This is a genomic window from Burkholderia sp. E168m22 (assembly GCF_001319805.1).
Taxonomy (GTDB): domain Bacteria; phylum Pseudomonadota; class Gammaproteobacteria; order Burkholderiales; family Burkholderiaceae; genus Burkholderia; species Burkholderia orbicola.
On the sequence record NZ_BBSK01000090.1, the window covers coordinates 1 to 54469 of the forward strand.

Sequence of the window (54469 nt, forward strand, 5' to 3'; positions counted from 1 at the left end):
ATTCGGCGCGAACACGCCGGGCTGCGCGGGTTCGGCTGCGTCACCGCCGATCACCGAGCGGCGCGCATCGTCGCCCGCCGCCGGCAGGCTGAAGCCGAGCAGCAAGCCGCCGCCGGCGGCCGCGCCGAGCGACATGCCGAGTTTCAGAAACGACCGGCGCGATACGCCCGCAGTCGCCCGACCTGCTTCGATCAGTCCTCGCGACATGTCAGGCCTCCTTCGCGGCTTGTTTGACGGCCGCGCGAATCCGGTGGTACGTGCCGCAGCGGCAGATGTTGCCGGCCATGGCCGCGTCGATGTCGGCGTCGCTCGGGTTCGGGTTCGACGCGATCAGCGCGGTGGCGGCCATCACCTGCCCCGACTGGCAGTAGCCGCACTGGACGACGTCGAGCTCGCGCCACGCCTGCTGGACCTTGTGGCCGGCCGGCGTCGCGCCGACGGCTTCGATCGTCGTGATCTTGCGGCCCGCGACGGCGGCGACCGGCAGCACGCACGAACGCGCGGCCACGCCGTCGAGATGCACCGTGCATGCGCCGCATTGCGCGATCCCGCAGCCGAACTTGGTGCCGGTCAGGCCGACGACGTCGCGCAGCACCCAGAGCAAGGGCATGTCGTCGGGGGCGTCGACCGAGCGGGTTTCGCCGTTGATGTTGAGGGTGATCATTCAGCCTCCGGGGCCGTTGTATTGGGGGAGCGGCGCGAACGACGCGCGCTGCGTCATGGGGTCGTCATCATCGCCGTTGCGTCGTGCGCAACGGGTGCCGCGCGGCCCGGGTGCGGGCGGGCCGCGGCGGTGGTGTTGCGTGCTGTGTCGTTACTCGGCCACGTCGATGCCCGCCAGCACCTTGATGAGCGGCGGTGCGGTGAACCAGTCGGCCGACTTCGTGCGGAACTCGCCGAAATACGGGCTCGCGAGGTGCGCGTCGAACGCCGCCTGGTCGTCGTAGATCTCGTACAGATGCAGATTCGGCGAACCGTCCTGCTCGCGGAACAGGTCGTAGCGCCGGTTGCCCGGTTCGGTGCGCGTCTTGGCGACCATGCTGCGCAGCTCGGCCTCGGCAGCCTGCGCGTGTTCGGGTTTCAGGAACAGCGAAGCAATCACGTGAAGCGCCATTTTTCACTCCTTTGAAAACGGAAACGAGCATGCCACAAGCCGGCGTCGTGCGACGCCAGCGTGCAACGGTCGTATGTCGTCGAGCGGCGGGATCAGGCCAGCTCGTCCGGGCCGACACGCACGACGACCTTGCCGAAATTCTTGCCGGCGAGCAAGCCGATCAGCGCTTGCGGCGCGTCGGCGAGGTCGGGAACGACGTCCTCGAGCGTCTTCACCTTGCCCTGCGCGACCCACTCGCTCATGTCCTTCAGGAACGGCGCATAGCCGGTTGCATAGTGATCGAGAATGATGAAACCCTGCACGCGGATACGCTTGCGCAGGATCGCGCCCATCAACGCCGGCACGCGGTCACGGCCGGTCGACAGCGCCTTGTCGTCGTAGGCCGCATCGTTGTAATGCGCAATGATGCCGCAGACGGGCACGCGCGCATGGTCGTTCAGCAGCGGCCATACCGCGTCGAACACGGCGCCGCCGACGTTCTCGAAATAGACGTCGATGCCGTTCGGGCACGCGTCCTTCAGCTTCGCGGCAAACGCCGGGTCGTGGTGGTCGACGCATGCGTCGAAGCCGAGTGTGCCGGTCACGTATGCGCACTTGTCGGCGCCGCCCGCGACGCCGACCACGCGGCAACCCTTCAGCTTGGCGATCTGGCCGACCACCGCGCCGACTGCGCCGCTCGCGGCCGCGACGACCACGGTTTCACCGGCCTTCGGTTCGCCGATCTTCAGCAGTCCCGTGTACGCGGTGAAGCCCGGCATGCCGAGCACGCCGAGCGCGTACGACGGGTGCGCGAAGTCGCGGCCGAGCGGGATCAGGTCGCGCCCGTCGGACAGCGCGTAGTCCTGCCAGCCGGCCCCGGCGACGACGAGATCGCCTTCGCGAAACGCCGGCAGGTTCGACGACACCACGCGGCTGACCGTGCCGCCGACCATCGGCTGGCCCAGTTCGGCCGGCGGCGCATAGGACGGCGCATCGCTCATCCGGCCGCGCATGTACGGGTCGAGCGACAACCAGACGGTGCGCAGCAGCACCTGACCAGGGCCGGGGACCGGCACGTCAGCGGTTTCGGCGCGGAAGTTGTCCGGTGTCGGTGCGCCGACCGGGCGCGAATTCAGGACGATCTGGCGGTTTGCGGTCTTGCTTTGCGGCATGTGAGCCTCCGTCAACAGGAATGAACGTGCGTCGTGGGCACGATCGGATCAGGGATGGACCAGCAGGAAGTGCGCGCCCGCGGCGGCATCGGCGGGCGGGCCGGTGCGGTCGCAAGCAGGCGGTTGGAACGATCGGGACAGCGTAACGCGGTGTGAAGCGTTCGGCTTGAAGCGTTCGTCATGAATGATTGAGTAGACCAGTCGTCTAGAGTTGGGGTAAAAACAAGGCGCGCCCCTGCGCGCCCGGATTACGACTGTGCTCCGTCATGCGCGGCCGGCGGCAGGTTCAGCATGCGCCGCGTTTCGGCCATCGCCCTTTCGAGCGGTTTGCGGTCGCGGTGAATCTTCTCCAGCAGCGTCGCGCCCAGCCACAGCTCGTACAGGATCGCGGCGGTGTACGACGGATCGTCGACGCCGCTCAGCGAACCGTCGGCGAGCCCCGCCTCGATGCCGCCGGCGAGCCGCTCGATGATCTGGCTAGTGCCGCGCCGCAGTACCGCGCGCATCGCTTCCGACAGATCCGACACTTCCGCGCCGAGCTTCACCGCGAGGCACTTGCCTTCCGGATCGTCCGCGCATTGCGTGTGCAGCCAGTTGCCCCAGTACGTCATCAGGCGCTCGGCGCCCGTGCCGGCCTGCTGCTTGAGCAGGTTGTCGAGATGCGCGAGATAGCCTTCGAAATACGATTCGAGCAGCGCTTCGCCGAATGCCTCTTTCGAGCCGAAGTAATGATAGAACGAGCCCTTCGGGATGCCCGCCGCGGCGAGAATCTCGTTCAGACCGACCGCCGAAAACCCCTTGTGGAGCATGATCGGCTTCGCGATGTTCAGGATGTGCTGGCGGACTTCGGCGCCTGAAGATGCATTCATGATGGCGTATGGTAGCAACGATTAGACCGGTCGTCTAGTAACGTCGAACCGGCATGTTGAGCGGCACTTTACCCGATCCCCGTCGCGCGCCCAATGCCTGGTCGGCGCGGCTCTCGCCTGCTCGTGCCGGCTGCGTGCGGCGCGTCATATCGGCGACTCGGTTTCGTTGTCAGCGCGGCGCTTCGTCGGCACGCTTTCTCGTCCGCGCCCTCCGCTCGCTGCGTTCGGCGGCCGGGACGGTCTTGACGCCGCGCAACGGTGGCCGGCGCATGAGCGCCGCCATCTCGCGCCTCAGCGCCTCAAGTTCGCGGCTGCGCGCCGCGTCGGTCGCCAGTGCGCCATCGAGCTGCCCCTGGAGCACGCCGCAGCGATGCAGCGCGTCGCCGAGTTGGGCCTGTAGCGCGGCCGTGTCCTTCCGCTGCTGCGCATCGCGCTGTTCCGCGCGCGATGTCGCCGCGTCGAGTTCCTTTTGCAAGCGCGCGGCCGCGAGCCGCTCGCGGTCGATTTCCTGAAGCGCCCGCTTCTCCGATGCGCGCAGGCGCTCCTCGGCGCGGCCCGCGTCGTCGCGCAACCGGTCGAGCTGGGTGGTGAAATCCGCGCGGGCCTCGGCGAGCGCGCGGTCGCCCTCCGCGTTGTCGGCCTTCAGGCGTTCGATCTCCGCTTTTAGCGCTTGGTGAGAGGCATCGTCCGCCGCCCTCGCCTGCTCGAGTTCCTGAATGCGAACCTGCGCGGCCAGCAGCGCGGCCGTGCGTTGCTCCAGCGCGGTTTCGGTGCGGGCCAGTTCGGCCTGCAGCGTCGCGACTTCCGCTTGCGCCGCCGCCCGCTCGGCCTCGACTTCCGCGCGCAGCGCATCGAGTGCTGCGGCCGCGTCGGTACTCGACCGGTTCCACAGCGCCGCGACCAGTTCGCCGGCCGCTGCCTGCAGATCGGCCGGCAGGTCCGGATGCTCGATGCGCACCCGGCTCTTTTCCCGCAGCTCGGCCCAGAACTCGCCGAGGACAGCCGTCGGCGTGCTCATGCTGCCCTTGCGAACGAGCTGGTACAGGCGATTCGCCGTCGGCGTGATGCCGAAGCGGAAGAACAGCAGTGCGCAGGCTTCGCGGTACAGCTCGCGCGTTTTCGGAAAGTCGGCCTTGAGACGCTCGATTTCGGCGGTCAGGCGGGATTCGTCGGCGGCGAGATCGGACATGGCGGGCTCTGAGGTAAATTCCGTAAATAATATAACGTAAACCGTCAAATATCCAATCAATCGAATAATTGAATTTGACATTATTTCTATAATGTCGAGATAAAAGATTCCCGGTCTGATATCGGCCCTTCGCGCTGTGCTGTTGGCCGCCCCGCCTTCGCCCAGCTTGGTGCCGAGCAACAACGCCGCTGCAACCGCCTCGAAAAACGTCAACATTGCGCGATTCGAAGCGGGCCACTTTGCGTTGCTTGGCCGGGGCAACGATGGAAAAACGGATGGCCGGCGCTGGCGAATACCTGGTGGTGCGGGTGATGCGCACGCCGCCGCATGCGACGCGGCCGGCCAGATCACGCAGGGCGCGTTGCCCGCGGCGGCTTTGGCGACGGGATTGCCGAACGGTGGGATAACGGCTGGATGATGGGCATCGCGAATCACGTGACGCGCGATGCGGCCGGCGTATCGTACGAAGCACGCGGAATTCGGCCGCACGCGGAATTCGACGTGATCCCGGACGATGCGTCCGACGCCGGTTATGGCCGCGCCGTACTGCGCGCCGCGACATTCGCCGGCGAAGCCGCGCTGTCGCACCGGATGCGGAGCACCATGCGCGCCCTACCAAACCAGCACGCGCGCTGGCGGCCAGAAGCGCGACGGGTCACGGCAGCGGCCTTCAACGGTTTGGCGCGGGCTCCCTGAAGAAATCGAGCAACTGGCGCGTCAGGAAGGCCGGATTCTCGTCCGGCAGCCAATGGCCCGTATTCGGCGCAACGGCTCCGCGCACATCCAGCGCCAGTTCCTTCGCCATGTCGAATTCCTTGGCGCCGTTGCTCTTGTCGCCGGCGAGCGCGAGCACCGGCATCGGGAGCTTGTGCTTCATGAACGCCTTGAACTGCGTCTCGTCCTGCGGGAACGCGCGATAGAGTTCGAACCCGGCGCGTAGCGCGCCCGGCGCCGCATAAGCGTCGGCGTAGACGGCGATATCGTCGTTCGACAACGCGACATGGGCCCTCTTCTTGTAGAAATCGAGAATGTAGGCGTGCTCCTTGCCCGCAATCAGCAGTTCGGCGATATCGCGCTGCTGATGCAATCCGAAATGCCAGATCTGCGGATCGGCACGGGCCTTCGCTTCGTCCCAGATGCGCGTGCCCGGCACCGGAACGTCGAGCATCGCAAGCTTCACGATCTCGGCAGGCCGTTGCGCGGCGTATGCGTACGCCACCATCACGCCGATGTCGCGGCCGACGAGGTGGATGCGCGTCGCGCCGAGTTGGCGAACGAGTGCGCGGATGTCGCCCGCCATCGAGGCTTTGTCGTAGCCGCCGAGCGGCTTGTCGGATTCGCCCGCGCCGCGGTAGTCGACCGCGACGACCCGATATCCCTCTTGCGCCAGCACCGGCATCACGTGACGCCACGTGTACCAGGTTTGCGGCCAGCCGTGCAGCAGAACCACCAGCTCGCCGTCGTCCGGGCCGCCGGTCACGTAATGGAGGCGCACGTCATCGACCTGCGCGTAGCGTCGGCTGAAGCGTCGATCGAAACCGGCCGGCAGGCCGGGCGCCGGCATCCCTGACATCGATGGTTCATTCTGCATGGGTCGTCATCCGTTGCTGTGTCGGTCGCTCAGGCTCTCGACCTGTTTCACGCCCCGGAGCAGCCATGGCCGAAGTTGCCTCGTGAGGAGCGGCATGATGATCCAGGTCAGCGATGAGGTCAGCAGCGCAGAGCTGAGCGCGAGTTGGACAGGACGCTCCAACGCTGGCAGGAGCGCATTCAGTAGGTACGTGATCGACAGCAGGACCGGGTAGACGGCCAGCCACGTCACGAGAAACGTCTTCCACTTCGGTGTAGCGGGCTTGCCGGCGATCGCGAACCACGCATCCATGCCGACCGCGGCGTCGCGATGTTCGTCCGATATCTCGTCGCCCTTCGCAATCAGCTTTCGCCGTTCCCCGGAGGACACCCACGCATGCAGGTGCGCCGGCGAGTCGAAGCGGTAAATCAGGTAGTTGATGCCGCTCGAATCGCTCAGGCGAACGTTTCCGAGGTGCCCCGGGTAACGCCGCGCCGCCGCGTCGATCTCGCGCGCCCAGTGATCGAATTGCCTTTCCCGCCCCGGATGAACGACGCGACTGACGACGATCGTGCTTGACTCACGCATCGTGTCGGACGGGGAAAGGCGTTGGCTGTCGTGCATCGGCTGCTGAAGCGAGTGGGCAATGCGTTTCGTCGCCTGACGGTGTCCGATGGCCGAGGAACTCCCTCGATACGCCGTCTGGGCCAACCTGCCGGGCTGTCGCGAAAGCAAACCACGGTCCTGACCGCACGCCGGCAGCGTCGCTCATCACGCTTTGGTACGCCATTGTGCGGCTTGCGTCGATGGGGCTGCAGCGTCATGCGATGCCGCTGAATTCGCTATCGAACGAACGTGCGCTGTAATTTTTTCAGCGCGATCGAAAGCGGTGAGCGCGGTGGGTTACCGGCCGGCGGATCGTCGTGCGCCGAATCCTGTCCCGGCGCCGTGGTTTCGTCTGTCATTTGCGTGCCACCGTCGGCCGGTAACGTCCGAACTCGTCCCCGATTCCGACAAGCGATCCGCCATGCAGCGCCCGTCGCGCACCACGCCCCACGTTTACGCAGCCACGTCCCGCGCCCTCGCCGTCAGCCTCGCGATCAACCTGCTGCTGCTCGCCGTCGAGACGGCGGCGGCATGGTCCGCGCATTCGTCGGGGTTGCTCGCGGACGTCGCACACGCCGCGATCGACTTGGCGGCCGATGCGCTGATCCTCGTCGCCTGTCGGCTCGACGCGCGCTTGCCGCCGGCACGTCGGCCGACTTACGAGCCGCTCGCGCTCGCGGGCCTCGGTGCGTTGCTGGCCGTAACCGGCGCGCAGATGATCTGGCATGCAACGACCCGGTTCGATACGCCACCCGTCGTGCAGCCGGGCGCGACCGCGCTCGCGCTGGTTGCCGTCACACTCGCCGGCAAGGCCGTGCTGTCGTACTGGATGCTGCGCAAGGCACGCGAGACCGGCTCCGCGCTGCTCGAGGCAAGCGGCTGGCACGTGCGGACCGATGCGCTGTCGTCGTTGCTCGCGGCGCTCGCGATGAGTGCGGCGCTGGTCGGCTTCGGCCGGCTGGACGATCTGGCCGCGTTCGCGATCGGCGCGCTCGTGATTCGCACGGGTGTCGGATTCATCCGGCGCGGCTGTGCGCAGTGGCCGGCACGGGCCGATTGGGCGAATCGCTCGACGCGCGGGTCGTGAACGGGGGGAGCCGAGCCGCTCGTTGATGCTCCGAGACGTCTGATCGACGGCACGGAAATAGAGAAGAGGCTCGCATCCCGCGAGCCTCTTTTGCGTGATGTCGCCATCGCCATGTAGTGCGTGACGCATCGATGCTGCTACCTCTCCGAACGACGCGACACTCCCGAGCAGAATCCACACGAGTGCCGCCGAGCAACGGCCATGGCATACAGCATGGGACAGTTTCGCGCGATCGAGTATCGGGACGTCTTGCATGGCGTGCCACGACGCACACGTATGCTTCGCGGGCGTCGTACGCGACAACCGCAAGCGGGATGATCGATCGGGTTCCGCGTAACAGGTTATTGTTTGTTTTTTGTTAATACAGCCTATGGTTTGTATTTTGACGATACATGTCATAGACTGTATTTTCCGATTACAAACGATCACCTGTCATCTCGCGGAGCGCCCGATGGCTTTTCCTGTCCAGACCCTGACCCAGTTGCGTCCGATCCTCGTCGGCTTCCGCAAATCCGCGGGGCTCACGCAGGCGCAACTGGCCGCTCGCCTCGGCATCACCCAGCAATCTTATGCTCAGCTCGAAGCCAACCCGTCGGCGGTCAGCATCGAACGGCTTTTCAAGGTGATGAACGCGCTTGGCGTTCGCATGATGCTCAGCCTCGACGAGCGGGATGCACCGGCGGAAGCGGCCGATTCGGCTTCCGCTGCCGAACCGGTGGCGCGCCGCAAGCCGGTCGCGGGCAAGCGCGGCACCACGGCCGCCAAAACCCCGACCGGGACCGCCGTCGGCGCTGCGCGGAGGCGCCCGACAGCGACGACTCGGACCACGCCACGCGTCTCGAAGCGGGAGGACTGGTGACGATGGTCGCACGCGCCCGCAGCGACCGGCTCGACCTGTGGATGAACGGCATTCCTGTCGGCTACTGGGAAATCCGGCGCGGGGTCGAGCGTCTCGTCTACCTGCCGGACTGGCTCGATGATCCCCAGGGCCGGCCACTGTCATTGTCGCTGCCCTTCACGCCCGGCAACCAGCCGCACCAAGGCGCGATCGTGGCCGACTACTTCGACAACCTGCTGCCGGACAGCGAGCCGATCCGCCGCCGCATCGCGCAGCGTTACCGGCTCCGATCGATAGCGCCGTTCGAATTGCTCGCGTCGATCGGCCGCGATTGCGTCGGCGCGATTCAAATGCTGCCGCCCGACGAGACCCCGGTCGATCTCGAGGCAATCGAAGGCGCGCCGCTCGACGACGCAGCCGTTGCCGATGTGCTGCGCCACGCGACCGCCACGCCACTGCCCGGCAGCGGAGAACCGGACGGCGACCTGCGCCTGTCGATTGCCGGCGCGCAGGAAAAGACCGCGCTGCTGCGTCAGCGCAACCGCTGGCTGCGGCCGTCGGGCAGCACGCCGACGACCCACATCTTCAAGCTGCCGCTCGGGCGCGTCGGCAACATGCAGGCCGACATGCGCACGTCCGTCGAAAACGAATGGTTGTGCTCGAAGCTTGTCGCCGCGTACGGCCTGTCGGTCGCGCCGTGCGAAATCGGCCGGTTCGACGATCAGAAGGCACTCATCGTCGAGCGCTTCGACCGTCGCCCGTCGCGCGACGGCTCGTGGATCCTGCGGCTGCCGCAGGAGGACATGTGTCAGGCGACCGGCACGCCGTCGGGGGCGAAATACGAAACGGACGGCGGCCCCGGCATCGAGACGATCATGGGCATCCTCGCGAATTCGGCCGACGCTTCGCGCGACCGGATGAATTTCTTCGTCGCACAGCTTGTATTCTGGGTGTTGGCGGCGATCGACGGCCACGCGAAGAACTTCAGCATCGCGCACCTGCCCGGTAATGCATATCGCAGCACGCCGCTGTACGACGTGCTGTCCGCGCATCCGATCATCGGTACGCGCCGCAACCAGATCCCGCCGCGCCGCGCCCGCCTGGCGATGGCCGTCTGCGGGAAGAACCGGCACTACGTGATCGGTGAAATCCAGCCGCGCCACTGGATCGCACAGGGCCGTCGTGTCGGCCTGACCGAAGACAATGTGCGGGCCGCGATGGCGGCCGTCGCAGCACGGACGGAGCCCGCGATTGCCGAAGCCGCCGCGCAGATCCCGCCGGACTTTCCCGCGGACGTGGCAGACGCGATCTTCGCGGGCATGCGTCGGCAAAGCCGCAACCTCGCGGCGGCCGATCCGGCGTGATGAATCGACCGGCCGCGACGGGCTGTCGGTCTTTGCTGCAGTACTTCGACCCTTGGTCGACGGGTAGCCCTGACAGGATCGAAGCAGTTACGTCGTCGCAGATACGGACATCGAATGCCCCCGCGCCGAACCGCTTGCCGGCCGCCGGCGCAGATCGTTCACCCGGCGTCGCGCGCGCGGGCGAGTGCCGCGAGGTTGCCCTCGCCGAACCCGTGGTGCCCCTTGCGCTGCACGATCTCGAAGAAAATCTCGCCGGGGCGGCGTTTGACGAAGGTCTGGAAGAACAGCCTCGGCACGCCGTCGCTGCCGATCTCGCCGTCGACCAGCACCGCGCGGCGGCGCAGCGCGTCGAGATCGACACCATGCGCGGGCAGCCGCGCATCGACGTCGTCGTAATAGCGTGCAGGCGGCTCGATGAACTCGACGCCGTTCGCGCGCAGGGCATCGACGCACGACAGGATGTCGTCGGTGGCCAGCGCGACGTGCTGCACGCCCTCGCCCGGATGGTCGGGCAGGTACGCATGCATCAGGTCGGTACGCCGCGTGCCTTCCTCGTAGACCGGAATCCGGACCGCGCCGCACGGCGACACCATTACGCGCGATTCCTCCGACACATGCCAGTGCGCGTCGATCTGGTGGATCTCGCGAAAATGCAGCAGGTCGTGGTAGAAATCCAGCCACTCCTGCATCCGTCCCGCGCCGACCGTTTGCGTGAAGTGGTCGACCTGCTGCAGGCCGACGCCCGCGCAGTCGAGATCGGTATGCGCGGTCGCGATGTCGATCGGCCGGAAATCGATGTCGAAGATGGAGATGTCGCCGACGCCGCCGCGCTGGCCGTCCCGCCCGCGCCAGCGGTCGACGAAATACAGGTGCGAATCGCCGATGCCCTGGATGGCAGGGATCTTCAGCTCGCCGACGCCGACCTTTTCGCCTTCGAACGCCCATGCTCCGAGCTGGATCGCGCGTTCGAACGCGCGCCGGGCATTCGCCACCCGCAGCCCGATCGCGCAGACGCCCATCCCGTACTCCTCCGCATAGCGCGCGGCGAACGAATCGGGCTCGGCGTTGATCAGGAAATGCATCTGCCCCTGCCGGTACAACGTGACGTTCTTGCTGACGTGCCGCGCGATCGCCTTGAACCCAAGCTGCTCGAAGCGTTGCGCGAGCGCGTCCGGCACGGGCGCCGCGAATTCGACGAATTCGAGGCCGGCCATCCCGAGCGGATTGGCGGCCGGATCGGCGACGGGCGGCGTATCGCTGGACAAGGGGTGGGAATTGCCGGGCATTCCAGTCTCCGGGGGCATGCGGTCGATGGGGAATCGGGCCTGTCGCGTGCGGCATGCGCGGCCGATGTGGCGGCCTCGCCTCCGCCCCGAACGGGCGAGTTGTCGATGCTGCAGATTTTAACCAGATCGTTCACGGCGGCACACCCCGGCCGAACGGGATATCGTCGCACCGCCTAGTGCAAACCCGGAAAGCGTTCGATAATCGCACGGATTTGAACGATAATCGCGCACTTTATCCGATTGGCCAATTGCCGCCGCGCGGTCCGCGCCCTATTCTCCGTTCACCCATCGACTTCAATGCAGCATCGGACGCGGCGCCGCCACGATCCACGATGCGCCGTGCCAGGAGACATCGCCATGACCCCCACCTTCGACACCCTCGACGCCGCCGCCGGCGCCCGTGCGCGCAGCCAGGCCCGCAAGGCCGCGATCGGCAGCTTCGTCGGCGCCGTCGTCGACTGGTACGACTTCCTGCTGTACGGGATCGTCGCCGCGCTGGTGTTCAATTCCGAGTTTTTCCCGAAAGTCAGTCCGACGATGGGCACGCTCGCGGCGTTCGCCACCTTCGGCGTCGGCTTCCTGTTCCGGCCGCTCGGCGGCATCGTGTTCGGTCACTACGGCGACCGGCTCGGCCGCAAGCGGATGCTCGTGCTGACCGTGATGCTGATGGGGCTGTCGACGGTCGCGATCGGCCTACTGCCGGCGTTCTCGACGATCGGCTGGTGGGCGCCCGTGCTGCTGGTGCTGATGCGCGCGATCCAGGGTTTCGCGGTCGGCGGCGAATGGGGCGGCGCGGCGCTGATGGCGGTCGAGAGCGCGCCGAAGCAGAAGAAGGCGTTCTACAGCAGCGGCGTGCAGGTCGGCTACGGCGTCGGGCTCGTGCTGGCCACCGGCATCGTCTCGATCCTCAGTCATACGCTCGGCGAGGCCGCGTTCAAGTCGTGGGGCTGGCGCCTGCCGTTCGTGTTCAGCATCGTGCTGGTGCTGATCGGGCTGTGGGTGCGCAAGAACATGGACGAATCGCAGGAGTTCGTCGAGAAGGTCGAGCACGGCAACCGCAAGCTCCGCCTGCCGGTGCTGGAAGCGTTGACGCGCCACCCGAAGGCGTTCCTGCTGATCGTTGCACTGCGGCTTGCCGAGCTGTTCACGATGTACATCGTCACCGCGTTCGCGCTCAGCTATTCGACGACGAACCTCGGCATGTCGCGCGACCTGTTCCTGAACATCGGCCTGCTGGTGGGCGCGGTGAGCTGCGTGACGATCCCCTGCTTCGCGTGGCTGGCCGATCGCTACGGCCTGCGCCGTATCTACCTGATCGGCGCGCTGATCGGTCTTGCGTCGGCGGTGCCGTTCTTCGTCGCGCTGGAAGCGCGGTCGATCGCGTGGATCGTGATCTTCTCGATCCTGTTGGCGAACGCCGCGCACGACATGGTCGTGAGCGTCCAGCAGCCGTTGTTCACCGAGCTGTTCGGCGCCGAATACCGCTACAGCGGCGCGGGTGTCGGCTACCAGTTCGCGAGCGTCGTCGGCGGCGGGTTCACGCCGTTCATCGCGGTCGGCCTCGTCAGCGTGGCCGGCGGTTCGTGGCACCTCGTCGCCGGCTACCTGGCGGTCGGTTGCCTGATCTCGCTGGTGGTCGCCGCGCGGATGCGGGCGGCGCGATGAGGTAATGTGCGCGTGGCCGGCCCGAGTCGCGGCCGGCCATTTCTCCATGCCGGACGACATTCGACCAGTCGCCTCTCGGGCGCGACGTCAAACACTGTCAGTTACGCGCGCCGATTCCCCCTTTTCCCGTCGGAACATGCCACGCCGCGTGCCGACCAATGGCATCATATGGGCCTACGTCAGTCACCGATACGCCCCCATATCATGTCGAATCTCATCGTCCACGGCGGCACTCCGCTGCGCGGGGACATCAAGCCGTCCGCGAACAAGAACGCCGTCCTGCCGATTCTGTGCGCCACCCTGTTGACCGATCAGCCGCTGCGCCTCGTTGGCGTGCCGGACATCACCGACGTGCGCAAGATCCTCGACATCTTCCGCACGCTCGGCAGCGACGTGTCGGTCGATTTCACGACGGGTCTGCTCGAGCTTCACCATCGCAACACCAAGTTCGATCCGGCGGTCCATCGGCTGCCCGAAGCGATGCGTTCGTCGATCATGCTGATTCCGCCGCTGCTCGCACGCTTCGGCGTCGCGCGCCTCGAGAACGACGTGAAAGGCTGCACGCTCGGCGTGCGCGAGATCGATCCGCACGTCGAGGTGTTCGAACGTTTCGGCGCGCACATCGAGCGCACGCCCGATTCGCTGATCGTCCGTACCGACGGCCCGCTGACGGCCAACGATCACTGGCTCGACTACGCGTCGGTGACGACCACCGAGAACTTCGCGCTGTGCGCGACGGCCGCGAACGGCACGTCGACGCTGATGAACGCGGCCTCCGAGCCGCACGTGCAGGAGTTCTCCCAGTTCCTCGCGATGATCGGCGTCGCGATCGAGGGCATCGGCACGTCGCGGCTATGCGTGACGGGCGGCGGCAAGCTCGGCGGCGGCGAGTTCCGCTTCGCCGAGGATTTCCACGAGATCGCGACGTTCCTCGCGCTCGGCGCGATCACCGGCGGCGACATCACGGTGCGCAACTCGTCGCCCGAGCATTTCCCGCTGATCGACCGCACGTTCGCGAAATTCGGCGTGACCGTCACGCACCGCGACGGCTGGTCGCGCGCGGAACGCGACGGCCCGCTGCGCGTGCGCCGGCCGTTCACGCAGAACATCCTGACCAAGGTCGAAGCCGCACCGTGGCCGTACCTGCCGGTCGACCTGCTGCCGATCTTCATCGCGCTCGGCGTGCGCGCGGAAGGCAGCGCGATGTTCTGGAACAAGGTCTACGACGGCGCGCTCGGCTGGTCCGGCGAACTGTCGAAGTTCGGCGCGCACGTGCTGTTGTCCGACCCGCACCGGCTGATCACGTTCGGCGGGCTGCAACTGACGCCGGCGCGCGTCGAGAGCCCGTACATCATTCGCGTCGCGATCGCGCTGCTGATGGTGGCCGCGAGCATCGAAGGCCGCTCGGAAATCATGAACGCGCTGCCGATCCGCCGCGCGCATCCGCATTTCGTCGAGAACCTGCGTTCGGTCGGCGCGAACGTCGAGTGGACGAGCAGCGAGTAAGGTCATGACGGATGCGACGCGCGTAACGGTCGCGTCGCATCCGGTTCCTCGGCTTTTCATGCCGTATCGGCCGCTTCCATGCGCGGCCGCGCAGCGTTCTGCCATCGGTTGTCATCGCTTACGGCAGCACACTGCGTGCTGCTTCACGCCTCTTCCCCGCAGTCAGCGCCAGCCCGACGATGCGTCATCGGGACGTCTACTCCCGCGCCCTGCCGGCATTTTCCCGCTCACGGCATAACCAGGATTCAGACCTGTCCAATTGCCCAAGCATGAGCCCGGCCATAGGCTGCCTTCCTGACCCCGGCGGATAGCGCCAAAAAACCGCGCACCCGCGCTCCAGCAGGACAATGCACCGCCTATGGAACCCCGATTCACCCTGGCGCAGATGCGCGACGTCTGGATCGACGCGTATCGTCACGCCGATGTCGGACAGCTCGATTTCGTCGCAAACCCGAACTTCTTTGTCCTGCACGAAGCTCACATTCGCACGAAAGCGCAATTTCTTGCGCGAATGCGCGTCGTAGCGGCCGAACGTGCATCGAACAGATCCGGTATCGCAGATCGGGACGAAACCATGCAAATCGTTACGCGCGGACAACGGGCGACGATAACGGGCATCGGGACGGTACGAATCAACCAGGCAATCGATTCCCGCTTCGATTTCGTCGAGCAGTGGTGCGTGATCGACGCGCGATGGCGCATTGCCTCGCTCCGCCACGAACACAAGTAAGCTGGACCGCGCCGCGGCTGCGTCCCGGCGCTTGAACGAGTCGACTCAATCCGACTCGTTTGCGTCGTTCCGCCTGAACCTGAAATCGCCTGGCAGCTTGCCTCTGAAACGCCTCAACGGCAGGAGAATTGCTTCGGGGCTCGCGTTGCGGCTCTCAGCCAAAGCACCTGCACGGTAAACGACGATTTCGACTTCGTCGCCTTCACGCAGCCCCCACTCATCGACCAGACCGGCCGGAAGGCGCACGGCCAGACTATTCCCCCACTTCGCAACCCGCATACGACCTCCTTGAATAGATGTCGTCGACTCTATATCTGCCGCTATCCAGCGGACAAGGATGGCGGATCGACCGATTTCCCGTTACCCCACCACTCGCGCGATAATCGCCCACTCCTGCGCGAACACCGCGCATCTACCCGCGCGCCGCCCATGACGAAAAAGCCCGACCTCGACCGACGCGACTGGATTGCCGGCCTCGAAAAAGGCCTGATGATCCTGGAGGCATTCGACAGCCAGCACGCGCGCATGACGCCTACGCAGGCCGCCGCACGCACCGGCCTCACGCGCACCGCCGCGCGGCGCTACCTGCTGACGCTGGAATCGCTCGGCTACGTGTACACCGACGGCAAGCTGTACGGCCTCACGCCGCGCGTGCTGCGGGTCGGCTGGTCGTACTTCGATTCGGCACGGCTGCCGCGCACGGTCCAGCCTTATCTCCAGCAACTGAGCGCATCGCTGAACGAATCGGCGTACGTCAGCGTGCTCGACGGCTGGGAGCTCGTGTTCATCGCCCGCAACGGCGTGTCGCGCGTGATGACGACGGGCTTCGTGCTCGGCGCGCGCGTGCCGGCGCCATTGACGTCGCCCGGCGTCGTGCTGCTCGCCCATCATCCCGATCGCGAAGCCGTGCGCGCGTGGCTCGACGAGACCGAGCTGCCGCCGTTCACGCCGCACACGATCACCAACAAGGCGCGGCTGCTCGAACAGGTCGACCAGGCGCGCGACGCCGGCTACGCGGCGATCGAGCAGCAATTGCAGGTCGGCGTACGCGGGATCGCGGTGCCGCTGAAGAACCGTCACGGCGAAGTCGTCGCCGCGCTCAGCACGAACATGCCGATCGGCGCGGAGACGACCGACGCGGCCGTGCGGCGCGTGCTGCCGCATCTGCAGGAAGCCGCGCTCGCGATGCTCAACGTGCTGTAGCGACCGGCGCCGGCGTCACCCGATCCGCCACCACCGCGGCAGCAGATTGCGCACTTCGCGCCGTCGGTAACGGTCGTCGATCAGATGCACGACGCCTTCGTCGTGCTCGGTGCGGATCACGCGCCCGGCCGCCTGCACGACCTTCTGCAGCCCCGGATACAGGTACATGTAGTCGTAACCGTTGCCGAAGCGAGCTTCCATCGCGCGCCGCATCTGCTCGTTGATGTCGTTGACCTGCGGCAGCCCGAGCGTCGCGATGAACGCGCCGATCAGCCGCTCGCCCACCAGATCGACGCCTTCCGAGAAGGCCCCGCCCAGCACCGCGAAGCCCACGCCGCGTCCACTGGCGTCGAAGCGTGCGAGAAACGCGTCGCGTTCGCTTTCGGCCATGCCGGGCGCCTGCGCCCACACGGGAACGTCCGGATGGCGCGTCTGCATCAGCGCGACCACGCGCCCCAGGTAGTCGAAGCTGCTCAGGAAGCCGAGATAGTTCCCGGGCCGTGCCGCGTATTGCGCGGCGATCAGGTCGGCGATCGGCTCGAGCGAGCGATCGCGGTCGCGCCAGCGTGTCGACACGTGGCTTGCCACGCGCACCGTCAGTTGCTCGGCGCGAAACGGCCCGTCGACGTCGAGCCAGCCCGTGTCGCCGGGCAGCCCCAGCGTGTCGCGGTAGAAATGGAACGGGCTCAGCGTGCCCGAGAACAGCACGGTCGCCCGCGCGGCTTCGTAGCGCGGCGCGAGGAAACCGGCCGGGATCACGTTGCGCACGCACAGCGCCGACTGGACGCGACGCCGGCGGCCGGCCGTCGCGACGCCGTCGAGTACTGGCTGGCGCGGCATCGGTTCGCCATGCAGCGTCGCGTCGAAGATCGATGCGCTGTCGAATGCTTCGGCCAGCATGCCGAACTGGATCGCCTCGAAATGAAAGCGCAGCAGCGCGTCGCCGTTCGCGCGCGGTGCGTCGGTCAGGTGTTCGCCGATCGCCGCAACGAGGTTTTGCACGGCCGACACGATCGGGCCCGGCACCTCGGGATAGGCCGCATAGCGCTCGGCCTGCGCGCGATTGAGCGTGCCCCACGCGCGGGCGAGCCGGTCGAACGCCTTGCGCAGCGCGGCAGGCGCGGCTTCGCGCGCAGCCGCGAACGCGAACGGATCGAGCGACGCGCTGTACATCTTGCGCGCGCGGTCGAGCAGGTTGTGCGCTTCGTCGACGAGCACGCCGACCCGCCACTGATTCTGCTGCGCGAGCGTGTGCAGCATCGCGCTGCCGTCGTAGTAGTAGTTGTAGTCGCCGATCATCATGTCCGACCAGCGTGCAAGCTCCTGCGCCAGGTAATACGGACAGACGTCGTGCGCGAGCGCCGCGGTGCGTACGGTATCGCGATCGAGCAGCCCCGCCTCGATCGCCGCATGGCGCGCGGCCGGCAGCCGGTCGTAGAAGCCTTTCGCGAGCGGGCACGATTCGCCGTGGCACGCGAGGTCCGGATGCTCGCACGCCTTGTCGCGCGCGACGAGTTCCAGCACGCGCAGCGGCAGCGCGGGCGTGCCGGCGCCGAGGGTCGTCGCCGCTTCGAGCGCGAGCGCGCGGCCAGGCGTTTTCGCGGTGAGGAAGAACACATGGTCGAGCTCACCCTCGCCGCATGCCTTCAGCAGCGGAAACACGGTGCCGAGCGTCTTGCCGATGCCGGTCGGCGCCTGCGCCATCAGGCACTGCTCGTCGCGCGCCGCGCGATAGACGGCCACCGCCAGCTCGCGCTGGCCGCTGCGGAACTGCCCGTGCGGAAACGCGAGCGCACGCAGCGCCGCGTCGCGGGCGGCGCGATGGGCCGTCTCGCGTTCGGCCCAGCCGACGAAGCATGCGCACTGTTCGGCGAAGAACGTCGCGAGCGTGCCGGCATCCAGCGTTTCCGTCAGCACGGTCTCGCGCTCGGACACGATGTCGAAATACACGAGCGCGACGTTGATTTCCTTGAGGTCGCGCGCATCGCACATCAGGTGCGCATAGACCTTCGCCTGCGCCCAGTGCAGCGCGCGATGGTTGGCCGGCATCGCGTCGAGACTGCCGCGATAGGTCTTGATTTCCTCGAGCCGGTTCGCCACGGGATCGTAGCCGTCCGCGCGGCCGCGCACGGTGAGCGTGCCCCACGTGCCGGTCAGCGCGATCTCGGTTTCGTAGCGTGCGCCACGCTTCGACGTGACCGCGCCGTGGCCGGCGATGCCTTCGAGCGCGGTCGGCGCGGGCGTGAAGCGCAGGTCGAGATCGCCGCGCCGCGCGGTGAACTCGCACATCGCCCGCACCGCGACGACGTAGCTCATGCGGACAGCCCCGCCGCTTCGGCGTGCGCCACGCCCTCACTGGCCCACTCGACGTCGACGACGCGCACCGGCATGCGGTGGGCGATACAGTAGGCGAGCCAGCGCGTCTGGTTGTCCTGCAGCCGGTCGCCGGGGCCCTTCACCTCGATCAGCTCGTAGCGGCGCTCGTCGGGCCAGAAGCGGACGAGATCGGGCAAGCCGGAGCGGTTGCTGCGGATATCCGCGAGCAGGCGCGTGAACCACAGCCGCAAGTGCTCGGGCGGCAGGCACGCGAGCGCTTCGTCGAGCAGCGCGTCGGTCAGCACGCCCCAGAACACGAACGGCGACTGCAGCCCGGCCTTCGTCGCGAAATGCCGGCGAATCGTGTCGCGGTATGCGCCCGAATCGAGCTGCGCGAAGCAGGCGTCGAAGGCCGCCGCGCGGCGCACCGCGAAATCGGGGGCGTGCAGGTCGGCCGGGCCGCGCTGGAACGGATGGAAGAATGCGCCGGGCACGGCCGCGAACACGGGCTCCCAGCACAGCAACCCGAACAGCGAATTGATCAGCGTGTTTTCGACGTAGTGAACCGGCGACGCCGGCTGCGCAAGATGGTCGCGTACCGCGAATTCGACGCTGACGGACACGTCGGGGCGGGCGAGCACGAGCGTCTCGCGCGGCACGGCCGCTGCAGCGGCCGCGCGTTCGACCCGCTGGCCGGCGCGGCGCTGCAGGCGCGGCAGCATGCGCTCGACCCGCTGCCGCTCCTCGTCGCTCTCGAAGCCGCCGCGCGCGTCGAGCGCCAGCGCGAGCGCGTCGCCGTCGCGCCCGCAGCGTTCGAGCACGCGGATGCGCCGGTGGCGGCTGCCGGGCCACGCGCTGCGCGTGTATGCGTCGAGCGCGGCGCACCAGTCGGCACGGCGCTCGCACGCCTGGCCGAGCGCGAACAGCAGCTTCGCGCGGCGCGTCGCGAGCCACGGCTGCGCGCAGTCGACTGCGTCCAGCGCGCGGATCAGGTCGTCGAACGGCAGATCGTCGGGCCACGCTTCGAGCGCGTCGCGGCACATCTGCAGCGCCAGATACGCGTCGACGTCGCCGCGCTGCTGGAACGCACGCGACGACGGCGCGATCGGCACGCTTTCGTACTGGAACACGCCGAGATCGGCGAGCACGAATTCGCTCCAGTCCTGATGCAGATTGCCGAAGAACATCAGCCGCAGCCGGTCGCACAGCGCGCCGACCGTCACGCGCAGCACGCGGTCGTCGGGCTGCGCGCACCAGGCGTCGAGCGGTTGCGCGACGTCGTGCGTGGGCCGCAGCCGCTCGAGCCAGTCGGCCTTGCGCTCGCCCGCATGCGCGGCGAGCGCCGGAAAGATGCGCAGCAGCTCGGCCTTGGTCGACAGCGCGAACAGCGCGTCGAGCGTGAGCGCCGGCGCCGGATCGACCCAGCCGAGCGCGACGAGCGGTGCGGCGGCATCGAGCGTGCAGCCGATCTCGTCGTACACGAGCTTGCTCGCGCGGAAATCGGACCCGTTGCGCATCAGCATCCGCACGAGCAGCGCGCGCGACGCCTGCGGCAGCGTCGCGAACTGCCGGACGAATGCATGCTCGTGCGCGTCGAACAGGTCGTCGTAACGCTCGCCGAGCCAAGCCAGCGCGCGTTCGAAATTGGTCAGGTAGTAAAACGCCGGAGGCGTCGGCGAGGCAGGCGTCACGGGGATCGATCACTGTACGTTTGTACAGGTCGGAATCATATCAAATATGACGGGCGATGCCGCGCGCGGCATCGCCCTTCCGCCGCCCGGCTCCGGTCAGAACTGGTAATTCACCGACATGTCGAACACGCCGTTGGTCGACTGCTGGGTGATCGGGCTGCGCGCGGCGCGGCCGACGAGCTGTTCGAGCGCGCCGTCCACCGTGACGAACCAGTGCTTGTTCACGAACCACACCATCGTCATGCCCACGCCGGCCGACTTGATCCCGGCCCCCGACGAATAGGCCGGCAGCCCCGAGCGTGCGGCGGCGCCCGGGTTCACGCCGAACCAGCTGTTCATGTAGCGGGAGTCGGCGAACGTCACGGTCGGCCCCGCGAACCAGAAGAAGTGCTCGTTGCTGCCGGGCATCGGCATGTACGCGGAGAAATCGCCGGTCCAGCCGTTCGACCCGCCGATGCTGCGCCGGACGTCCGCGCGCAGCACGAGCGGGAAATCCTTCGAGACCACGTAGTCGGCCGCGAGCTTCATCACGGGCGCCGCGTTGATGTTGTCGAGACCGTTCAGGTGGCCGAGATCGTCGGCCGACCGACGCCCGAGGTCATAGCCGACCGACAAACTCACGCGCCAGTTCGGCCCGCGCAGCACGTTCGCGCCGAGCCCCTCGCCGGTCGACAGGAAGAACAGGTCGCGATAGCGGATGTCGAAATTCGGGCCGCCCATCACGCGATAGCGGTCGGAGCCCGCATAGCGCGGCTGCAGCGTCATCGCGGCGCCGACGCTCACCTGCCAGGTCGGGATGTTCGGATCGAAGAGTTTCTGGAGCGGGACTCCCGCCGTGTATTGCCATTCGCCGAGCGGCGAAGGCGTCTGGGCCGACGCGTCGCGGGCGCCGGCGGCGGCGAGCGCCGCGAATGCCGAGAGGCTGGATACGAACCGGCGTGCGCCGGGTGACTGCAACAGGCGAGCAACAGTGGTCAAGGCGGTCTCCGTCGGCTGCACGAAACGAACCTGAGGGAAAGCGCGCCGCGCTTCACCGGCTGCAGCGGCAGGCAGCCAGCGGCGCGAACGTAGCATGCGCTGAATTAACGGACATCCTACGCGACGCGCGCACAGACGCAAAGCGCCCGTTGTGTACGGGCACTTTGCCGGAATCCGGCATGAGCCGGGGATGATTGCGAAATCAGAAACGCTCGACGTGATAGTCGCCGGCAAGCGCGGCCGGACTGCGCGTCGACATCATTCGCGAGAAGCCGTCGGCGAGCCGGCCGAGCGCGAGCTGCTTCTGGCTCGCGTCCCAGTGCGTGTAAGTGTCGTACGCGGCATCGTCGAACGAAACGGTGACGGCGACCGGGCGGCCGCTGGCGCGAAAACCGATCTGCAGCACGCCGCCCGGCAATTCCTCGATGTGATAGTGCAGCGAACGCGATTCGAAATAGCGGCCCAGTACCTGAGCGATCGCGCGCTTGTCTGGCGATTGCACGTGAATGTCCATGACGGTCCTCCTTTTCAGTGGTCGCGCGGCCGGTGGTGGCGCACTGCCCCCGCCCGGCATCCGCATCGGCGGCGGGTTCGACGGCGGGTCGCCCTGCGGCAAGCCGTCGGGCACGGGCGGATCGACCGGGTCGTCGTGCCCGGGCGGCGGCGGATCGGGGTCGACGTCGGGTGTCGTCGGTTCGGGGCGGTGCAGCATGGATGGCGTGTTCATGTCACTCCTGCGCGACGGCGCGCGCATCTCGATGGCGAAGCGAGCCCCCGCAAGCGCCGTGCCTGCTCCCGCGCCGTGAACCCCGGTCGCCCGGTTCAGACGTCGTAAGCCGCCATGACCAGCCACATCGTGCGCCCCTCGGCGCTCAGTTGCACGGCGAGCGCGAACGGATCGGACGGTTCGCATCGCGCGACGAGCGCCTGCTGCGCACGTTCGGGACCGTCGTAGACGGTGTCGTTCAGTTCGCGCACCTCGTCCTTGCCGTCGAACATGCGCCGCTCCGGCCGATAGACCAGCGATTCGCGCTTCCATGTGGCGAAACGCTCGCGTACGTGGCCGAAGTCGCCACCGCAGACGTTCGCGTCGTAACGTATCCTTTCCCTGGCTGCATTCATCGCGATGTCCTCTCGTCCATACCGGACGCGTGTGCGTCGTATCCGCATGCCCTGCCGGTTTCCGCCGGCTTGCAAGTGTCGTGCCGCGGATGCCGCAGGTACGCCGCTTGCGCCTTCTCATCGACAAGGAGGTTCGATCATGACCGCTCACGCCCCCGGCCGCCGCGACGCCGTGTCAGCGGCTGCCGGATTGCCCCGATTCGCCACGTCGCGTCCGCCGTCCGAAGACAAGACGGAGGAGCGCATCGACGAAGGGCTCGAGGAGACGTTCCCGGCCAGCGACCCGCCCGCCGTCGGCGGTGCGACGCGTATCGACCCCGCCAAGCCGTCCGGCGAGCACGAACGTCGCCCGCCGCACGTCCCTTCCCCGCCCCGCGATCACGGCTGACGGCGGCACCCGGCGCGCGGTGCAATGGCAGTGCGCGCGCCGGCCAGATCAGGAGGCAATCCGATGAAGGTCCTTGAACGCAGATGGCATGAAATCAGCGGTGCTGCCGGCGTCGCGGCGCTGGCCGCGATCGAAAGCGCGGTGGTGCTGGCGATCGTCACGATGACGGGCATCGGCCACTGACGTCCCGCGTCGACGCCGCAGCTGCCGCCGTGGAAGATGTACAAGCCGGCTGGCAAATTTCTCCGTCGCTAGGCAACTCAGGCCCGGCGTGTGCGCACCGCGCGCGGCACGCGGCCTGCTCCCGTATCGTCCCGATCACGAAGGAGGCGTTCATGTATCGCGTCAACGAGATCATGTCGCGCGACGTAGTGTGCGTCGCGCCGACCGACACGATTCGCCATGCGGCCGAATTGATGCAGCGCTTCGATATCGGCGTGCTGCCGGTTTGCGACGGCACCGAACTCGTCGCGATCGTGACCGATCGCGACCTCGCGGTGCGGGCGCTGTCGCACGGCCACTCGCCCGATACGCCCGTGCAGGCGGTCGCGTCCAGGCCCGTGCAGTGGTGCATCGAAGACGACGGCGTCGGCGACGTCCAGCAACGGATGGCCGACGTGCAGTTGCACCGTTTGCCGGTGCTCGATCGCAGTCTGAAGCTCGTCGGCATGGTGTCGCTCGGCGACATCGCGACGCGCGCGGGCGGCCCGGCGCGCGACGAGCTCGCCAATACGCTCGAGGACGTGTCGTTGCCGCGCCGCCGCTGACCGACTGGCGTCCCCCCATCATCCCGCGCGGCCTGTTGCCCCGACGAAATACGCGCGCAATGAATTTGCGCGCGGACCGGGTTGCCGCTTCGACCAGGAGGTTTTCGATGACAACGGACAAACCGTCGCGCATCGTCGGCGCGAATCCGCGCACGGCCGCAGGTGGGCCAGGCCCCGACGTGATGGCCGCCAGCACGTTCGAAGGCGATCGCGTGCTGACGATCGACGGCGACGATATCGGCAAGATCGCCAACATCATGCTGGACGTGCGCGCCGGGCGGATCGCGTATGCGGTGGTGTCGTCCGGCGGCCTGCTCGGGATCGGCGACAAGCTGCTCGCGGTGCCGTGGAATGCGCTCGTGCTCGATGCCGAGCGCCAATGCTTCGTGCTGCCCGTCGATACCGAACGGGTGCGCGAGGCGCCCGGCTTCGACAAAGGCCGGTGGCCGGCGATGGCCGACCCCGCGTGGGCCGAAGCACTGCATGCGTACTACGGCAGCTCGCCGTATTGGCTGATCGAGGAAGGCGAAACGGCGCTCGATTCGCCGCCGTACGAGGCGTCGCCGGGCGGCCCCGAAGACGGCACGCGGCACCACTGAAGCCTGCCGGCCGGAAGGCCGGTCACTGCGCGGCGGCCACCCTCTTCGCGAGTTGCCGCGCGGCGTTCAGGTGTGCGTTCAACACCGGCAGCGTGCGGGCCGCGAACGCGCGAAGCTGCGGGTCGCGGCCGTCTTTCGCCTCGGTTTCGTAAAGCCGGATCGCCGCTTCGTGCGCGGGCGGACCGGCCAGCGCCACGTACGCCGTATCGAACGCGCGCCCTTCCTTCGCTCGCAATGCCGTGACCGCCGGATCGACGAGCATCCGCGTCTGGACCGGCACGCCTTTCTGCGCACCGATGTGGCGCAATTCGTCCGCGATACGCGCGTGATCGTCGAGCATCCGGCGCGCGAAGGCCTTCACGTCCGCGTTCGACGAACGGTCGAGCGCGAGTTGGCTGGCCTGTCGCTCCACCTTGCCGATCATGCCGGCCTTGTCGACGAACTCGGCGTCGATGCCGATCGGCCGCTGCGTCAGGCCGGGCTCGTCGGCGGTGGGGCCGGGACGGATGACGCCCGGCGCGACCTGCGCGGACGAAGCGGGCGGCGCTTGCGCGTGCGAGAGCGCGAACGTCAGGACGCCGGCGGCGGCAGTCAGCGTGACGACCGCCACTGGCCGACGCCCGCCCCGCTTCATCCTCCGGATTGTTCGGTTTGTGCTCATCCGGGCCTCCGTGTCGTGCGACGGAGCGGGTCCTCGGTGCGGCTTGCCGTCACGCGGGACGATGGGCCGACGAGAAGAAATCGGTCCATGCGCCGTTGTCCCAAGCGCCCTCGGTGCGCTCCACCGACAGCGCGCCGGCGGCGAGCATCGTCCGCTCCGCGAACGCGATCGTGCGCCGCGTCACGTGCGCGGCCAGCACCACCCCGTTTTCGCATTGCTTCAGCGCGCCGTGCCCTTCCGGCGCATCGCCGCGCATCCGGCCGAGCGCGCCGCACAACGCGCCGACATAGCCGCCCACAAGCGGCACGCCGATCCACGCGAGCGGGGAATGCAGCCCGCCCAGATACAGCAGCGCGGCCCCGGCGAGCCCGACGATCGCGCCGATGGCCACGCCTTCCAGCGCACCGAGGCCGCCCGGCCGCGCGGCGGAGTCCGCATAGACGTCGCCGCCAAGCCAGAACAGTGCGTGCTGTCCGGGCGGATTGAGAAAGAAGACCTTCACGTCGTCCCGGTGCATGGCGTGGCCGCGCAATTGCTCCGCGCAGCGTTCCGCCTGTTCGAGCCGCGAGAAACGGCCCGCGATGATGGTGTCCATGTCGAACCTCCTGCCCGGTGACGCGCAGGGTCGCGGGCGCGCGACGCCCGATCGGCCCGGCGCTGGCCCGCGCATCACGTTACTTCCGGCGGATCTGCAGCTTGTCGCGCACGCCGCTCACGCCGCTGACGTCGTGCGCGACGCGGATCGCGGTCGCGCGTTGCCGTTCGTCGGGCACGTTGCCCGTCAGTTCGGCCACGCGGTCGCGCACCTGCACGTCGACGTCGCCGGAGGCCAGGCCGCGTTCGGCGACGAGCGCGGCCCTGACACGGGACGCGAGCGTCGCATCGCGGATCTGGCCCCCGACGGCCGACGCCTGGCTCGCGAGCTTCGCACGCGTGCCCTCCTCGGCCCATGCGTAGCGGGGTGTCGCGATCCATGCACACGACAGCATCAGTATGCTCGCGATCGGCACGGCCGGCGTCCTGCGTCGCGTGCGCGCCGGCTTGCCGCCGGTGCGGTCGTGCCGCGTGTTTTCCGTTGCGTCCATCGTGCCTCCTTTTTCGTATGCGATCGACCCGCCGCCGCGCCGTATGGATACGGCTGGCTACCGCTCGCGCGGCTTCCCGTCTGCCGTGTCTCCCGTGTCGCCCGCGTCATCCGGTACGACGTCGACGATCACGCTCGCGAGCGTCGGCATGTCGACCGGCTTGCACAGATACGCATCGAACCCCGCGGCCATCACCCGGCGCCGGTCGGCCTTGCCGGCGTGCGCGGTCACCGCGACGACCGGCAGATGTCCGCCGCCGTTCGGCAAGCGCCGGATCCGGTCCAGCAGCCAGTAACCGTCGCCGTCCGGCATCGCGAGATCCGACAGCACGACGCTCGGCGGCTGCCGCTCCACCGCTTCGAGCGCATCGTGCCCCGACCGCGCGGTCGATACCTGTGCGCCCATCGTTTCGAGCGCCGCCGCGAGGCTGGTCCGGGACGTTGCGTCGTCGTCGACCACCAGCACGCGCTGGCCGTCGAGCGCGACCGTGTCGGACGCGCCCTTCGCCCGCGACGGCTGCTCCGTCGGATCGTCGGCGTCCCAGCCGGCCGGCAGCGTCACCGTGACGGTCATGCCGCGCCCGGCGCCCGCGCTCGTCGCGACTACCTCGCCGCCGTGCAGCTGCGCGATGTTGCGCACGATCGACAGGCCGAGCCCCAAACCGCGCTTCGGCGACGTGAACGCGCCTTCCGGCCGGCTGAACGTGTCGAACAGGTGCGGCAGGTATTCCGGCGCGATGCCTTGCCCGGTGTCGGAGACGGACAGCCGCACGCGCTCGCCGGCGCGCGTCAGCGACACGTTGATGCGGCCGCCCGGCGGCGTGAACTTGATCGCGTTCGACAGCAGGTTCGACAGGACCTGGCGCAGGCGTTCGCCGTCCGCGGGAATCACGCAGGCCGGCATCGCGTATTCCGTCGACAGCACGAGCCCATTCGCCTCGGCGGTCGCGTCGAGTTCACGCGCGGCGTCGCGCACGATCCGCACGAGATCGACCGGTACTCGTTCGAGGCGCAGCCGGCCGGTCGCGAGGGACGAGGCGTCGAGCAGGTCGGCGACCATGTGCGACAGCGACCGCGCGCTGCGATCGATCGCGTCGACCGCCTGCTGCGCGAAGCCCTGCCCGTCGGCGTTGCGCAGTACCTCGACCCAGCCGTAGATCACGTTCAGCGGCGTGCGCAGCTCGTGCGACACCGTCGCCAGCAGCTCGTCCTTCAGCCGGTTCGACGCGTCGGCCTGCACGCGCGCGTCGCGGGCGCCGCGCAGCGAGCGAAGGTGGTGGCGTTCGTTGCGGCGGCGTTCGCCCGCTTCGCGCAGCGTCAGCGACAGGCCCGCGCAGTGGCCCTGCGCGTCGACGATCGGCGACGCGGCGAAGGTGGCGCGAAAACGGCCGCCGTTGGAGCGCACGCACAGTACGTCGAGCGGCCCGACCGGCGCGCGCAGGTCCGCGAACGACGCGGGCACCGCGTGCCGGCGCAACCAGCGCGGCGCGATCATCGTGACGATGTCGCGGCCGCTCGCCTGGGCCGTATCGATGCCGAAGATGCTGGCCGCGGCCGGATTCCAGCTGGTGATCCTGCGCGCGGCATCGGTCCCGACGATTGCATCGGGCGACGCGTCGACCACCCGGCGCAGCAGCCCGTCGCCGGAGAGGCTCGCGACGGACGACGGCTCGCGGTGCGACGGGTACGGATCGCTATCGTCGTCGCCGATGTCCCGCAATCGATCATTCGCGAGCAGCGGCTTCACGGTCGCCACCAGCACGCATTCGACGAAGCCGATCGCGACGAACGCGCCGGCTTGCGCCAACAGCGTCGCCAGCGGCGCGTCGCGCCACCACAATGCGCCGATCACGCCGACACTGGCGGCGGTCGCGGCGAGGCCGCCGCCGAACGACGTCAGCCATGCGGCGGCCGCCACACCTGCGTAAAAAGGCAGCGGCGCAAAGGGCGCGTGCTCGCCGACAGCCCGAATCGCCCACGCCTGCAGCGCGGTCGCGAGCCCGACGGCCAGTACGACCCATGCACCTTGCCGGAACACCTCACGGGTCAGAGTCGTCATTGCATCCTTGCATCGCGCCGGCTGTCGTCGTGCGGAGGCATGCCCCCTGTCGGCCATGCGGCGTGCCGTCGAACGCGCCGGGCGAGCGTGAAAACGCCAGCAAACAACGTACCTGATGGCGCTCGCACCTCACGGTCGCGGCAATGGCCGCTGGGCGCTGCGCCCGCACTGGCTGCGTGGTGGATCGTCTCCCTCGCGTCCCCGCGCCGTCGCACGCCGCCGTAATGTGTGGCCGGCCGCTTTTTTCATCGGGTTTCTGTAAAAAAGCGCCGGTTCCGACGCGGACGTGGCGTCACGGCACGGCCTGCAAAAAAGTGATCGCCCGTTTCTTTCGTTCACGCTGCGCACATTGGAAATTTCTATTCGGCGGCACCTTCGCGGTCGTTTCGCTGTCGATGATAAATATTGCAATCAACGGAACGTGTGATGCCGTTTTTCAAAACGGCCCGCGAACGCCTATGGGTGAATCCGCCAACCGGACGAAGCAGCGTGCAGACGGTCGCCGGCTGTCCGGCCGGTCCGCCGCGATGCGCACGCTGCTCGGCCGTATCGAGAAAATCGCGCCGACCCGCGCGAGCGTGATGATTGCCGGCGAAAGCGGGGTCGGCAAGGATATCGTCGCGCGTCGGCTGCATGATCTGAGCGCGCGGCGTGACGGCCCGTTCGTGCCGATGAACTGCGGCGCGATTCCGGCCGAGCTTGCCGAGGCGCAACTGTTCGGGCACGAAAAAGGCAGCTTTACCGGCGCGATCACGCAGCGTGAAGGTTTCTTCGAAGCCGCGCGCGGCGGCACGCTGCTGCTCGACGAAATCGCGGAAATGCCGGCGGCGCTGCAGGTGAAGCTGCTGCGGGCGATCGAGTCGAACACGATCGTGCGCGTGGGCGGCACCGAGCCGATTCCGATCGACGTGCGGTTCGTCTCGGCCACTCGCCACAATCCCGCCGAGGCGGTGCGCGACGGCCGGCTGCGCGAGGACCTGTTCTACCGGCTCGCCGCGTTCGCGATCTACGTGCCGCCGCTGCGCCAGCGCGACGGCGACGTCGAGACGATCGCGCAGGAATTCGTCGACACGCTGAATGCGCGACATCGCGCGCACAAGCGGCTGACCGACGCGGCGATCGCCGCATTGCGCACGTATTCGTGGCCCGGCAACGTGCGCGAACTGCACAACACGATCGAGCGCGCGTACATCCTGGCGGACGAAGGCATCGACGTCGCGCTGCCGAAGCAGGCGCTGCCGGCAGCCGAGAGCACGTCGGAAGGCGCGATGGCGCTGCCGGTCGGTGCGACGCTGCACCATGCGCAGCAACGCTTCATCGCGGAGACGCTGCGTCACTTCGACGGTAACAAGCCGCGCGCGGCTAAGGCGCTCGGCATCAGCCTGAAGACGCTCTACAACCGGCTCGCGCTGATGCGCGACCAGGACGATTCGTGAGCGGCGCGGCCCGCATGCCGCGGGCCGTCGGCCGCCAGTTGCGTCAGGCGACCTTGAACTGCCCGACCGTCGTCGCCAGCGCGTTCGCCTGCGACTGCAGCGCGGTGGCCGCCGCAGTCGACTGTTCGACGAGCGCTGCATTCTGCTGCACCATTTCGTCGAGCTGGCTGACCGCGCGGTTTACTTCCTGGATGCCGCGCGTCTGCTCGTTCGCCGCGTGCGTGATCTCGGAGATGATGGTCGTCACGTTGGACACGTTGGACACGATCTCGCGCATGGTGTCGCCGGCCTGGCGCACCTGCCCGGACCCGGCCGACACGCTCGCGACCGTCGATTCGACCAGCACCTTCACTTCGCGTGCGGCCTGCGCGCTGCGCTGCGCGAGGCTGCGCACTTCCTGCGCGACGACCGCGAAGCCGCGGCCCTGTTCGCCCGCGCGGGCGGCTTCCACGGCCGCGTTCAGCGCGAGGATGTTGGTCTGGAACGCGATCCCGTCGATCACGCCGATGATGTCGCCGATCCGGCCCGACGCTTCCTCGATCTTCCCCATCGTCGCGACCACGTCCGACACGACCACGCCGCCGTGCGACGCGATCCGCGACGCGGCCGCCGCACGTTCGTCGGCCTGGCCGGCGGCCGCCGCCGACTGACCGACGGTCGCGGTGATCTCTTCCATCGACGCGGCCGTTTCCTCGAGGCTCGCCGCCGCCGACTCGGTTCGCGACGACAGGTCCTGGTTGCCCGCCGCGATCTCGTTCGCGGCCGTGCGCACCGATTCGCTGGCGTCGCGGATCTGGCGCATCACGTCGTTCAGCTTGTCGATGAAACTGTTGAACGAGCGCGCGATGTCGGCGACTTCGTCGCGGCCGTCGGCCGGCAGGCGCCGCGTCAGGTCGCCGGCACCCGAGCCGATCGCGGCCATCGCCTGGCGCACCTGCGACAGGCGGCGGAACGCGGTCGCGGTGATCGCGCCGATGATCAGCGACGCCACGCCGACGATCACGATGAGCGTGATCAGCGATGCGGTCAGCAGCGAACGCATCCCGGCCGTCGCTTCGGTCTTGTCGAGCAGCACCAGCGCGTACCAGTCGGTACCCGGCACGGGTTTCGCGCGCACCAGCTTCGCGTCGCCGCCGACGCCGACCTCGACCGGCGCATTCGCCGCCGCGATCGAGGCCACGCCCAGCGAGCCGAGTTCGGGCGAGACGTCGGCGACCGGCTTCAGCGTGAGCTTGGCGTCCGGGTGCGCGACGACGTGGCCACTGCTGTCGACCAGCATCCCGAAGCTCGTCGGCGTCGGGCGGATCGACTTCACGTTGGCGATCACGCTGTCCATCGACAGGTCCGCGGCGACCACCCCCTTCAGCGCGCCGTCGCGCAGGATCGGCACCGCGAACGTGACGACGAGGTTGCCCGTGCCGGCATCGACGTACGGCGGCGTGACGACCGGCTTGCCGGCCTGCGCGGCCTGCTTGTACCACGGGCGGCCGGTCGGGTCGTAATCGGGCGGGATGCCGGTCGGGTCGGAGAAGTGGAACGCCTTGTCGGCGTAGCCCGCATAGACGTTCGTGAAGCCGCCGGCCGCGGCCATCTGCTTGAACACGGGCAGCGGATCGGGCGTCAGCGCGGCGTCCTGCAGCGACGCGATCATCCGGCTGCGGGTGGCGACCCAGTCGGCGATCCCGACCACGTGGCCGCTGGCGACCGAGGTCAGGTTGCGGTCGATCGCGTCGTCGTTGTACGAGCGTGCGATGAAATAGTTGATCAGGGTCGACGCGACCAGCGCGAATACGACGATGGCGACGCACGCGGCGAGGATGCGGGCGCGAATGGACGAGAACATGGCAACGACTCGGTAAGGGAGCGGGAACGCCCGGTGGACGAATTCACCGGGTAAACGGCAAATCGCACCGCTTACTTGAGGTCGTTGTGACAATTCAATGAAACGTATGACGAAACGCGTCGACGCCTGTCGGCGAATCGTCAGGATGGCCGGATTCGATGGACGGGCGGCGCGCCGGTCTCGGCGCCCGGCTCCCCTCCGCTACAACCGATGGCTCGGACGCGGATCGTCGTCCGCAGGTGCCGCGTCGGCCCGGGTATCGCGGTCGAAGTCGTCCTTCCGGCGCATCCGCTCGCGCAGATTCCGGATCGCGAACACGTGGATGTAGTCGTGCACGCGCGCACCGGACGACAGCGCGCGCACTTCGTCGTCGAGCATTGCACGCAGCTGATCCGCGCCGATCGCGCGCTGTTCGGCGGCTTCCTTGAGTGAATCGAGCAAATTGTCCTTGGACATCGACGAACTCCTGACGGTCGAGGAACGAAAAGATGACGGTACTGGAAGCTTAAAGACTGGATAGACGGGCGGCGTACGATGCGCCGACGCGTGTTTGCGCGCGATCAACGGCACATTGCGTGCCGCCGCGCCGGTTCGTTGCCAAACTGGCCGTACCGAACCGGCCGCGCGGGGTTCGCGATGCACATGGCCCGCGAACGAAACTGAAAGCCCTGCCACGCCACCCCGGGCGCGGCACTGGCGACGGGCGGCGGATGGAACGCCGGGCGACGCCGATGCAGAAGCGAACTTAGACCGGCCGAAATCACGCGTCAAGCGGCGCCCGCCGCGTGCCGTTCATTCATGGGGGACGAACGCGCCGGACCGGCCGGCCGCCGCGCGTGTCAGCGGATTCCGATACGCGTCGCGCAATTTCCTGACAGCGACTTCAGCGCGCGCCGCTTGGCAGCGCGCCCTCGCCACACGATACTGATCACATGAACCAGGCGTTCATACCGGAACATCGCTCAGTCGGCCATCGAGCCGGCACGCGGGGTCCGGCGCAGGAGACCAACCATGGCACATCGCAACTTACCGGGCCGGGACGGCCAGCGGCGCGCGTCGGGCAACGCGCACGCCCTGCCCGCCCGGGCCGCGTCGGCTGGCAACCGTCCGTCCGACGATCTCGACACCCTGCTCGCGCTCGCACGCGAGGCCGGGTTGCTCGTCACGCTCGACGGGCAGATCGGCCGCGAAAAATACCAGAGCGTCGCGGGGTCCGTCCTCGCGTTGCAGCGGTTCGCCGCGGCGCTCTGCGCGCGACACGCGGCCGATGCGCCGGCCGGATCGGAGCTGCGTCGCAAGGCGCGCCCCGGCTGGCCGCATGCGAATCGTCTGCGTAGCCGCACGTGCAGCGCGTGCGCGCCGCTGCATGCCGTGCGTCCGCATGTGCGGGTACGACGCGGCGCGGGCCGTCGGCACGACCTGCGATCCATTCTTCGTACCCTCTGACCTCTGTCCCGTGCAATGGCTGCGTGCGCCACGGCGCGGCTGCCATACCGGCGCGCTGCGTGCACGCGTCCATGTTCGTCGCGATCCATATCGAAGCGAACGCGCGCGATGATGTGCCGCTCGACGCGGCCGCATTCAACCCCCTTGCTGCGGAAATGGATTCGACGGGGCCAGGCGGAAAGCGGACGGGGTGACTTGCACCCCGCCCGTCCTCCAAGGCAACCGTCGGTTGCCTACCCTCGTGCCAGAGAGTTCCCGGTCGGATGACGCGCCGTATAAACCCGTGGCGCGGCTCCTGAAATGATGTGACGGAAGCGAATGCGGCGGAAATGGCTACCCGCATGCAGGCGCGGGATCGTGTGCGAGCACGACAGACCCGCCGCGCCACCGGACGTTCCATCACTGTCTCACGCGATGCGCGTCGCGTTTCTGATGCAGGTCAATCCTGAGCCGCATCGATCGCAACGACGCGCGATTCACTCCACACCACGCACCAGCAGCACGGGCACCTGCGCGAGGTGCGCCACGCGTCGTGCGACGCTGCCGATCAACCAGGCGGCGATGCCGCGACGGCCATGCGTGCCGACCACCAGCAGCTCTGCCCGCCAGTGCACGGCATCGCGCATCAGCGCATGGGCCACGTCATCGCTGGTCGGATGCGTTTCGACGATGCCGCGCTTGGTCGGATTGCCCGTCGCGTGGAACAACGGGCCGATCTTCGCGAGCGCGTCCTCGCCCTCCGCGCGATACGCATCCTCGAGCGCGCGCACCGGCACGACATCGGTCAGACGAACCGCACGGTCGATCACGTACGCCGCATACAGCAACGTCCCCGGCGCGGCGAAGCCGAGGCCGACGCGCACCGCATGCAGCGACGGCTCGCTGCCGTCGACCGCGAACATCAGCCGCTGCAGCGTGCCGTCCGTCGGCCGTGCGTAGGTGCCGGGCACGATCAGCAGCGCGCAGCGCGCGCGTTTCGTCAGCGTGTCCGACATCGCGCCTTCGACGAGCCGCAACAGCCCGTGATGCGGATTTGCGCCGATCGCCAGCACGTCCGCGTGCCACGTCGACGTATCGTTCACCAGTGCGTCCACGACCGAGCCGCCCGTGACCGACGTATCGACGACCGCCTGTTCGACTTCGCTGCCGCTGTCGGCGAACAGCGCCGCGATTCGCGCGCAAGTGGCTTGCGCTTCGCGCATCATGTCCTCGCGCGCGGACGTCAGCAGCGCGTCGATGCGCGGAATGTCCGGCAACACGAGGCGCGGATTGTCGATCGCGCAAATGATGCGCAATCGCATGCCGGGGCGCAGCAGCGTGCGCACATAGCGCGCGGCGGTCAGCGATTCGGGCGTCGGGTCGACGGCCAGCGCGATCCGCGCGAGCGTCGGAATGGACTGGGCAGTCTGCATGGCGAAGATCTCCGTGCGTGCGCGTCGTCGCTGAACGACGACGGAAGCTTCGCGCGGCAGCGGCGCGCGGCGGCCGGACAGCCGCCGCGGTCGCGGGGATCGGGGGATGCCACGCGAAGCGCGGACAAGCAATGCGTTCGTTCAGCATAGGCCGTCCGGCCCGCGCATGCATGATCGCGATCAACGATCATGCGGCGCCCTGCCCGCTCCCTCCGTTTACGACTTCGTCGGCATCGACGCGGCCGGACGGTTCGCGTAGAACAGCGCGTACGCGATCCCGAGCAGCACGATCCACACCGGCCCGATCACGAGCGCGACGCGCGTATCGGGCGTGAACGCCATCAACACGACGACCAGCACGAGAAAGCCGAGCGCGACGAACGAACCGAGCGGATAGAACGGCACGCGAATCGGCAGGCGCGCGACCTTGTCGGCCGACAGCGTGCGGCGAAACCGCATCTGCGCGATCAGGATCACGCACCACGTCCAGATCGCGCCGAACGTCGACACCGACGTGAGCCACGTGAACACGTGCTGCGGCGCGAGATAGTTGAGCAACACGCCGATCAGCAGCAGCGCGACCGACACGGCCACGCCGTACACGGGCACGCCGCTGCGGTTCACGCGACCGAGCGCGGCCGGCGCCTGGCCCTGCTGCGCGAGGTTGTAGAGCATCCGCGCGGTGCTGAACAGGCCGCTGTTGCACGACGACAGCGCCGCGGTCAGCACGACGAAGTTGATGATGCCGGCGGCGGCCGGAATGCCGAGCCGCGAGAACGTCATCACGAACGGGCTGCCCTGCGTGCCGATCTGGTCCCACGGATAGAGCGACATGATCACGAACAGCGCACCGATGTAGAAAATCAGCACGCGCCAGAACACCGAGTTCACCGCCTTCGTCAGCGACTTCTCCGGGTTGCGCGCCTCGCCGGCCGTGAGGCCGAGCATCTCGACGCCGAGATACGCGAACATCACGATCGGGAGCGCGGCGATCACGCCGTTGATCCCGTTCGGCATGAAGCCGCCGTGCGACCAGAGGTTCGAGATGCCGGTCGCGACCCCGCCGTTGCCGATACCGAACGCGATCATCAGCCCGCCGCCGATGATCATCAGCACGATCGTGACGATCTTGATCAGCGCGAACCAGAATTCGAATTCGCCATACAGTTTGACCGCGATGAAGTTCACCGAGCCCATCGCGAGGAGCGCCGCGAGCGCCCAGATCCAGTTCGGCACGCCGGGGAACCACATGTGCATGTAGACGCCGACCGCCGTGATTTCCGCCATGCAGGTGACGATCCACACGAACCAGTAGGTCCAGCCGGTCAGGTAACCGGCGAGCGGGCCGAGGTAGTCGCGCGCATAGCGGCTGAAGGCGCCGGCGACCGGGTTGGTGATCGCCATCTCGCCGAGCGCGCGCATGATCAGGAAGATCGCGAGGCCGCCCAGCAGGTAGGTCAGCAGGATGGCCGGCCCGGCCGTGCGGATCGCGGTGGCCGAGCCGAGGAACAGGCCGACGCCGATCGTCGCGCCGAGCGCCATCAGGTTGATGTGCCGCTCTTCCAGCCCGCGGTGCAGCTGGTCTTCTGGTTGTTTCAAATCCGTCTCCTTGGCAGCCGCGAGCGGGCCGCCGTCATTGTATCGATGACCATGCGCGCCCGTTCATGCCGATTGTGGCAGCCGAAAACGAAATAATCGCCGCTGTCGATTTCCGAATAAGAAACGACACGGATACCGCGTCAATCCGGATGGAATTGCTGCGGATTATCCGACCTTTCCGGAACAATCCGGAAAAACGGATCGAGCCTTTCACCGAATACACCCGAGCGGCCCGCGCGACGCGGCTGTGCGCGTGACGAGCGGCAACGGGATTCATCGCTTTCGGCGCGAACGAACGCGCGTCGAATGTGCGCCATTTCGCGCACGCAATATGCAGGCGGGATTATAGGGAGGATCGGCGGTTTCACGCCAGGCGATTTTGGGAGAATCGCGGCGGGCGAAATGGGTGACCGGATTTAAATCCGCGTAAAACGGTGTGCGTATTTATTTCGACAACGTCGCCCGCACCGTATACTCGCCCTCCAGCCCGCCCTGCTCGGGCCGTACGAAATACCGCGACGAATCCAGATCGGCCGGCAGCGGCTCGACCGGATAGCCATGCTTTTCCCACGCATCGAGGCCGCCCTTCAGCGCCCGGATGTTGTGGATCATCTTCTTGCGCTGCATCTTCGCGATGAGCCGCTTCGCAGTCGCCTCGTTCGGACACACGCAATAGACGACGATCGGCCGCTTCAGCACTTCCGGGTCGAGCAGGTCCGGCGAATCGAGATCGACCGGCACCGCGCCGGCGATCCGGTACGGCTCGCGGTCGCGGATCGCCTTCGGCCGCGCATCGAAGATCAGCGGCGGTTCGTCGGACGTCATCATCTCGACGAGCTGCGGCGGCGAGATGCGCACCTGTGCGAGATAGCGGCGGAACTGTACGCGGCGCACCCAGCGGTACAGCAGGAACGTGATGAAGATCGCGAGGAACGCGTCGAGAATCGTGCCGCCGCTCGCGCGCACCCACAACACGAACTGGACGATCTGGTCGTGAATGGCCGCACCGCCGATCAGCCAGAACGCCGCCCACAGCGACGCGCCGGCCAGATCCCAGAACAGGAACACGCCGATGCCGATCGCGGTCGTGCCGAGCAGCGGCGCCGACACGAGGCCGAGACCCGGCAGGAATTTCGACAGCACGAGCAGCGGCGCGCCGTACCTTTCGAATACGTTACGCGCGAAGCGCAGCGTCGTGTCGAGCGACAGCGAGAAACGCACGAGGCCGTTCAGCAGGCGCCGGCCGCGCGTGCGGCCCATGAAGAACCACAGCGAATCGGCCAGCATCGTCGCACCGATCGCGGCCGCGAACATGCTGACCCAGGACGCCTGCCCCATCGCCGCCATCGTGCCGCCGAGAATCAGCATCGGCACGGCCGGCACCGGCACGCCGAGCTGCGTGATCAACACGCTCGCGAACACGGCCCACGGGCCGAGCGACGATGGAATAGCGATGGGAAAGTGCCACACGGCGGCGCTCCTGGAAGACATGCGGGCCGCGCGACAGGGCCGTCGGTACGGCAGCGCACCGGCCGCCGCGGCACGTCCGCGACCGACCGGTGCATCGTACGCATTCTAAACGGGTTTGACCTCGACCGCGCGGAACGCAAGCCGTCGGCACGGGCGTTGCACGCGGCGTGACGCGACTGTGACGGTCACACGTCGGAGCGTTGCGCGAGTTGCGCGACGTGCTCCGCGTAATCGGGAAACTCGGCCGCCAGCGCGGCCGCATCGGCCAGCTCGAATTCCGCGAACTCGAACCCGGGCGCAACCGTGCAGCCCACGAGCGCGACGTGCGCCGGCGACGCGCAGCGCGCACCGAACCAGCTTCCGGCCGGCACCACGGCCTGGAACACGGTGCCGGGATGCGTGAGCGGGTTGCCGAGCCGGTGGATCGTCAACCCGTCGCGCGCGTCGAGCACCCACACTTCGATCGGATCGCCCGCATAGAAATGCCAGACCTCGTCGGAGCGGATGCGGTGCCATGACGAATACGCGCCGTCGCACAGCAGGTAATAGATGGCGGTCGACGCGGCACGCGGCGCACCGTCGGCCGGACGCACGACCGAATCGGTCGCGCGGTAGGTTTCACGGAAATAGCCGCCTTCGGGATGCGGCTGCAGGTCGAACTGGCGAATCAGGTCGGTCGCGGAAATCGGCATGGCAAATGACGTCGGTAAGGTGGGAAACCGGCATCCGGCGGATCGCCCGATCTCGATTCAGGCGACCGGGTGCCGCCGGATGTCCGTGCGTCGATCGCCGCGGCCATGCGCGCGGCGAACAAGCGGACACCGGCCGATGCTGCCAGAACTGCGTGCCCGGATGCAACCGTCGACGCGCAATCGCATGCAGGCGAGCGTCTCGTCGGCGCCCGCCGCGCCGTGCTGGACGACGCGACGGCGCAGCACGCCCGCTCACGCAGACATCCGGGATGCCGCGCGGCATCCTGTCGACTGCGGGCCCTCGTGCCGCAGCGGCGGCCGCCGTACGCCGTCGCTTACGCGGTCGCCGACGCGCCCGGCTCGCCGTGCCGCACCAGCAGCACCGGCCGGTCGGCCGCACGCAGCAGCGATTCCGCCACGCTGCCGAGCAACAGCCTGCGCAGGCCGTGCCGCCCGCTCGTACCCATCACGATCAGGTCGGCGTCGGCTTCGGCCGCCGTGCGCATCAGTACCGTCGCGATGTCCTCGCCGTACGCGTCGAGCGCACGCACCGTGCCCCGCACATGCTGCTGCGCGAGCACCGCTTTCGCGTGGTCGAGCACCGGCGTCGCGGCATCGGTCGCGGCGACATCGCCATCGCGCTCGGCGGCGAAGCCGGCGTCAACGTCGACGAGCTGCGGCCGATGTTCGACGACGTACGCACAGGTCACTTCGCCGCCGGACGCCGTCGCGATCCGGATCGCCTCGTTCAGCGCGAGACGCGCGCTCGGGCTGCCGTCGAGCCCGACGAAAATCCGCTTGTACATGGTCCGTCCCTCCGACCGGGCGCGCGTCGCGCCCTGCGCAATCACGACCCGTTACCTCAAGCCGGCCCGGTGCCGGCTTGCCTGCCGAACAGTCTGCCCCACGTGCCGACGCGTGCGTTGACGCGCGTCAAGCGCAGCCGGCGCCCGCAGCTTCATGCCGTTTGCCGCTATTTCAACCGACCCCATTACAAAAAATGTGTAAAACGCGCACAATTTCATCTTCAAAATAGTCGTTGCACGCAGCCGGTGCGAGTTTTCCCGGTTTTGCCGCGCTGTCCGAGTGCCCCGGGTAGCCCGAACAACAGAATGGCCATCGAATGACCCCCAGTGGAACCCCGACGCGGGACGCCCGAGGGCCCGCGCGCCTGCAGACCATGCTACGCCAGCCGCTCGCGGTCGGCGTCGCCGCGCTGTGCGCGGGCGCGCTGCTGTCGCTCGGCGTCGCGCTGCTGGTGCGCGAGCAGTGGCAAGGCGCCGTTCATACGCGTTTCGAACGCCGCACGACGCACGTGACGGCGATGCTGCGCCACGAGTTGCAGGCCGGCGTCGCCGTGCTCGAAGGCGCGCGTGGCACGTTCGGGCTCGTCCCGGACATGACGCCCGGCCAATGGCGCCGATACGCGGAGACGCTCGATCTCGACAGCGGCCGCTCGCCGGTCCGGCAGATCGGCTATGCGCCGCTCACGCCCGCGGCGCGCGGTGCGCTGGCCGGTGCAAAGCCGCTGCCGGCCGATCCGCTCGCGGCAGCGACGCTCAGCGCCCCCGTCTCGAGCTCGCCGGTCGTGCGTTTCGGCGCGTCCGATGCGGCGCCGCTCATGCGCGCGCTGCGGACCGGCGATATCGCGCTGGGCGTTCACCCCGCCGACGACGATACCTCCCGCGACGCCCGTACCCTGACGCTGTTCCTGCCCGTGGCCACCTCGCCGCTGGCCGCCGCCAAGCCCTTCGGCGCGCGCGAAGCCGGCGCCGACGGGGTGCTGTTCGCGGCACTGAGCCCGCGGCGCCTGATCGAGCGCGCGCTCGATGCGGAACGCGGAATCGACCTGTGGATGACCGCCGGCGGCGATCCGCGAGCGATCGCCAGCGTCGAGACGACGACCGACGAGGCGTCGGCGTCGCCCGACCTGATGCGGCGTACCGATGTGCTGAATTTCGGCGGCACCGCGCTGACGCTCGCCTATTCCGCGGACGGACGGCCGAGCGCGACCGGCGCGCAGCGTGCGGCCGGCACCGTGCTCGCCGCCGGGCTGATCGCGTCGTTCGGGTTCGCGGCGCTCGTCCATGCGCTGCTGCGCAGCCGCGCCGATGCCGGCGCGAGCAGCCGCGGCATCCTCAACGAGGCGCGGATGATGGGCATCATCCGTTCGTCGATGGAAGCGATCATCACGATCGACGAAAAGCAAACCGTCGTGATCTTCAATCCGATGGCCGAGCAGGTGTTCGGCGTGTCCGCGATGGAGGCGATCGGCGCGCCGCTGTCGCGCTTCATTCCGGAGCGGTTCCGCGCCGCGCATGCGAAACACGTCGACCAGTTCGGCGTGACGGGCGTGTCCGAGCGGCAGATGGGCCGCCAGCGCGTGCTGTTCGGGCTGCGGGCCAACGGCGAGGAATTCCCGATCGAAGCGTCGATTTCGCAGATCCGCGACGCGTCGGGCAAGCTTTATACGGTGATGCTGCGCGACATCACCGAGCGGCAGCGGGCCGAGAACGCGCTGAAGCAATCGCGCGAGGAATTGCGTGAACTGTCCGCGAACCTGCAGAACGTGCGCGAGGAGGAAAAAACCCGCATCGCGCGTGAGCTGCACGACGATCTCGGGCAGCAACTCACCGCGTTGAAGATGGATCTGTCGGTCGTCGAGCAGCAACTGCGCATGCCCGGCCGCGCGCAACCCGACGAAAGCGTGCAGACGCATCTGCAAGGTATGCGGCGGCTGATCGACGCGACGGTCGCGTCGGTGCGGCGCATCGCGGCCGACCTGCGGCCGGTGATGCTCGACGATCTCGGCCTCGTGCCCGCGATCGAATGGCTCGCGAACGATTTCACGAACCGCTACGGGATCGATGTCGAGCGCCATATCGAGACGGGCGGCCTCACGTTCACCAGCGCGGGCGCGACCACGCTGTTCCGCATCGTCCAGGAAGCGCTGACGAACGTCGCGCGCCATGCGGACGCGACGCGCGTGGCGTTGCGACTCGACATCGAGGAAGGTTCTTGCGTGCTGCGCGTCGCGGACAACGGCCGCGGCGCGGCGCCCGGCGGTCCGGCCCACGAAGACAAATCGTTCGGCCTGATCGGCATTCGCGAACGCGCACACATGCTGGGCGGCACCGTGACGATCGACACCGGGCTCGCGCGCGGCTTCTCGATCACCGTCGCATTTCCGCTCGCCACCGTTCAACAGGACACGCTCATCACATGATCAAGGTGCTCATCGCCGACGACCATACGCTCGTACGCGACGGTCTGCGGCACATCCTCCAGAACGCCACCGGATTCGAGGTGGCCGGCGAAGCCTTCGACGGCCCGTCGACGATCGCGCTGGTGCGGGCGACGCCCGCGCAGGTGCTCGTGCTCGACCTGTCGATGCCGGGCCGCAACGGCGTCGAGCTGATCAAGCAGATCAAGGACGAGAAGCCCGCGCTGCGCGTGCTCGTGCTGACGATGCACGCGGAGCAGCAATACGCGGTGCGGGCGTTCCGCGCGGGCGCGTCGGGCTATCTGACGAAGGAAAGCGCGAGCGCGGAGCTGGTCGGCGCGGTCACGAAGGTGGCGTCGGGCGGCGTCTACGTGAGCCTCGCGATGGCCGAGCAGTTCGCGCAGAGCCTGAACGAGCCGGCTGAAACGCTGCCGCACCAGCGGCTGTCCGATCGCGAATTCGACGTGTTCCGGCGGATCGCCGCCGGCCAGACGCTGACCGAGATCGCGAATGCGCTGTGCGTGAGCGCGAAGACGGTCAGCACCTACAAGACCCGGATACTGGAAAAGATGCAGATGCCGCACGAAGCGGCGCTCGTGCGTTACGCGATGCGGCACAAGCTGCTCGACGAAACGGACGACGTGTAACGGACGACGTGTAGCGGACGACGTGTAGCGGACGACGTGTAGGACGACGTCCAGCCGGCGCAGTGCGGGCCTCCCTCACCGCGCCCGTGTCCGAATGGTTACTTCGCGGGCACCGGGCACGCGAGGTCGCCCTCCTCGCAGGACAGATAGCCCTTCAGCGTTTCCGTGCGTGCTTTCGTCAGATCGTCGAGACAGGTCGATACGACCATCGGGTACGCACTGCCGCCCTCGGCATTCGCGCTCGAGAAATGGCATTCGGCGTCGCGGTACGCGATCCACGCGCGCTGCGCATTCACGAGCTTGTCGGCGAGCGGCGGCGCACCGCGCAGGCGGCCCGTGACGGCCTGGTAGGTTCGGTTCAGCTCTCCGTCGGATTTCTTGTATGCGCGATCGGCACACGCCGTCATCGTCGCCTGATCCGTCGCGTCCGCACAATTCGCCTGCGCATGGGCGACGCTCGCCACCAGCGCCAGCGAGCCCAGCAGACCAGTCAAGACACGCATGGATGCTCCTTGTTGTTCGTTGAAGTGTGGAACCCGGCGCCCTGCTGCGCCCCGTGTGCATTGGCCGCGCTGCCGCGGCGACATCGACCGCGATGCTAGCGCACGCGCGACGGATTGTCAGCGGGTGCGGTACTGCGAGCGGCGTGATCGTTCACGGCAAGGTGCCGTTGAACCAGCTCAGGCCTGCATCCGGCGTGTCGTCATGCACGCGGCAGACTCTCCGCGACCGGTTCGGCCGCTGGAATTCGTGCGCCGGGCCACTCGATGAAGAAGACGCAAAAAAGCCCGCACGATACGCGTGCGGGCTTTCTCGTTATGGCGTCAGCCGCGGCCCCGAGAGCCGCGGAACCACGAAGGGCTTAGTGGCCGAAGTACACCGACGAGCGGTCATTGACAGCCGGCACGACCGCGCGCTGGCCCGACTGCGACGTCGCGACCGGGTTCGAACCGTAGCCGGTTGCGTCGGCTTGCGCACCGGCGTTCTGCGCGGCGGCGATCTTGGCCTGGGCGGCCTGGATGTTCTCCGGATAGTTGATCCAGTCGTTCGGGTTGTAGCCGGCCTTTTCGAGCTGGACCAGCTCGGCGCGCACTTGCGCGCGCGTCAGCGGCTGCTGGTTCGATTGGGCGAACGAGACGACCGGTGCGGCCACCAGCGCGGCCAGTGCAACTGCCTTGATCAGCGATTTCATGATGCGTTACCTCCAGGATTGTTTTGTCAGGCGCTTCGGACTCGAGGTCGTTGCGCATGAGTAGAAGTCTAGGAGGCGCGACTATCAGGGTAAATACTTAAATCGCAAATTCACTGTTGACCGAAACCGTACAATCGCCCGGGAATAAGTCGATTCGTCAGATGATTATCGCCGCGCATGTGCCGAATGCCGCGATTCGGTATCCGGCGCGCTCGGCCGCGCGTCAGCGCAGGCGATCGCTATCCGCCGACGCCATCTGCCTGTCGAACAGCAACGCCTTGAGGCGAATCAGGTCGTCGGCATCGAGGTCGTCGAACGCCGCATGATGCAGCGTCAGCGCCGGACCCGCCGGGTCGGCATGCACGGCCCGCACGGTGCCATCGAGCGCCAACTGCTCGACGCGGCCGCCGGTTTCGTACGGTAGCAGCACGCGCAACGGCTCGCCGGTTGCCGCGATCGGCCGGTCGACGGCGATCGACAGCCCGCTCAGGCTGATGTCGTGCACCAACCCGATGCCGTCCGCCCCCTGCGCTCCGCCGTTGCAGCAGGCCGCGATGCGCACCGGCACGCGCGGCTCGGCGCGCGTGCGCAGCCGGTCGACGAACCCGGGCGGCGACAGGATCATGAACGGCGCGGCGCCCGACGCCAGCACCGATTCGACCGTCGCGCCGAAACGGGACACCGCGGCACGGCCGATTGCCACTGCTTCGACGTCGTCGCCGCGTGCGAACTCGAGCACGGCGGCGGGCTGCGGCTCGACGAACAGCGCCCCCGACGCGCCGACGCCGATCAACCGGCACCGTTGCAGCGCGCGCGTCGTGCCGACCCGGCGGCGAATGCCGATCGCGGCGCCCGCCGACAAGCCCATGCGCATGGCGGGCGCGGTCGCCTCGGACCCGTGCGGATCGGTGTCGGCGTCCTCACGGCGGCGCACGGGGCGGAAATGGTCGAACAGGAAAGCGTGCTGCGCGGCATCGCGCAGCGTCGTGCCAGCCGGCAGCAGCGCGGCGCCGTCGGCGTCGTAGAGGTCGAAGCCGAGCGGGACACCCGCGGAAAGGTCGTCGCGCGCGAGCGCGACGGAGTCGGTTGAAAGCCGCATCGGAGAAGCGCGGAGCAACCGCGCGCGCTGTCGTGACAACTTGATTACGGCAGCATCGCGCGGAATCTGAACGGCTTCGTTACTGCGAAGCGCCGGTCGCGTCAGGGGTGGCCGGTACCGACACCGGCGGCGGCACCGGCACGGCCGAAGGGGCGACGCCGATACCGGCGCTGCTTGCGCTCGCCGCACTGGCGCCCGCCGGCGGCGGCGCAAACTGCGGCTGCGACGCGCCCGACGACAGCCCCGCGGCCGATGCGGCCACTTCCGACGCCGGCACCCATTCCTCGACGATCCCGCCGGAGGCGGCATCCGGCGCCGAGGCAGCCGACGCCGCGCCCTCGTCGGTCTCGGCCGGACGCTCGATACGCTGCGTCCTGACCGGCGCGGGCGCCTTCTTTGCCTCGGGCGGGAACCACGTGTCGAACAGGTCGGTCACGCGCTCGCGCAGCGACCCGAACCAGCCCGGCGACGGCTCGGTATCGAATTTCGCCTTGGTATCGACGATCCGGGCGCGCTGCGCGCGCTGGAAGAAATCGCCGACGATCGGCAGCGCGCTGTGCGCGCCCTGCCCCCAGTAATCGCTGCGCAGCGTCACGCGGCCGTCGTCGAACCCGACCCACGCGCCGGCGACGAGGCCCGGCTGCATCAGGATGAACCAGCCGTCCGCGTTGTCCTGCGTCGTGCCGGTCTTGCCGGCCACGTCGCCGTGGATGCCGAAGCGCGTGCGGATGCTGCCGCCCGTGCCGCGCGTCACGACATCGCGCATCACGTCGAGCAGCGTCTTGTCGGTTTCGGCATCGAGCGCACGCTCGGGCGGCGCCGGTGCGTATTCGGCGAGCACCTCGCCCTGGCGGTTCTCGATACGCGTCACCATCTGCGGCTCGACGTACAGCCCGCCGTTCGCGATCGTCGCGTACGACGCGACCATTTCCTTCAGCGTGACCGGGCTCGTGCCGAGCGCGAGCGACGGCACGCGTTCGAGCGGGCTTTCGCGCACGCCCATGTCGCGCGCCAGCCGCGCGACGGCGCCCGGCCCGACCTTCTCCATCACCTGCGCGGTGATCCGGTTGCGCGACAGCGCGACGGCGTCGCGCAGCGTCATCGGTTTGCCGGTCGGCGGCACGTCGTCGTTCGGCCGCCAGATCTCGCCGCCCTTCAGCGGGATCTCGACCGGTTGATCGATGAACGTATCCTCCGGCTTCATCCCGTTCGCGAATGCGGCGCCATAGACGAACGGCTTGAACGTCGAGCCCGGCTGGCGCCGCGCCTGCGCGACGTGGTCGAACGGCTCGCGGGTGAAGTCGCGGCTGCCGACCCACGCGCGGATCTGCCCGTCACGCGGATCGATCGCGAGGAAGCCGGCCTGCACGTCGGTCTTCGCCTTGCACAGCGCGCGCAGGAAGCCGCGGTCGGCCGCGAGCATCTTCATCGCCGCCGCGTCGTCCTTGCCGGCGTCCTGCGCGGCCTTGTACTCGGGCGATTCGCGCATGAAGGTGCGGAACACCTCGTTGTCGGTGCCGCAGCCGTCGCGGCCGCTCCACGCGTTGTTCGCGATGCCCTGCAACTGATTGCCCTGCAGCGTGAGCGCCTGCGTCGCCATCTGCTGGAGCCGCGAGTCGATCGTCGTGCGTACGATCAGCCCGTCCGAGTAGATGTTGTAGTCGTTGCGGTCGGCCCACGCGATCAGCCATTTGCGCAACTGCTGCGCGAAATGCGGCGCCGGCCCGGGCGGCTCCTTCTGGCGCTCGAAGTCGATGCGCAGCGGGCGGCGCTGCAACTGCGCGAACTGCGCCGGCGACAGCTTGCCGTACTTCACCATCTGGCCGAGCACCGTGTTGCGCCGCTGCAGCGCGCGTTCGGGGTTCAGCACCGGGTTGTAGTAGCTGTTGCCCTTCAGCATCCCGACGAGCGTCGCGCTGTCGAGCACGTCGAGTTCGTCGGCCGACTTGTCGAAATAGGTGCGCGCGGCCATCTCGACGCCGTACGCGTTGTACAGGAACGGCACCGTGTTCAGATAGGTCTCGAGGATCTGGTCCTTGCTGTAGACGGCCTCGATCTTCAGCGCGGTGATCGCCTCCTTCACCTTGCGCGTGAGCGTCGGCGCGCGGCCGATCTCGTCCGGATACAGGTTGCGCGCGAGCTGCTGCGTGATCGTCGAGCCGCCCTGGCGGCTGCCCGAGAACGTATGCAGCGCGGCCGACGCCGTGCGTTTCCAGTCGAGGCCGTGGTGTTTGTAGAAGCGGTGATCCTCGGTGGCGATCAGCGCGTCGACCATGCGCGGCGAAATCTGCTTGAGCGGTACCCATTCGCGGTTCGACGGCCTGAATTCGGCCAGCAGCTTGCCGTCGGCCGACAGCACCTGCGCGGGCTGGTCGACGCGCGCCTTGCGGATGTCGCCGATCCCCGGCGTGAACGGGATGAGCACGACCACGTACGCCGCGAACAGCGCCGGCACGGCGGCGGCCGCGAGCAGCACGCCACGGCGTGTCGGGTGGCGGACATGGTGCCACGCGGTGGCGGCGAGAGGCTCGGCTCGCGCGACGGCGGCCGCCGCGGCGGATTGGGCGCGCGCGACCCATCTGGCACACAAGGCACGCACTGACGACACGTTTCGGCGATTCACGCGGGTGGGGCTCGGCTGAAAAGGCTGCATCGTACCAAACTCGCGCGGCCGGCCTGCCCGCTGCGGCCTTGCGCCGGCATACGTGGTGCGGTGTCGCGACGGCGCTCACGCAAAAAAGGCGCGTGCCCGGCAACCGGAACGACGCGCCAAACCTGGTACGACAACCTGAACGCCGCGCGACGGGGACACGACGGGACGCGACAGCGGCGCGGCTGGGGCCGCGGCTCAGCGCACGAGAAATCCGTACGTGAGCGGATCGCGTTCGTCGACGATCCAGTTCGCGAACCCGCAGATATGCGCACTGCCTTCCACTTCCGGGATCACGGCCGGAAAGTCGCCGACCGTCGTTTCGCGCAGCACGCGCCCCTTGAAGACCGTGCCGACGATCGATTCGTTGACGAGCGTGTCGCCGGCCGCGAGCAGCCCGCGCTGGTAGAGCTGCGCGACGCGCCCGCCGGTGCCGGAACCGGTCGGCGAGCGGTCGACTTCGCGATCCGCGAACACGCAGCAGTTCGCCTGCGTCGAGCCCGCATGGCGCGGCGCGTTCGCGATGATCGTGCCGTAGATATGGTTGATTTCCGGGATCTCCGGATGGACGACCGGATAGGTCGCGTTCGCGGCCGCCTTCACTTCCGCGCCGAAGCGGATCAGCTTCTCGACCGCGGATTCGCGCACCGGCAGGTCGAACGGCGCGCCGTCGACATAGAAATAGAACGCGCCGCCATACGCGATGTCGCCGGTCACGGTGCCGAACGATGGCGTGTCGACCGACACGTCGCGTCGCCAGATGAACGACGGCACGTTGACGAAACGCACCGGCCCCGCGTGCTCGCCGTCCCACTGGACGAACGCCTCGATGAAGCCGCACGGCGCGTCGATGCCGACCCGCGTTTCCGGCACGGTGCGCTGCACCCAGCCGAGTTCGACGGCCGCGGTCGACAACGCGATCACGCCGTGGCCGCAATGGTCGCTGTAGCCTTCGTTGTGCACGAAGATCACGCCGAAATCGGCATTCGGCGAGACCGGCTCGGTCAGATAGCCGCCGTACATGTCGGCGTGGCCGCGCGGTTCGAACATCAGCGCGCGGCGGATCTCGTCGGCGTGCGCCTTGAGCCACGCACGACGCTGGACGATCGTGTCGCCGGGCAGGCGCGGCAGCCCGCTCGTGACGATGCGGAACGCCTCGCCGCCGGTGTGCACTTCGACGGTGGACAGGGATCGGGAAATTTTCATGGTCGATCGGATGCGTTGAAACGAAGGACGGCGGCCGGGCCGCCGTCCGGTGACGGGCCGTGTGGGCCGTCGGGCAATTACTTCGCGTACGGTTCCGGCAGCCCGTTGCGGATCACGTAGACGGTGGTCGGCGCGCCTTTCAGGTCGCCGTTCGCGTCGAACGAATAGGTGCCCGCGACGCCCGCGTAGTTCGACTTCGCGAGCTGCGCGCTCAGCTTCGCCTTGTCGGTGGTCGTGCCGGCCTTGACCATCGCGTCGGCGAGCAGCTTCATCCCGTCGTAGTAATTGACGCCGTAGACCTGCGTATCGGTGTGATAGGTGTCGTGGTACTTCTTCAGGAATTCGCGGCCGGCCGCCGTCTTCTCGAGCGCGACCCCGCCCTGCGCGCAGTAGACGATCGACGCCGCGTCGCCCGCGACCTTGCCCATGTCGGCCGAGCAGATGCCGTCGCCGCCGAGCAGCTTCGCGCGCAAGCCCCGCTGCTTCATCTGCTTGGCCATCGGCGCGCCCTGCGCCGCATAGCCGCCGAGGAAGATCACGTCGGGGTTGCCGGCCTTGATCTTGGTGAGAATGCCGAGGAAATCGGTGGCCGACGAGTTCGTGTATTCCTGGTCGACGATCTTGATGCCGTTCGCCTTCGCGACGTTCATGAACTGCTCGGCGACGCCCTGCCCATACGCGGTGCGATCGTCGATCACGGCGGCGGTTTTCGCGTTCAGCGTCTTCGCGGCGAACGTGGCCATCGTGCCGCCGAGCTGCTCGTCGCTCGCACCGATCCGGAAGATGTTCTTGAAGCCCTGTTTCGTCAGTGCCGGGTTCGACGCGACCGGCAGGATCGGCACGCCGGCGGTCGAATACACGCGCGACGCGGGGATCGCGACGCCCGAGTTGTACGGCCCGAGCACGGCAACGACGCCCTTGTCGACGAGGTTCTGCGCGACCTGCACGCCGGCCTTCGGGTCGGCCTGGTCGTCTTCGGAAACCAGTTTGAAGGTGACGGTCTTGCCGGCGACCTTGATGCCGGCCTTGTTGAGCTCCTCGACCGCGAGCCGCGCGCCGTTTTCGTTATCCTTGCCGTTGGCGGCCTGCGGGCCCGTGAGGGGCGCCGAATGGCCGATCATCACGACTTCCTGCGCGTGCGCGGAAGTCAGCGCGCCGGCGGTAATAGCCACCGAGAGCGCGGTCACGAGGTGTCGCATGATGTCTCCTGATTGGTTTTGTGTGAAACCAATGTAGGACACGCGTGGTCACATCGCAAGCAATTTCAAAATAATGATCGGGATTTTGGTCATATTGAGTACCAGAACGATCGCATCCGCAGGCGTGTCATTTCGGCGCAATGTCGCGCCGCACGCGGCGGATGTGCTGTTCGACATAGAACGCAGCGGCATCGGCATCCCCGGAGACGATCGCCTCGTAGATCAGCCGATGCTCGGACACGTAGAGCCTGATCCGGCCCGCGTCGTAGATGCCGTCGTCCTTCAGCCGCTTCCACAGCGGCTGGTCCATCGTCTTCGCGACTTCGTCCGCGATCTTCACGATCAGCGCGTCGCCGGTCATCAGCGCGAGTTGCCGGTGGAACAGCCGGTCGCTCTCGTTCCACAGCGCGCGCTGGTGCGGATCGTCGACGTCGGTGATGGTCTCCATCTGCGCGAGATAGCGTTCGGCGCCGGGGTCGGCGCGGCCATGGGCGGCCGCGAGGCGCGCGATCGCGGGCTCCAGGATCAGCCGCACGTCGAGCGTCGACGTCGGGCTGAAGTCGGCCTCCGACGCCGCGTGCGCGTCGCCGCGCCGCGCCAGCACCTCGAGCGGGGCCGCGACGACGTAGGTGCCCGAATTGCGCTTCGTGAACACGAGCCCTTCGTTCTGCAGCGCGCCGAGCGCCTCGCGCACGGCCGGCCGGCCGACCTGGAACAGTGCCGCGAGTTCGCGCTCGGACGGCAGCCGCGACTCGGCCGCATAGCGCCCCGCGCGGATTTCGTCGCGGATCTTTTCGGCTACCTGCTCGTAGATCTGCAGTGGCCTGAAACCGCCTTCGTGTGTGTCGGGACGCGCGGACATCATCGGATGGCTCCTGCCCGGTCGCGGGCGTGGATCTGGAAATGGGTTCGCACTATACCGGAGCGCGCGGGCAGCGCGGCAGCGGCGAGCCTTCTGGCCAGATATTAGAACCAAAATCCGCGAAGCGCTTTATTTTCTGGGTTGCACGTGCGCCAGCAAGTGGTATAGATTCGATCCACACTGCCCGGTGTCACGGTATCCGGCAGACCTGTGGCGGGCGCGGCATGCGTCCGCCGTCCACGCTCACCGACGCTGCGACGTACACGATGCCCGCCTTTTCCCCGATTCCCGTTTTCGATGCGGCCGACACGGCCGCGCTGCTCGACTATCCGGCGTTGCTCGCCACGCTCAGGCAAGCGGTCGCCGAGTATGCGGCGGGCGACATCGTCAGCCCCGAGCGCCTGGTCGTGCCGCTGCAAGGCGGCGGCGTGATGCTGTCGATGCCGTCGAGCGCCCACGACCTGGCGAGCCACAAGCTCGTCAACGTGTGTCCCGGCAACGGCGCGCGCGGGTTGCCGACGATTCTCGGCCAGGTCACCGCGTACGACGCCACCACCGGAGAAATGCGCTTCGCGCTCGACGGCCCGACCGTCACCGGCCGCCGCACGGCGGCGATCACCGCGCTCGGCATCCAGGCGCTGCATGGCGCCGCGCCGCGCGACATCCTGCTGATCGGCACCGGCAAGCAGGCGGCCAATCACGCGGAAGCGCTCGCGGCGATCTTTCCGGACGCGCGCCTTCAGGTGCGCGGCACGAGCGCGGACAGCGCGGCCGCCTTCTGCGCCGCCCACCGCGCGCATGCGCCGCGGCTCGCGCCGCTCGACGGCGACGCGATACCCGACGCGATCGACGTGGTCGTCACGCTGACGACGAGCCGCACGCCCGTCTACCGCGAAGCCGCGCGCGCAGGCCGGCTCGTGGTCGGCGTCGGCGCGTTCACCGCGGATGCCGCCGAGATCGACGCCAGCACGGTGCGGGGCAGCCGGCTCGTGGTCGACGATCCGGCCGGTGCGCGCCACGAAGCCGGCGACCTGATCGTCGCGCAGGTGGACTGGCAGCACGTCGCGTCGCTCGCCGACGTGCTGAACGGCACCTTCTCCCGCGGCGGCCCGCTGCTGTTCAAGAGCGTCGGCTGCGCCGCATGGGACCTGGCCGCGTGCCGCACCGCGCGCGACGCGCTGGCCGCGCGCCAGGCCGGCTGAGCCGGACGCGCCACCGTTCGGCCGCTCCCCGCGCGGCATCGCACTTGTCGGGATCGCCCGCGGCGATTTCCCGTACGCGGTGTAGGAAACGCCCTACACCGCGTCGAAGCGGCCTACACGAAGTTCCAATTCGGCCGATTTCAATTTCGGCGGCGCAACACGATACTGCCGGCATGAATGCCAGCCTGTCACCCGCCGCACTCAGGGTGTTCCTCGTCGATCACGCGGTTGCCGTCCGCCAGCGGATCGCGCTGCTCGTCGGCGCGATCCGCGGCGTTGCCGTGGTGGGCGAAGCGGAAGACGGCCAGGACGCGTGGACGCATATCCGCAGCAGTCGCGCGGACGTGGTGATCGTCGACGTGCGGCTCGCGGACGGCAGCGGTCTCGACCTGATCGGGATGCTGTCGAAGGCCGCGCCGCGCATCGTCACGATCGTGCTGACGAATCACTCGGCGCCGGCATTCAGAGAGGCATGCGCGACGGCGGGAGCCGACTACTTCTTCGACAAGACCGTCGAATTCGACGCCGCATGCCGTGTCATCGAATCCCTGGTGCACGCTCGCGCGCACCGCCACCGCCCCTGACGAGCCGGAGCGCCTCATGTCCACCGCCACCGCCTTCGCCGCCGACGTGTCCGTCGTACCCCGGCCAACGATTGCCCTGCGCCCGGTCGCGCGCGCCGACGCCGCCAAGCATCCGGCCGCACGCTGTTCGGCCTGCGCGATGCGCTCGATGTGCCTGCCGCCGCACCTGACCCCCGCCGAATACGGCCGCCTCGACGCGATCATCTGCACGACGCGGCAGGTTCGCCAGGGCGACGCGCTGTTCCGCACCGACGATCCGTTCCAGAGCATCTATGCGGTGCGCGCGGGTTCGTTCAAGACGGTGATGATGCATCGCGACGGCCGCGAGCACGTGACGGGCTTCCAGATCGCCGGCGAAACGCTCGGCATGGACGGCATCGGCGGCGGCCAGCACTGCTGCGACGCGATCGCGCTGGAGGACAGCGTGGTGTGCATCATCCCGTTCGGCGCGCTCGAAGCCGCGTGCCGCGAGATGAAGCCGATGCAGCACTTTCTCTACCAGATGCTGAGCAGTGAGATCGTCCGCGAATCGAGCCAGATGCTGTTGCTCGGCACGATGTCGGCCGAGCAGCGCGTCGCGCATTTCCTGCTGAACCTGTCGTCGCGGTTCGAGGCGCGCGGCTATTCGGCGACCGAATTCAACCTGCGGATGACGCGCGAGGAAATCGGCTGCTATCTCGGGATGAAGCTCGAAACCGTCAGCCGGATGTTCTCGCGGTTCCATCGCGACGCGCTCGTCGAAACGCGCGGCAAGCGCGTGCGCATCATTGACGCGCAAGCGCTCGCGCGGGTCTGAATCCGGCACGCGGCGGCGGATGGCCGCCGCTGCATCAATGCAGCGCGTCGCCGGTCGCCGCGTCGCGCAGCGCCACCGCTGCGGCGCCCGACTGCCACGCGATCAGCGCCTGTTCCGCCTGCGCGAACGCGCGGCGCAGCGTATCGTCCACGTCGGCGCCGACGCACGGCGGCAGCGACCTGGGCGCCGCGTCGCGCATCGACAGATCGAGCCGCACATCGTAGAGGCGCGCGCCATCGGCCACCGTGCGCGCTTCGATCGCGAGATGGCAGCCGTCGAGCAACGTGCGAAACCGTTCGAGCCGCACCAGTTGCGCGCCGGCCTCGGCCTCGACCGCTGCCGAACCCGTGAATCCGAGGCAGGCGATCTGCATGCCCACGCCCATGTCGTGTCTCCTGACGGGGCCGCCCGCTCGTCGACCGCCTTGCCTGTGCCGGCCGCGTCATGATGAGGCGGCACGTGTTTTCCGTGGCGCGGCGCGCCTTGCCCGGTCGCTGCCGGCCGATAGTCTGCCCGCGCCCGGCTGGCGCGGGACCGTTCATACGTTGAAGGTTTGCGACGCCTTCATCTCGATCCACGTCATGCCGGCCCGCAGCCCTTCGATCATCGCCTCGCGCTCCGTCGGATACGCGTGGCTGTGCTCGAACGTATGATGAAACCGCGCGGCGCCGGCGCCGTGCTCGACCGACACGCGGCAGCGGAACTCGCCCGATTCGCACGGGCGCGTCTCCACTTCGACCGACCAGTCCCGTTCGTGAATGTTGCCCTGCAGTGTCATGCGCCCTCCTGCGGTATCAGTCTCCGAGCCGGAAGTGCCCGCTGTGCAGCAGCACCGGCCGGCCGCCGATTTCCTCGAGCATGCGCCGTGCCATCGCCTCGATGGCCGACCGGTGCGCGTCGAATGCGCTCAGCAGATCGCGCTCGAGCAGCGACCGCGCGCCGAAATGATCTTCCAGCGCCTCGGCCGTGACCGCGCACTGGACGCAATGGCCGTCGACCAGCGCCGAAAACGCGACGACCAGGTCGCGCGCGCAGTATTCCGGCGGTTCGGACGGGAAAACAATGTGCATCTGTCGGCCTGTCATCGTCGTGATGGCTCCATGACGAGAGCATAGTGGCGCGCGCGGCCGCGCGCTTGACCCACGTCAACCGGTTCGCCGCACCGCACGATCACGGTGCGGCCGCGCGACGCCGCTTCAGCTCGCGTCGGGCTCGATCGCCGCGCCGCGCTCCGCGAGCAGTTCACGCAGCACGCTGCGGTGGCAATGGCGTTCGTCGTCGCAGTAGCAGCCGATCGAGAGCGCGGTGGTCGCCGACAGCGCGGCCAGCAGGTCCAGCACCTTCGCCGGATCGCCATGCGCCATCTCCGCGCGGAAGTGGCGCTTGAACGCCTTCCATTCCGCATCGGTTGCGGCGGCCTGCGCCTGTGCGACGAGTTCGGGGCTCGGCGACAGCGTCGGCAACCATACATCATAGTAGTTGCGCGACGCGAATTCCGCCTTCGGCACGCCGCGCGGCGGCCGCCGCACCGTGCCGATCCGCAGGCCTTCGCCGGCCGCGCGCGGCGTGCCGAGCTGGATGATCCGGATGCCCATGTCGCTCCTTTATTCGTCTGCGTTGCATGCGATCCCGTGATCGTACCGCCGCGCCTGCCCCGGCGTCAGCCGGGCAGCCCACATGACGGCCGCCCAACAAAAAACCGGCTGTTCCCGCGACGGGAAACAGCCGGTTTTCAACCGTTGCGCGCCTGGGCGCGCTGCACTCAAACGCCGCTCTTCAGCACCTTGCCGATCGCGTCCGCGACGATGCCCACGTTCGAGTCGTTCAGGCCTGCCACGCACATCCGGCCCGAACGCAGGATGTACACGCCGTGCACCTCGCGCAGCGCGTCGACCTGCGATTCGGTCAGGCCCGTGTACGTGAACATCCCGCGCTGCTTCACGTAGCGCGTGAGCGCTTCGCCGCTCACGTGGTCGCGCAGGCCGTCGTGGATCGACTGGCGCATCCGCGCGATGCGGCGGCACATCGCCGACAGCTCCTCTTCCCACTGCTTGCGCAGCGCCGGCGT

At 68.2% G+C, this 54469-nt stretch carries 57 protein-coding genes; 19 read left to right on the plus strand and 38 right to left on the minus strand.

All coding sequences use genetic code 11. From position 1 onward, the window contains the following. The 6 genes from AP428_RS20185 to AP428_RS20210 all read right to left on the minus strand — a co-directional run. On the minus strand, window positions 1-207 hold a 207-nt coding region (locus AP428_RS20185), incomplete at its 3' end, for a twin-arginine translocation signal domain-containing protein (protein ID WP_156349339.1). 1 nt (window position 208) lies between these two features. Continuing rightward, window positions 209-664 (minus strand): (2Fe-2S)-binding protein, encoded by a 456-nt coding sequence (locus AP428_RS20190; RefSeq protein ID WP_006479019.1) that lies wholly within the window; start codon window positions 662-664, stop codon window positions 209-211. Window positions 665-814: 150 nt separating this feature from the next. Further along, entirely contained in the window at window positions 815-1114 is a 300-nt protein-coding gene (locus AP428_RS20195) for a putative quinol monooxygenase (RefSeq protein WP_011547693.1), read from the minus strand. Window positions 1115-1206: 92 nt separating this feature from the next. After that, the gene (locus tag AP428_RS20200; protein ID WP_011547694.1) at window positions 1207-2265 is read right to left on the minus strand and encodes an NADP-dependent oxidoreductase; all 1059 of its coding nucleotides are present in this window, start codon (window positions 2263-2265) and stop codon (window positions 1207-1209) included. Window positions 2266-2513: 248 nt separating this feature from the next. Beyond that, window positions 2514-3134, minus strand: coding sequence for a TetR/AcrR family transcriptional regulator (locus AP428_RS20205; protein WP_011547695.1), 621 nt, complete (start codon window positions 3132-3134; stop codon window positions 2514-2516). Between the two features lie 169 nt (window positions 3135-3303). Beyond that, entirely contained in the window at window positions 3304-4323 is a 1020-nt protein-coding gene (locus AP428_RS20210) for a DNA-binding protein (protein WP_011547696.1), read from the minus strand. A 414-nt stretch (window positions 4324-4737) separates the two neighbouring features. On the opposite strand from AP428_RS20210, the gene AP428_RS20215 reads away from it, so the two are divergent. Continuing rightward, window positions 4738-5019, plus strand: a complete 282-nt coding sequence (locus AP428_RS20215; RefSeq protein WP_011547697.1) for a hypothetical protein — start codon at window positions 4738-4740, stop codon at window positions 5017-5019. Here the strand turns inward: AP428_RS20215 and AP428_RS20220 are convergent. Further along, window positions 4994-5914, minus strand: coding sequence for an alpha/beta fold hydrolase (locus AP428_RS20220; RefSeq protein ID WP_011547698.1), 921 nt, complete (start codon window positions 5912-5914; stop codon window positions 4994-4996). The genes AP428_RS20215 and AP428_RS20220 overlap by 26 nt on opposite strands. Window positions 5915-5920: 6 nt before the next feature. After that, window positions 5921-6517, minus strand: coding sequence for a membrane protein (locus AP428_RS20225; RefSeq protein ID WP_011547699.1), 597 nt, complete (start codon window positions 6515-6517; stop codon window positions 5921-5923). Between the two features lie 403 nt (window positions 6518-6920). On the opposite strand from AP428_RS20225, the gene AP428_RS20230 reads away from it, so the two are divergent. The 3 genes from AP428_RS20230 (at window position 6921) to AP428_RS20240 (ending at window position 9788) form a co-directional block, all read left to right on the plus strand. Next, complete coding sequence (locus AP428_RS20230) at window positions 6921-7586, plus strand: cation diffusion facilitator family transporter (protein ID WP_011547700.1); 666 nt, start codon at window positions 6921-6923, stop codon at window positions 7584-7586. Window positions 7587-8037: 451 nt separating this feature from the next. Then, the gene (locus tag AP428_RS20235; protein ID WP_011547701.1) at window positions 8038-8445 is read left to right on the plus strand and encodes a helix-turn-helix transcriptional regulator; all 408 of its coding nucleotides are present in this window, start codon (window positions 8038-8040) and stop codon (window positions 8443-8445) included. A gap of 2 nt (window positions 8446-8447) precedes the next feature. Then, complete coding sequence (locus AP428_RS20240) at window positions 8448-9788, plus strand: type II toxin-antitoxin system HipA family toxin (RefSeq protein WP_011694736.1); 1341 nt, start codon at window positions 8448-8450, stop codon at window positions 9786-9788. A 158-nt stretch (window positions 9789-9946) separates the two neighbouring features. Here the strand turns inward: AP428_RS20240 and AP428_RS20245 are convergent, their stop codons facing one another. Beyond that, window positions 9947-11074 (minus strand): 4-hydroxyphenylpyruvate dioxygenase family protein, encoded by a 1128-nt coding sequence (locus AP428_RS20245; protein ID WP_011547703.1) that lies wholly within the window; start codon window positions 11072-11074, stop codon window positions 9947-9949. A gap of 357 nt (window positions 11075-11431) precedes the next feature. On the opposite strand from AP428_RS20245, the gene shiA reads away from it, so the two are divergent. The 3 genes from shiA to AP428_RS36795 all read left to right on the plus strand — a co-directional run bounded on the left by shiA (window position 11432) and on the right by AP428_RS36795 (window position 14975). After that, on the plus strand, window positions 11432-12739 hold the full coding sequence (shiA, locus tag AP428_RS20250; RefSeq protein WP_011547704.1) for a shikimate transporter: 1308 nt from the start codon (window positions 11432-11434) through the stop codon (window positions 12737-12739). A gap of 204 nt (window positions 12740-12943) precedes the next feature. After that, entirely contained in the window at window positions 12944-14245 is a 1302-nt protein-coding gene (locus tag AP428_RS20255) for a UDP-N-acetylglucosamine 1-carboxyvinyltransferase (RefSeq protein ID WP_023477875.1), read from the plus strand. Between the two features lie 358 nt (window positions 14246-14603). Then, complete coding sequence (locus tag AP428_RS36795; RefSeq protein WP_041489393.1) at window positions 14604-14975, plus strand: DUF4440 domain-containing protein; 372 nt, start codon at window positions 14604-14606, stop codon at window positions 14973-14975. A 45-nt stretch (window positions 14976-15020) separates the two neighbouring features. Here AP428_RS36795 and AP428_RS20265 read toward each other — a convergent pair whose 3' ends face one another. Then, a complete protein-coding gene (locus AP428_RS20265) occupies window positions 15021-15254 on the minus strand; it encodes an AbrB/MazE/SpoVT family DNA-binding domain-containing protein (RefSeq protein WP_011547707.1) in 234 nt (77 codons plus the stop codon). 150 nt (window positions 15255-15404) lie between these two features. Here AP428_RS20265 and AP428_RS20270 point away from each other — a divergent pair, with 150 nt between their 5' ends. Further along, the gene (locus AP428_RS20270) at window positions 15405-16178 is read left to right on the plus strand and encodes an IclR family transcriptional regulator C-terminal domain-containing protein (RefSeq protein WP_006485222.1); all 774 of its coding nucleotides are present in this window, start codon (window positions 15405-15407) and stop codon (window positions 16176-16178) included. A 15-nt stretch (window positions 16179-16193) separates the two neighbouring features. Here the strand turns inward: AP428_RS20270 and AP428_RS20275 are convergent, their stop codons facing one another. From AP428_RS20275 to AP428_RS20295, 5 genes are all read right to left on the minus strand, one after another. Then, window positions 16194-18494 (minus strand): ATP-dependent DNA helicase, encoded by a 2301-nt coding sequence (locus AP428_RS20275; protein WP_011547708.1) that lies wholly within the window; start codon window positions 18492-18494, stop codon window positions 16194-16196. Further along, entirely contained in the window at window positions 18491-20185 is a 1695-nt protein-coding gene (locus tag AP428_RS20280) for a VRR-NUC domain-containing protein (RefSeq protein ID WP_011547709.1), read from the minus strand. The genes AP428_RS20275 and AP428_RS20280 overlap by 4 nt, the downstream gene beginning before the upstream one ends. 96 nt (window positions 20186-20281) lie before the next feature. Further along, complete coding sequence (locus AP428_RS20285) at window positions 20282-21163, minus strand: MipA/OmpV family protein (protein WP_027808371.1); 882 nt, start codon at window positions 21161-21163, stop codon at window positions 20282-20284. A 202-nt stretch (window positions 21164-21365) separates the two neighbouring features. Further along, window positions 21366-21677 (minus strand): hypothetical protein, encoded by a 312-nt coding sequence (locus AP428_RS20290; protein WP_006479035.1) that lies wholly within the window; start codon window positions 21675-21677, stop codon window positions 21366-21368. Window positions 21678-21985: 308 nt separating this feature from the next. Further along, the gene (locus AP428_RS20295; protein WP_011547712.1) at window positions 21986-22285 is read right to left on the minus strand and encodes a hypothetical protein; all 300 of its coding nucleotides are present in this window, start codon (window positions 22283-22285) and stop codon (window positions 21986-21988) included. A gap of 139 nt (window positions 22286-22424) precedes the next feature. On the opposite strand from AP428_RS20295, the gene AP428_RS20300 reads away from it, so the two are divergent. The 3 genes from AP428_RS20300 to AP428_RS20310 all read left to right on the plus strand — a co-directional run bounded on the left by AP428_RS20300 (window position 22425) and on the right by AP428_RS20310 (window position 24039). Continuing rightward, complete coding sequence (locus AP428_RS20300; protein ID WP_011547713.1) at window positions 22425-22673, plus strand: hypothetical protein; 249 nt, start codon at window positions 22425-22427, stop codon at window positions 22671-22673. Window positions 22674-23008: 335 nt separating this feature from the next. Then, the gene (locus tag AP428_RS20305; RefSeq protein WP_011547715.1) at window positions 23009-23440 is read left to right on the plus strand and encodes a CBS domain-containing protein; all 432 of its coding nucleotides are present in this window, start codon (window positions 23009-23011) and stop codon (window positions 23438-23440) included. Window positions 23441-23547: 107 nt separating this feature from the next. Further along, complete coding sequence (locus tag AP428_RS20310) at window positions 23548-24039, plus strand: PRC-barrel domain-containing protein (protein WP_011547716.1); 492 nt, start codon at window positions 23548-23550, stop codon at window positions 24037-24039. Window positions 24040-24061: 22 nt separating this feature from the next. On the opposite strand, the gene AP428_RS20315 is transcribed toward AP428_RS20310, so the two are convergent. The 4 genes from AP428_RS20315 to AP428_RS20330 all read right to left on the minus strand — a co-directional run bounded on the left by AP428_RS20315 (window position 24062) and on the right by AP428_RS20330 (window position 27843). Continuing rightward, the gene (locus tag AP428_RS20315) at window positions 24062-24700 is read right to left on the minus strand and encodes a DUF4142 domain-containing protein (protein WP_054928353.1); all 639 of its coding nucleotides are present in this window, start codon (window positions 24698-24700) and stop codon (window positions 24062-24064) included. A gap of 49 nt (window positions 24701-24749) precedes the next feature. Beyond that, window positions 24750-25295 (minus strand): hypothetical protein, encoded by a 546-nt coding sequence (locus AP428_RS20320; protein WP_054928354.1) that lies wholly within the window; start codon window positions 25293-25295, stop codon window positions 24750-24752. A 79-nt stretch (window positions 25296-25374) separates the two neighbouring features. After that, window positions 25375-25785 (minus strand): BON domain-containing protein, encoded by a 411-nt coding sequence (locus tag AP428_RS20325; RefSeq protein WP_054928355.1) that lies wholly within the window; start codon window positions 25783-25785, stop codon window positions 25375-25377. 57 nt (window positions 25786-25842) lie between these two features. Further along, window positions 25843-27843: an ATP-binding protein gene (locus tag AP428_RS20330; protein WP_054928356.1), complete on the minus strand. Its 2001-nt coding sequence runs from the start codon at window positions 27841-27843 to the stop codon at window positions 25843-25845. Window positions 27844-28238: 395 nt separating this feature from the next. Between AP428_RS20330 and AP428_RS20335 the strand changes: the two genes are divergently transcribed. Continuing rightward, entirely contained in the window at window positions 28239-29279 is a 1041-nt protein-coding gene (locus tag AP428_RS20335) for a sigma-54-dependent Fis family transcriptional regulator (protein WP_011547720.1), read from the plus strand. Between the two features lie 43 nt (window positions 29280-29322). On the opposite strand, the gene AP428_RS20340 is transcribed toward AP428_RS20335, so the two are convergent. After that, window positions 29323-31122, minus strand: a complete 1800-nt coding sequence (locus AP428_RS20340; RefSeq protein WP_011547721.1) for a methyl-accepting chemotaxis protein — start codon at window positions 31120-31122, stop codon at window positions 29323-29325. 201 nt (window positions 31123-31323) lie between these two features. Beyond that, window positions 31324-31578 carry a DUF3562 domain-containing protein gene (locus AP428_RS20345; protein WP_011694735.1) on the minus strand — a complete coding sequence of 85 codons (255 nt, stop codon included), beginning with the start codon at window positions 31576-31578 and terminating at the stop codon, window positions 31324-31326. Window positions 31579-32133: 555 nt separating this feature from the next. Between AP428_RS20345 and AP428_RS20350 the strand changes: the two genes are divergently transcribed. Together AP428_RS20350 and AP428_RS37690 are read left to right on the plus strand one after the other, a co-directional pair. Then, complete coding sequence (locus AP428_RS20350) at window positions 32134-32568, plus strand: hypothetical protein (protein ID WP_011547723.1); 435 nt, start codon at window positions 32134-32136, stop codon at window positions 32566-32568. Window positions 32569-32639: 71 nt separating this feature from the next. Beyond that, the gene (locus tag AP428_RS37690) at window positions 32640-32762 is read left to right on the plus strand and encodes a hypothetical protein (RefSeq protein WP_256858174.1); all 123 of its coding nucleotides are present in this window, start codon (window positions 32640-32642) and stop codon (window positions 32760-32762) included. A 282-nt stretch (window positions 32763-33044) separates the two neighbouring features. On the opposite strand, the gene AP428_RS20355 is transcribed toward AP428_RS37690, so the two are convergent. From AP428_RS20355 to AP428_RS20375, 5 genes are all read right to left on the minus strand, one after another. Beyond that, the gene (locus tag AP428_RS20355; protein WP_011547724.1) at window positions 33045-33980 is read right to left on the minus strand and encodes a universal stress protein; all 936 of its coding nucleotides are present in this window, start codon (window positions 33978-33980) and stop codon (window positions 33045-33047) included. A gap of 216 nt (window positions 33981-34196) precedes the next feature. Continuing rightward, on the minus strand, window positions 34197-35579 hold the full coding sequence (locus tag AP428_RS20360) for an amino acid permease (RefSeq protein WP_011547725.1): 1383 nt from the start codon (window positions 35577-35579) through the stop codon (window positions 34197-34199). Between the two features lie 444 nt (window positions 35580-36023). Further along, window positions 36024-37049 (minus strand): DedA family protein/thiosulfate sulfurtransferase GlpE, encoded by a 1026-nt coding sequence (locus tag AP428_RS20365; protein ID WP_027808355.1) that lies wholly within the window; start codon window positions 37047-37049, stop codon window positions 36024-36026. Between the two features lie 185 nt (window positions 37050-37234). Beyond that, window positions 37235-37741, minus strand: coding sequence for a cupin domain-containing protein (locus tag AP428_RS20370; RefSeq protein WP_011547728.1), 507 nt, complete (start codon window positions 37739-37741; stop codon window positions 37235-37237). Between the two features lie 335 nt (window positions 37742-38076). Then, on the minus strand, window positions 38077-38547 hold the full coding sequence (locus AP428_RS20375; protein ID WP_011547729.1) for a universal stress protein: 471 nt from the start codon (window positions 38545-38547) through the stop codon (window positions 38077-38079). 317 nt (window positions 38548-38864) lie between these two features. Here AP428_RS20375 and AP428_RS20380 point away from each other — a divergent pair, with 317 nt between their 5' ends. Then, on the plus strand, window positions 38865-40967 hold the full coding sequence (locus AP428_RS20380; protein WP_011547730.1) for a PAS domain S-box protein: 2103 nt from the start codon (window positions 38865-38867) through the stop codon (window positions 40965-40967). After that, window positions 40964-41611 carry a response regulator transcription factor gene (locus AP428_RS20385; protein ID WP_006479054.1) on the plus strand — a complete coding sequence of 216 codons (648 nt, stop codon included), beginning with the start codon at window positions 40964-40966 and terminating at the stop codon, window positions 41609-41611. The genes AP428_RS20380 and AP428_RS20385 overlap by 4 nt, the downstream gene beginning before the upstream one ends. A gap of 98 nt (window positions 41612-41709) precedes the next feature. Here AP428_RS20385 and AP428_RS20390 read toward each other — a convergent pair whose 3' ends face one another. The 7 genes from AP428_RS20390 to AP428_RS20420 form a co-directional block, all read right to left on the minus strand. Continuing rightward, window positions 41710-42114 (minus strand): lysozyme inhibitor LprI family protein, encoded by a 405-nt coding sequence (locus AP428_RS20390; protein WP_011547732.1) that lies wholly within the window; start codon window positions 42112-42114, stop codon window positions 41710-41712. 359 nt (window positions 42115-42473) lie between these two features. Further along, a complete protein-coding gene (locus tag AP428_RS20395) occupies window positions 42474-42803 on the minus strand; it encodes a DUF4148 domain-containing protein (protein ID WP_011547733.1) in 330 nt (109 codons plus the stop codon). 223 nt (window positions 42804-43026) lie between these two features. After that, window positions 43027-43902, minus strand: a complete 876-nt coding sequence (locus AP428_RS20400) for a PilZ domain-containing protein (RefSeq protein ID WP_011694734.1) — start codon at window positions 43900-43902, stop codon at window positions 43027-43029. 79 nt (window positions 43903-43981) lie between these two features. Continuing rightward, the gene (locus AP428_RS20405; protein WP_011547735.1) at window positions 43982-46555 is read right to left on the minus strand and encodes a penicillin-binding protein 1A; all 2574 of its coding nucleotides are present in this window, start codon (window positions 46553-46555) and stop codon (window positions 43982-43984) included. Window positions 46556-46750: 195 nt separating this feature from the next. Beyond that, a complete protein-coding gene (gene lhpH, locus AP428_RS20410) occupies window positions 46751-47758 on the minus strand; it encodes a trans-3-hydroxy-L-proline dehydratase (protein WP_011547736.1) in 1008 nt (335 codons plus the stop codon). A gap of 77 nt (window positions 47759-47835) precedes the next feature. Continuing rightward, window positions 47836-48957 (minus strand): branched-chain amino acid ABC transporter substrate-binding protein, encoded by a 1122-nt coding sequence (locus AP428_RS20415; RefSeq protein WP_011547737.1) that lies wholly within the window; start codon window positions 48955-48957, stop codon window positions 47836-47838. A 127-nt stretch (window positions 48958-49084) separates the two neighbouring features. Beyond that, window positions 49085-49822, minus strand: a complete 738-nt coding sequence (locus AP428_RS20420; protein WP_011547738.1) for a FadR/GntR family transcriptional regulator — start codon at window positions 49820-49822, stop codon at window positions 49085-49087. A gap of 263 nt (window positions 49823-50085) precedes the next feature. Here AP428_RS20420 and lhpI point away from each other — a divergent pair, with 263 nt between their 5' ends. From lhpI to AP428_RS20435, 3 genes are all read left to right on the plus strand, one after another. Next, on the plus strand, window positions 50086-51021 hold the full coding sequence (gene lhpI, locus AP428_RS20425; protein WP_041489483.1) for a bifunctional Delta(1)-pyrroline-2-carboxylate/Delta(1)-piperideine-2-carboxylate reductase: 936 nt from the start codon (window positions 50086-50088) through the stop codon (window positions 51019-51021). Window positions 51022-51194: 173 nt separating this feature from the next. Beyond that, window positions 51195-51605, plus strand: a complete 411-nt coding sequence (locus AP428_RS20430) for a response regulator transcription factor (RefSeq protein WP_006479063.1) — start codon at window positions 51195-51197, stop codon at window positions 51603-51605. 16 nt (window positions 51606-51621) lie between these two features. After that, window positions 51622-52401 (plus strand): helix-turn-helix domain-containing protein, encoded by a 780-nt coding sequence (locus AP428_RS20435; RefSeq protein WP_006479064.1) that lies wholly within the window; start codon window positions 51622-51624, stop codon window positions 52399-52401. Between the two features lie 34 nt (window positions 52402-52435). Here AP428_RS20435 and AP428_RS20440 read toward each other — a convergent pair whose 3' ends face one another. From AP428_RS20440 to AP428_RS20460, 5 genes are all read right to left on the minus strand, one after another. Further along, a complete protein-coding gene (locus AP428_RS20440; RefSeq protein ID WP_011547740.1) occupies window positions 52436-52786 on the minus strand; it encodes a hypothetical protein in 351 nt (116 codons plus the stop codon). 153 nt (window positions 52787-52939) lie between these two features. Then, complete coding sequence (locus AP428_RS20445; protein ID WP_006479066.1) at window positions 52940-53179, minus strand: hypothetical protein; 240 nt, start codon at window positions 53177-53179, stop codon at window positions 52940-52942. 16 nt (window positions 53180-53195) lie between these two features. Further along, window positions 53196-53486, minus strand: coding sequence for a DUF1488 domain-containing protein (locus tag AP428_RS20450; RefSeq protein ID WP_006479067.1), 291 nt, complete (start codon window positions 53484-53486; stop codon window positions 53196-53198). A gap of 111 nt (window positions 53487-53597) precedes the next feature. Then, the gene (locus tag AP428_RS20455) at window positions 53598-53996 is read right to left on the minus strand and encodes a DUF488 domain-containing protein (protein ID WP_027808701.1); all 399 of its coding nucleotides are present in this window, start codon (window positions 53994-53996) and stop codon (window positions 53598-53600) included. A 167-nt stretch (window positions 53997-54163) separates the two neighbouring features. Continuing rightward, window positions 54164-54469: aminotransferase class I/II-fold pyridoxal phosphate-dependent enzyme (locus AP428_RS20460; RefSeq protein WP_156349340.1), on the minus strand; the 306-nt coding region annotated here is incomplete at its 5' end.

Excerpts from the sequence above, each read along its gene's own strand:
- AP428_RS20190 (WP_006479019.1), bottom strand. The coding sequence starts at position 664 with ATGATCACCCTCAACATCAACGGCGAAACCCGCTCGGTCGACGCCCCC.
- AP428_RS20195 (WP_011547693.1), bottom strand. The coding sequence starts at position 1,114 with ATGGCGCTTCACGTGATTGCTTCGCTGTTCCTGAAACCCGAACACGCG.
- AP428_RS20200 (WP_011547694.1), bottom strand. The coding sequence starts at position 2,265 with ATGCCGCAAAGCAAGACCGCAAACCGCCAGATCGTCCTGAATTCGCGC.
- AP428_RS20205 (WP_011547695.1), bottom strand. The coding sequence starts at position 3,134 with ATGAATGCATCTTCAGGCGCCGAAGTCCGCCAGCACATCCTGAACATC.
- AP428_RS20210 (WP_011547696.1), bottom strand. The coding sequence starts at position 4,323 with ATGTCCGATCTCGCCGCCGACGAATCCCGCCTGACCGCCGAAATCGAG.
- AP428_RS20215 (WP_011547697.1), top strand. The coding sequence starts at position 4,738 with ATGATGGGCATCGCGAATCACGTGACGCGCGATGCGGCCGGCGTATCG.
- AP428_RS20220 (WP_011547698.1), bottom strand. The coding sequence starts at position 5,914 with ATGCAGAATGAACCATCGATGTCAGGGATGCCGGCGCCCGGCCTGCCG.
- AP428_RS20225 (WP_011547699.1), bottom strand. The coding sequence starts at position 6,517 with ATGCACGACAGCCAACGCCTTTCCCCGTCCGACACGATGCGTGAGTCA.
- AP428_RS20230 (WP_011547700.1), top strand. The coding sequence starts at position 6,921 with ATGCAGCGCCCGTCGCGCACCACGCCCCACGTTTACGCAGCCACGTCC.
- AP428_RS20235 (WP_011547701.1), top strand. The coding sequence starts at position 8,038 with ATGGCTTTTCCTGTCCAGACCCTGACCCAGTTGCGTCCGATCCTCGTC.
- AP428_RS20240 (WP_011694736.1), top strand. The coding sequence starts at position 8,448 with ATGGTCGCACGCGCCCGCAGCGACCGGCTCGACCTGTGGATGAACGGC.
- AP428_RS20245 (WP_011547703.1), bottom strand. The coding sequence starts at position 11,074 with ATGCCCGGCAATTCCCACCCCTTGTCCAGCGATACGCCGCCCGTCGCC.
- shiA (WP_011547704.1), top strand. The coding sequence starts at position 11,432 with ATGACCCCCACCTTCGACACCCTCGACGCCGCCGCCGGCGCCCGTGCG.
- AP428_RS20255 (WP_023477875.1), top strand. The coding sequence starts at position 12,944 with ATGTCGAATCTCATCGTCCACGGCGGCACTCCGCTGCGCGGGGACATC.
- AP428_RS36795 (WP_041489393.1), top strand. The coding sequence starts at position 14,604 with ATGGAACCCCGATTCACCCTGGCGCAGATGCGCGACGTCTGGATCGAC.
- AP428_RS20265 (WP_011547707.1), bottom strand. The coding sequence starts at position 15,254 with ATGCGGGTTGCGAAGTGGGGGAATAGTCTGGCCGTGCGCCTTCCGGCC.
- AP428_RS20270 (WP_006485222.1), top strand. The coding sequence starts at position 15,405 with ATGACGAAAAAGCCCGACCTCGACCGACGCGACTGGATTGCCGGCCTC.
- AP428_RS20275 (WP_011547708.1), bottom strand. The coding sequence starts at position 18,494 with ATGAGCTACGTCGTCGCGGTGCGGGCGATGTGCGAGTTCACCGCGCGG.
- AP428_RS20290 (WP_006479035.1), bottom strand. The coding sequence starts at position 21,677 with ATGGACATTCACGTGCAATCGCCAGACAAGCGCGCGATCGCTCAGGTA.
- AP428_RS20295 (WP_011547712.1), bottom strand. The coding sequence starts at position 22,285 with ATGAATGCAGCCAGGGAAAGGATACGTTACGACGCGAACGTCTGCGGT.
- AP428_RS20300 (WP_011547713.1), top strand. The coding sequence starts at position 22,425 with ATGACCGCTCACGCCCCCGGCCGCCGCGACGCCGTGTCAGCGGCTGCC.
- AP428_RS20305 (WP_011547715.1), top strand. The coding sequence starts at position 23,009 with ATGTATCGCGTCAACGAGATCATGTCGCGCGACGTAGTGTGCGTCGCG.
- AP428_RS20310 (WP_011547716.1), top strand. The coding sequence starts at position 23,548 with ATGACAACGGACAAACCGTCGCGCATCGTCGGCGCGAATCCGCGCACG.
- AP428_RS20315 (WP_054928353.1), bottom strand. The coding sequence starts at position 24,700 with ATGAGCACAAACCGAACAATCCGGAGGATGAAGCGGGGCGGGCGTCGG.
- AP428_RS20320 (WP_054928354.1), bottom strand. The coding sequence starts at position 25,295 with ATGGACACCATCATCGCGGGCCGTTTCTCGCGGCTCGAACAGGCGGAA.
- AP428_RS20325 (WP_054928355.1), bottom strand. The coding sequence starts at position 25,785 with ATGGACGCAACGGAAAACACGCGGCACGACCGCACCGGCGGCAAGCCG.
- AP428_RS20330 (WP_054928356.1), bottom strand. The coding sequence starts at position 27,843 with ATGACGACTCTGACCCGTGAGGTGTTCCGGCAAGGTGCATGGGTCGTA.
- AP428_RS20335 (WP_011547720.1), top strand. The coding sequence starts at position 28,239 with ATGATAAATATTGCAATCAACGGAACGTGTGATGCCGTTTTTCAAAAC.
- AP428_RS20340 (WP_011547721.1), bottom strand. The coding sequence starts at position 31,122 with ATGTTCTCGTCCATTCGCGCCCGCATCCTCGCCGCGTGCGTCGCCATC.
- AP428_RS20345 (WP_011694735.1), bottom strand. The coding sequence starts at position 31,578 with ATGTCCAAGGACAATTTGCTCGATTCACTCAAGGAAGCCGCCGAACAG.
- AP428_RS20350 (WP_011547723.1), top strand. The coding sequence starts at position 32,134 with ATGGCACATCGCAACTTACCGGGCCGGGACGGCCAGCGGCGCGCGTCG.
- AP428_RS37690 (WP_256858174.1), top strand. The coding sequence starts at position 32,640 with ATGTTCGTCGCGATCCATATCGAAGCGAACGCGCGCGATGATGTGCCG.
- AP428_RS20355 (WP_011547724.1), bottom strand. The coding sequence starts at position 33,980 with ATGCAGACTGCCCAGTCCATTCCGACGCTCGCGCGGATCGCGCTGGCC.
- AP428_RS20370 (WP_011547728.1), bottom strand. The coding sequence starts at position 37,741 with ATGCCGATTTCCGCGACCGACCTGATTCGCCAGTTCGACCTGCAGCCG.
- AP428_RS20375 (WP_011547729.1), bottom strand. The coding sequence starts at position 38,547 with ATGTACAAGCGGATTTTCGTCGGGCTCGACGGCAGCCCGAGCGCGCGT.
- AP428_RS20380 (WP_011547730.1), top strand. The coding sequence starts at position 38,865 with ATGACCCCCAGTGGAACCCCGACGCGGGACGCCCGAGGGCCCGCGCGC.
- AP428_RS20385 (WP_006479054.1), top strand. The coding sequence starts at position 40,964 with ATGATCAAGGTGCTCATCGCCGACGACCATACGCTCGTACGCGACGGT.
- AP428_RS20390 (WP_011547732.1), bottom strand. The coding sequence starts at position 42,114 with ATGCGTGTCTTGACTGGTCTGCTGGGCTCGCTGGCGCTGGTGGCGAGC.
- AP428_RS20395 (WP_011547733.1), bottom strand. The coding sequence starts at position 42,803 with ATGAAATCGCTGATCAAGGCAGTTGCACTGGCCGCGCTGGTGGCCGCA.
- AP428_RS20400 (WP_011694734.1), bottom strand. The coding sequence starts at position 43,902 with ATGCGGCTTTCAACCGACTCCGTCGCGCTCGCGCGCGACGACCTTTCC.
- AP428_RS20405 (WP_011547735.1), bottom strand. The coding sequence starts at position 46,555 with ATGCAGCCTTTTCAGCCGAGCCCCACCCGCGTGAATCGCCGAAACGTG.
- lhpH (WP_011547736.1), bottom strand. The coding sequence starts at position 47,758 with ATGAAAATTTCCCGATCCCTGTCCACCGTCGAAGTGCACACCGGCGGC.
- AP428_RS20415 (WP_011547737.1), bottom strand. The coding sequence starts at position 48,957 with ATGCGACACCTCGTGACCGCGCTCTCGGTGGCTATTACCGCCGGCGCG.
- AP428_RS20420 (WP_011547738.1), bottom strand. The coding sequence starts at position 49,822 with ATGATGTCCGCGCGTCCCGACACACACGAAGGCGGTTTCAGGCCACTG.
- lhpI (WP_041489483.1), top strand. The coding sequence starts at position 50,086 with ATGCCCGCCTTTTCCCCGATTCCCGTTTTCGATGCGGCCGACACGGCC.
- AP428_RS20430 (WP_006479063.1), top strand. The coding sequence starts at position 51,195 with ATGAATGCCAGCCTGTCACCCGCCGCACTCAGGGTGTTCCTCGTCGAT.
- AP428_RS20435 (WP_006479064.1), top strand. The coding sequence starts at position 51,622 with ATGTCCACCGCCACCGCCTTCGCCGCCGACGTGTCCGTCGTACCCCGG.
- AP428_RS20440 (WP_011547740.1), bottom strand. The coding sequence starts at position 52,786 with ATGGGCGTGGGCATGCAGATCGCCTGCCTCGGATTCACGGGTTCGGCA.
- AP428_RS20445 (WP_006479066.1), bottom strand. The coding sequence starts at position 53,179 with ATGACACTGCAGGGCAACATTCACGAACGGGACTGGTCGGTCGAAGTG.
- AP428_RS20450 (WP_006479067.1), bottom strand. The coding sequence starts at position 53,486 with ATGACAGGCCGACAGATGCACATTGTTTTCCCGTCCGAACCGCCGGAA.
- AP428_RS20455 (WP_027808701.1), bottom strand. The coding sequence starts at position 53,996 with ATGGGCATCCGGATCATCCAGCTCGGCACGCCGCGCGCGGCCGGCGAA.